39 protein-coding genes are annotated in these 55337 nt (G+C 55.7%); 19 read left to right on the forward strand and 20 right to left on the reverse strand.

Annotated features, from left to right (window positions below):
• Nucleotides 1-97: 97 nt before the first annotated feature.
• Entirely contained in the window at nt 98-1198 is a 1101-nt protein-coding gene (locus tag H9C73_RS13255) for a GGDEF domain-containing protein (RefSeq protein ID WP_236014278.1), read from the reverse strand.
• A 152-nt stretch (nt 1199-1350) separates the two neighbouring features.
• On the opposite strand from H9C73_RS13255, the gene H9C73_RS13260 reads away from it, so the two are divergent.
• Nucleotides 1351-1722, forward strand: coding sequence for a PilZ domain-containing protein (locus H9C73_RS13260; RefSeq protein ID WP_209288382.1), 372 nt, complete (start codon nt 1351-1353; stop codon nt 1720-1722).
• 1 nt (nt 1723) lies between these two features.
• Here the strand turns inward: H9C73_RS13260 and radA are convergent, their stop codons facing one another.
• Entirely contained in the window at nt 1724-3097 is a 1374-nt protein-coding gene (gene radA / locus H9C73_RS13265; protein ID WP_209288383.1) for a DNA repair protein RadA, read from the reverse strand.
• Nucleotides 3098-3231: 134 nt separating this feature from the next.
• Here radA and H9C73_RS13270 point away from each other — a divergent pair, with 134 nt between their 5' ends.
• Nucleotides 3232-4509: an O-acetylhomoserine aminocarboxypropyltransferase/cysteine synthase family protein gene (locus tag H9C73_RS13270; RefSeq protein WP_209288384.1), complete on the forward strand. Its 1278-nt coding sequence runs from the start codon at nt 3232-3234 to the stop codon at nt 4507-4509.
• Here the strand turns inward: H9C73_RS13270 and H9C73_RS13275 are convergent.
• Entirely contained in the window at nt 4482-5342 is an 861-nt protein-coding gene (locus H9C73_RS13275; protein WP_209288385.1) for a LysR family transcriptional regulator, read from the reverse strand. The two genes, H9C73_RS13270 and H9C73_RS13275, sit on opposite strands and share 28 nt — an antisense overlap.
• A 120-nt stretch (nt 5343-5462) precedes the next feature.
• Between H9C73_RS13275 and H9C73_RS13280 the strand changes: the two genes are divergently transcribed.
• Nucleotides 5463-6500 carry a YeiH family protein gene (locus H9C73_RS13280; protein WP_209288386.1) on the forward strand — a complete coding sequence of 346 codons (1038 nt, stop codon included), beginning with the start codon at nt 5463-5465 and terminating at the stop codon, nt 6498-6500.
• Nucleotides 6501-6546: 46 nt separating this feature from the next.
• Here the strand turns inward: H9C73_RS13280 and can are convergent, their stop codons facing one another.
• Together can and hemE are read right to left on the reverse strand one after the other, a co-directional pair.
• Complete coding sequence (can, locus tag H9C73_RS13285) at nt 6547-7209, reverse strand: carbonate dehydratase (RefSeq protein ID WP_209288387.1); 663 nt, start codon at nt 7207-7209, stop codon at nt 6547-6549.
• Between the two features lie 77 nt (nt 7210-7286).
• Nucleotides 7287-8351 carry a uroporphyrinogen decarboxylase gene (gene hemE, locus H9C73_RS13290; protein ID WP_209288388.1) on the reverse strand — a complete coding sequence of 355 codons (1065 nt, stop codon included), beginning with the start codon at nt 8349-8351 and terminating at the stop codon, nt 7287-7289.
• A gap of 151 nt (nt 8352-8502) precedes the next feature.
• On the opposite strand from hemE, the gene H9C73_RS13295 reads away from it, so the two are divergent.
• The 4 genes from H9C73_RS13295 (at nt 8503) to putP (ending at nt 14902) form a co-directional block, all read left to right on the forward strand.
• Nucleotides 8503-9294, forward strand: a complete 792-nt coding sequence (locus H9C73_RS13295; protein WP_209288389.1) for a helix-turn-helix domain-containing protein — start codon at nt 8503-8505, stop codon at nt 9292-9294.
• 143 nt (nt 9295-9437) lie between these two features.
• The gene (gene putA, locus H9C73_RS13300; RefSeq protein ID WP_209288390.1) at nt 9438-12575 is read left to right on the forward strand and encodes a bifunctional proline dehydrogenase/L-glutamate gamma-semialdehyde dehydrogenase PutA; all 3138 of its coding nucleotides are present in this window, start codon (nt 9438-9440) and stop codon (nt 12573-12575) included.
• A gap of 2 nt (nt 12576-12577) precedes the next feature.
• Nucleotides 12578-13279, forward strand: coding sequence for a hypothetical protein (locus H9C73_RS13305; RefSeq protein WP_209288391.1), 702 nt, complete (start codon nt 12578-12580; stop codon nt 13277-13279).
• Between the two features lie 132 nt (nt 13280-13411).
• Complete coding sequence (gene putP / locus H9C73_RS13310; RefSeq protein ID WP_209288392.1) at nt 13412-14902, forward strand: sodium/proline symporter PutP; 1491 nt, start codon at nt 13412-13414, stop codon at nt 14900-14902.
• A 380-nt stretch (nt 14903-15282) separates the two neighbouring features.
• On the opposite strand, the gene H9C73_RS13315 is transcribed toward putP, so the two are convergent.
• The 4 genes from H9C73_RS13315 to H9C73_RS13330 are packed head-to-tail and all read right to left on the reverse strand — an operon-like array spanning nt 15283 to nt 20847.
• The gene (locus tag H9C73_RS13315) at nt 15283-16344 is read right to left on the reverse strand and encodes a glycosyltransferase (RefSeq protein ID WP_209288393.1); all 1062 of its coding nucleotides are present in this window, start codon (nt 16342-16344) and stop codon (nt 15283-15285) included.
• A 52-nt stretch (nt 16345-16396) separates the two neighbouring features.
• On the reverse strand, nt 16397-17797 hold the full coding sequence (locus tag H9C73_RS13320; RefSeq protein WP_209288394.1) for a TolC family outer membrane protein: 1401 nt from the start codon (nt 17795-17797) through the stop codon (nt 16397-16399).
• A 5-nt stretch (nt 17798-17802) separates the two neighbouring features.
• On the reverse strand, nt 17803-19128 hold the full coding sequence (locus tag H9C73_RS13325; protein WP_209288395.1) for an HlyD family type I secretion periplasmic adaptor subunit: 1326 nt from the start codon (nt 19126-19128) through the stop codon (nt 17803-17805).
• Nucleotides 19129-19140: 12 nt separating this feature from the next.
• A complete protein-coding gene (locus H9C73_RS13330) occupies nt 19141-20847 on the reverse strand; it encodes a type I secretion system permease/ATPase (protein WP_209288396.1) in 1707 nt (568 codons plus the stop codon).
• A gap of 212 nt (nt 20848-21059) precedes the next feature.
• Here H9C73_RS13330 and H9C73_RS13335 point away from each other — a divergent pair, with 212 nt between their 5' ends.
• Nucleotides 21060-22481 carry a mannose-1-phosphate guanylyltransferase/mannose-6-phosphate isomerase gene (locus H9C73_RS13335; protein WP_209288397.1) on the forward strand — a complete coding sequence of 474 codons (1422 nt, stop codon included), beginning with the start codon at nt 21060-21062 and terminating at the stop codon, nt 22479-22481.
• Here the strand turns inward: H9C73_RS13335 and H9C73_RS13340 are convergent, their stop codons facing one another.
• The 3 genes from H9C73_RS13340 to H9C73_RS13350 are packed head-to-tail and all read right to left on the reverse strand — an operon-like array spanning nt 22482 to nt 25479.
• Entirely contained in the window at nt 22482-23537 is a 1056-nt protein-coding gene (locus tag H9C73_RS13340) for a glycosyltransferase family 4 protein (RefSeq protein WP_209288398.1), read from the reverse strand.
• A 38-nt stretch (nt 23538-23575) separates the two neighbouring features.
• Nucleotides 23576-24550: a GDP-mannose 4,6-dehydratase gene (locus H9C73_RS13345; protein WP_209288399.1), complete on the reverse strand. Its 975-nt coding sequence runs from the start codon at nt 24548-24550 to the stop codon at nt 23576-23578.
• 5 nt (nt 24551-24555) lie between these two features.
• On the reverse strand, nt 24556-25479 hold the full coding sequence (locus H9C73_RS13350) for a GDP-mannose 4,6-dehydratase (RefSeq protein WP_236014279.1): 924 nt from the start codon (nt 25477-25479) through the stop codon (nt 24556-24558).
• Between the two features lie 180 nt (nt 25480-25659).
• Here H9C73_RS13350 and H9C73_RS13355 point away from each other — a divergent pair, with 180 nt between their 5' ends.
• Complete coding sequence (locus tag H9C73_RS13355) at nt 25660-27552, forward strand: CHASE2 domain-containing protein (protein WP_209288401.1); 1893 nt, start codon at nt 25660-25662, stop codon at nt 27550-27552.
• Here the strand turns inward: H9C73_RS13355 and H9C73_RS13360 are convergent.
• Genes H9C73_RS13360 through H9C73_RS13380 form a run of 5 tightly spaced genes read right to left on the reverse strand, consistent with a single transcriptional unit; the run spans nt 27509 to nt 34562 of the window.
• Nucleotides 27509-28219, reverse strand: coding sequence for a cyclic nucleotide-binding domain-containing protein (locus tag H9C73_RS13360; protein ID WP_209288402.1), 711 nt, complete (start codon nt 28217-28219; stop codon nt 27509-27511). The genes H9C73_RS13355 and H9C73_RS13360 overlap by 44 nt on opposite strands.
• Nucleotides 28220-28247: 28 nt before the next feature.
• Complete coding sequence (locus H9C73_RS13365) at nt 28248-31310, reverse strand: glycosyltransferase (protein WP_209288403.1); 3063 nt, start codon at nt 31308-31310, stop codon at nt 28248-28250.
• Nucleotides 31310-32494, reverse strand: coding sequence for a class I SAM-dependent methyltransferase (locus H9C73_RS13370; protein WP_209288404.1), 1185 nt, complete (start codon nt 32492-32494; stop codon nt 31310-31312). Before H9C73_RS13370 ends, H9C73_RS13365 begins: the two co-directional genes overlap by 1 nt.
• Nucleotides 32491-33711: an ABC transporter ATP-binding protein gene (locus H9C73_RS13375; RefSeq protein ID WP_209288405.1), complete on the reverse strand. Its 1221-nt coding sequence runs from the start codon at nt 33709-33711 to the stop codon at nt 32491-32493. The genes H9C73_RS13370 and H9C73_RS13375 overlap by 4 nt, the downstream gene beginning before the upstream one ends.
• On the reverse strand, nt 33711-34562 hold the full coding sequence (locus H9C73_RS13380) for an ABC transporter permease (RefSeq protein WP_236014280.1): 852 nt from the start codon (nt 34560-34562) through the stop codon (nt 33711-33713). The genes H9C73_RS13375 and H9C73_RS13380 overlap by 1 nt, the downstream gene beginning before the upstream one ends.
• Before the next feature lie 179 nt (nt 34563-34741).
• On the opposite strand from H9C73_RS13380, the gene H9C73_RS13385 reads away from it, so the two are divergent.
• From H9C73_RS13385 to H9C73_RS13430, 10 genes are all read left to right on the forward strand, one after another.
• Nucleotides 34742-35794 (forward strand): acyltransferase family protein, encoded by a 1053-nt coding sequence (locus tag H9C73_RS13385; RefSeq protein ID WP_209288406.1) that lies wholly within the window; start codon nt 34742-34744, stop codon nt 35792-35794.
• A gap of 16 nt (nt 35795-35810) precedes the next feature.
• On the forward strand, nt 35811-37136 hold the full coding sequence (locus H9C73_RS13390) for a FecR family protein (RefSeq protein WP_209288407.1): 1326 nt from the start codon (nt 35811-35813) through the stop codon (nt 37134-37136).
• 44 nt (nt 37137-37180) lie between these two features.
• Entirely contained in the window at nt 37181-38341 is a 1161-nt protein-coding gene (locus H9C73_RS13395; RefSeq protein WP_209288408.1) for a tetratricopeptide repeat protein, read from the forward strand.
• A 179-nt stretch (nt 38342-38520) separates the two neighbouring features.
• Complete coding sequence (locus H9C73_RS13400; RefSeq protein ID WP_209288409.1) at nt 38521-45159, forward strand: DUF4214 domain-containing protein; 6639 nt, start codon at nt 38521-38523, stop codon at nt 45157-45159.
• A 141-nt stretch (nt 45160-45300) separates the two neighbouring features.
• Nucleotides 45301-46455, forward strand: coding sequence for a tetratricopeptide repeat protein (locus H9C73_RS13405; protein ID WP_209288410.1), 1155 nt, complete (start codon nt 45301-45303; stop codon nt 46453-46455).
• A 59-nt stretch (nt 46456-46514) separates the two neighbouring features.
• Nucleotides 46515-47183 carry an IspD/TarI family cytidylyltransferase gene (locus tag H9C73_RS13410; RefSeq protein ID WP_209288411.1) on the forward strand — a complete coding sequence of 223 codons (669 nt, stop codon included), beginning with the start codon at nt 46515-46517 and terminating at the stop codon, nt 47181-47183.
• Nucleotides 47180-48424, forward strand: coding sequence for a RuBisCO large subunit C-terminal-like domain-containing protein (locus tag H9C73_RS13415; protein ID WP_209288412.1), 1245 nt, complete (start codon nt 47180-47182; stop codon nt 48422-48424). The genes H9C73_RS13410 and H9C73_RS13415 overlap by 4 nt, the downstream gene beginning before the upstream one ends.
• Before the next feature lie 318 nt (nt 48425-48742).
• On the forward strand, nt 48743-49195 hold the full coding sequence (locus tag H9C73_RS16150; protein WP_236014281.1) for a DUF6447 family protein: 453 nt from the start codon (nt 48743-48745) through the stop codon (nt 49193-49195).
• Nucleotides 49196-49359: 164 nt separating this feature from the next.
• Entirely contained in the window at nt 49360-50142 is a 783-nt protein-coding gene (locus H9C73_RS13425; protein WP_209288413.1) for a SapC family protein, read from the forward strand.
• Between the two features lie 220 nt (nt 50143-50362).
• Nucleotides 50363-50872 carry a hypothetical protein gene (locus H9C73_RS13430; RefSeq protein WP_209288414.1) on the forward strand — a complete coding sequence of 170 codons (510 nt, stop codon included), beginning with the start codon at nt 50363-50365 and terminating at the stop codon, nt 50870-50872.
• A gap of 177 nt (nt 50873-51049) precedes the next feature.
• Here H9C73_RS13430 and H9C73_RS13435 read toward each other — a convergent pair whose 3' ends face one another.
• The 3 genes from H9C73_RS13435 to H9C73_RS13445 all read right to left on the reverse strand — a co-directional run.
• Nucleotides 51050-51976, reverse strand: coding sequence for a SapC family protein (locus H9C73_RS13435; protein ID WP_209288415.1), 927 nt, complete (start codon nt 51974-51976; stop codon nt 51050-51052).
• Between the two features lie 69 nt (nt 51977-52045).
• Entirely contained in the window at nt 52046-52654 is a 609-nt protein-coding gene (locus H9C73_RS13440; RefSeq protein WP_209288416.1) for a 2OG-Fe(II) oxygenase, read from the reverse strand.
• Between the two features lie 76 nt (nt 52655-52730).
• Nucleotides 52731-55337, reverse strand: a 2607-nt coding sequence (locus tag H9C73_RS13445) for a cadherin-like domain-containing protein (protein ID WP_209288417.1), incomplete at its 5' end; no start/stop codon positions are given.

Genomic DNA, 55337 nt, shown 5'->3' on the forward strand with positions numbered 1-55337 from the left:
TGTTTGGTCGCACTCTCATTTTACTCACTTGGATTCAGGCTTTCTCATTTGCTGCCATTTATGGGACAGCAGTGGCCATTTGGCAGCCTTTTTTACGTCATGCCGCAGCGGGTGCAGCAGGTTCCGCCAGGCAGTATCGGTCACGGCCACTGTCCTTGGCCAGATAAAGTGCTTCATCCGCGCGCTGAAGCAGACCGGAGCGATCCTCATCCGGTTGCTGCATCGCAATGCCAATACTGGTCGTGAAACTCACCTCGTCCCCGGTCGGCACTTTCAGGCGCGTGGCATGGCAGGCCGCACGAATCGACTCTGCCAGCTCGACTGCCTGTTCAACGTTCATCCCCGGCAATACCAGCAGAAACTCCTCACCGCCGAAGCGCCCGGCCAGATCTTCCTTGCGCTTGGCATTGTCACGCAGGATACGGGCAAACTGCTTCAGCACGATATCCCCTGCCGCATGACCATAGTGGTCGTTGAAGCTCTTGAACTTGTCCAGATCGAACATCATCACGGCCAGCGGCTTGCGCGAAACGCTGGACTGGCGCATGTCCTCTTCCAGTTGCTCCATCACCTGACGCCGGTTGGCCAGCCCGGTCAGCGGGTCGCGTGTTGCCTGCCGATACAGCACCAGCAGCATGTTGAGCTGATTGACCGATGCCCAGCCCGCAATGGCTCCCAGCACCGCCAGCAGCCAGAGATCATTCAGTGCGCCGACCTCCCCGAAGGACCCCAGCCAGAGCTGAGTAATCAACTCCACCAGCAACACGAAGGCCGCAAAACCGGCCACCTCAAACAGGGTCAGCGGGAAGATCGCCAGCATGGTCATGATCATGAACGGGAAAAACGCATATCCCGCCACGGTGCTCTGATACCCGTGATGCTCCAGAATGATCGTACTGGCGGTCTGAAACAGCGTCAGCACCAACACCAGCAGCAACAGTCGAATGAGGGAAACTTCCAGTCGATAGGGGTGCGAGAACCAAAGCCCCAGCAACAGACAGCAGCCACTGGCGGTCAGTCGCGCATAGGCAATGGTGGTACTGACCTCACCGGGCAAGAGCAGCCAGTCGATCAGAATCCAGCCACTTTGCAATACCATCAGCAGCCAGGCGATCAGACGAACCCGGGTAAACAGGTGATAACTGCGTGTATGGTTGAAATAACGCGAATGCCGCCTGGCGGCTAACAGATCATTCATTACTTCCCACATGTCTACTCCGGTGAATGCACTCCCAAGCCGACCAACTTAGACCAGCTGACCTTTGGGTGTATTGACCTGGCTCAGGCTGTTTCCACTATGCCTGGAGTGTAATACTATCTAGTCCATAGAGCACAGTCAGGAGTGTCAGCGTGAACAACGATAATGAACGCCGCCGCTTTACCCGCATTCCCTTTGATGCCGAGTGTGAGCTGCACAGTCCTTCAGGCAGCGCCGTGGTAAAGCTGATCGATATATCCCTGCGCGGCACGCTGGTCGAGTCAGAAACCGACCTGCCGATCGGTGTGGGCGACATGGCCCATCTGCATCTGTACCTGGCCAACGATATCCTGATCGATATCCCGGCCATCCTGACACACAGCGAGCCGCCCTACTATGGTTTCACGGCGGAAGAGATGGATATCGACAGCATCACGCACCTGCGCCGCCTGGTGGAGCTGAATCTGGGTGATGAAAGTCTGCTTGAGCGTGAGCTGGAACAGCTGATCGACGCCGACCTCTGATTCAGATGGCGTCCAGCGCTTCCGACAACGTCTTGACGCCCACCACTTCCATTCCCGGCACCGGCTCTCGGGGCACATTCGCAACCGGAACAATAGCACGTTTGAAGCCGTGCTTGGACGCCTCGCGGATCCGCTCCTGACCGTTGGGTACCGGGCGAATCTCACCGGACAGCCCTACTTCTCCAAACACCATCAGCGCCTGTGATAACGCCATGTTGCGGAAGCTGGATACCACCGCCAGCAACAGCGCCAGGTCGGCACTGGTTTCCAGTACCTTGACGCCCCCGACCACGTTGACGAACACATCCTGATCACCGGTCATCAGGCCGCCATGTCGGTTCAGAACCGCCAACAGCATGGCCAGCCGGTTCTGCTCCAGCCCCACCGTCACACGTCGCGGGTTGGACAGATGCGATTCATCTACTAGCGCCTGCAGCTCCACCAGCAACGGCCGTGTCCCTTCCCAGACCACCATGACGACGCTGCCGGGACTGGGTTCGCTGCCGCGACTGAGGAAGATGGAGCTGGGGTTCTTCACCTCCTTGAGCCCATTTTCCAACATGGCGAACACCCCCAGCTCGTTGACCGCGCCGAAACGGTTCTTGTGGCTGCGCAGGGTGCGGAAGCGGCTGTCCGAAGACCCTTCCAGCTGCAGCGAACAGTCGATCATGTGCTCCAGCACCTTGGGGCCGGCCAGCGACCCATCCTTGGTGACATGCCCCACCAGAAACAGCACCGTGCCCGTCTGCTTGGCAAAACGGGTCAGAAACGCGGCGCTTTCGCGCACCTGGGACACCGACCCCGGCGCCGACTGCACATCGGCCACGTGCATCACCTGAATGGAGTCGATCACCATGACCCTGGGCTTAAGCTCATTGGCCAGATCACAGATCGTTTCCACCGAGGTTTCCGACAGCATCTGCAGCTGATCTGCCTTCAACCCCAGTCGTGCTGCCCGCATCGCCACCTGCTGCAGCGATTCCTCACCCGTGATGTAGAGCGCCGGCATCTGGGCCGCCAGATGACACATGGTTTGTAGCAGCAGGGTACTCTTGCCGGCCCCCGGATGACCGCCGATCAGCACGGCCGACCCCGGCACCAGACCGCCCCCCAGCACGCGATCCAGTTCAGCGCTGCCGCTGGTAAACCGCGGCATCTCTTCCAGCGCCACTTCACTGAGTGTCACGACTTTCTTCTGAGTACCGGCGCCACCGGCATACCCCTCGAAGCGGGCGCTGCGTACGCCCCCGGCATCCGAGCCCAGCCGTACCTCGGTGATCGTATTCCAGGCCCCGCAGGCACTGCACTGCCCTTGCCACTTGCGGTAGTCGGCCCCGCAATCATTGCAGACAAAAGCAGTTTTGGATTTGGCCATCGGGGTGTCTCCTGAAGCGTTAGGGTTTACACTGAGCATCTGTTCGCAGGAATCGATTGTAGCAAGCGGTGACGGCCCGGGTCAGCCTCAGCCCCGGCGCTGCGCCTTATCAAAACAACAAGGAATCAACCCCGATGAAACTGGAAACACTTGCGCTGCATGCCGGCTATGAAGTCGACCCGACCACCAACTCCGCGGCAGTCCCCATCTACCAGACCACGTCCTATACCTTTGATGATGCTCAGCACGGTGCTGACCTGTTTGACCTCAAGGTACAGGGCAACATCTACAGCCGCATCATGAACCCGACCAATGACGTGCTGGAAAAGCGCGTGGCGGCAATGGAAGGCGGTGTTGCAGCCCTGGCCGTGGCCTCGGGCATGGCGGCGATCACCTATACCATCCAGACGCTGGCCGAAGCGGGTGACAACATCATCTCCACCAGCGAACTCTATGGCGGCACCTACAACCTGTTCGCCCATACGCTGCCGCGCCAGGGACTGGAAGTCCGTTTCGCCCAGAAGGACGACTTTGCCGGTATCGAAAGCAAGATCGATGCTAATACCAAGGCGATCTACTGCGAATCCGTCGGCAACCCGTCCGGCGGCATTGCCGATATTGAAAAGCTGGCTGAAATCGCCCACCGTCACGGTGTTCCGCTGGTGGTAGATAACACCGTTCCCAGCCCTGCCCTCTGGCGTCCGATTGAGCAGGGCGCCGATATCGTGGTCACTGCGGCGACCAAGTATATCGGCGGTCACGGCACGACCATTGGCGGTGTCATCGTGGATTCAGGCAACTTCCCCTGGGCCGAAAACAAGGAACGCTTCCCGCTGCTGAACGAGCCGGATGTGTCCTATCACGGTGTCATCTATACCGAAGCCTTTGGCCCGGCCGCTTTCATTGGCCGTGCACGCGTCGTGCCACTGCGCAACATGGGCGCCGCCCTGTCGCCGATGAACGCCTTCATGCTGATGCAGGGGCTGGAAACCCTGTCGCTGCGCATGGAGCGTATTTGCGAGAACACGCAAAAAGTGGCCGAGTACCTGGAAAACCATCCCGAAGTTACCTGGGTCAACTACGCGGGCCTCAGCAGCCACAAGGATCACGCACTGGCGCAGAAGTACATGGACGGCAAGGCCTCCGGCATCCTGAGCTTCGGCCTCAAGTCCGGCCGCGAGGGCACTCGTCGCTTCTACGATGCACTGGAGGTCTTCCTGCGTCTGGTCAACATCGGTGACTGCAAGTCGCTGGCCTCTATCCCGGCCGAAACAACTCACCGCCAGCTGAACGATGAGGAGCTCAAGTCAGCGGGCGTTTCGCCGGAAATGGTCCGTCTGTCGATCGGTATTGAGCACGTGGACGATCTGATGGCCGACCTGGATCAGGCCCTGTCCAAAGCCTCTGCCTGATCGGGCGGACAGAGCGCAAGAAAACGTGCCACCGCAGCGGTATCCGGCCGCTGCCGGTGGCGCAGCAGATACAGTTGGCGCCGGATGGCATGATCCGGCGCCAGCACCTGCAGCTCCCCCGTTTGCAACGATTGCTCCACCACATGCCGCGACAGACAGCTCACCCCGATACCGGCGCGGACGGCATTATGAATCGCTTCTGAGCTGCCAAGCTCCAGCACCGGCTGAATATTACCCAACGTATCGAGCAACTCCCGCTCCACTACGCTGCGCGTACCCGAACCGACTTCTCGCATGATCCAGGGCAGCTGAGCCAGTGTACGGCCCGAAAAGCCCGGTACTGCCACGATCACCATCTCGTCCTGCCGCCAGGGTGTCATGACGAGATCCGGGTGCAGAGTACGCCCCTCAATCAGCCCCAGGTCCAGTTCAAACCTGAGCATGCGCTCGGCAATATCATCGGTGTTGGCGATCTCGATACGCTCACAGGGAAGCTCGGCTGCCGACTTGCCCAGAAGGCGCGGCAGCAGATAGTTGCCGATGGTGGTACTGGCCCCGACCTTCAACCGCCCGCCGCCCTGCTGAAACAGGGTCTCAGCCTCTCGAGCCTGTGCCAGCAGTATCCGTGCACGCGATTGCAGGGCTCGGCCGCTGGCGTTCAGCAGCAGCCGCTTGCCTACCCGGTCAAAAAGCTTCTCCCCCAGCCGGTTTTCCAGTTCAGTCAGGGCATTGCTGGCAGCCGACTGAGACAGAGCAACCGCGTGTGCCGCCGCAGTCGTCGAACCGGTTTCGATGACGGCAAGAAACACTTCCAACTGGCGCAGAGATAGCATGCAGGCCTCAATATTCTGCCTAATTAACCTGTAAAACAGGTAAATATTACCAAATTAATCCGTTTTTATATTATAAGCCAATTCATTAGAGTGCACCCCTGTTCTCACGGAGGTGCCAACATGACAGGGCCAATCTCAGCCCGCCCCCTGATCGCGGGCATTCTACTCACACTGGGCTTGAGCCTCGCGGCCATACTGCTGGCACAGCTCCCTTTAACCGGCCTGGCCGTCATGGGCCCACTCACGCTCGCCATGGTACTGGGCATGCTGAGCGGACATCTGTTCGGTGCTCACACAGCGCGTTTGCTTGAACCCGGACTGCAGTTCAGTCGCCACTACCTGCTGCGGACCGGTATCATTCTCTACGGCTTGCGTATCAGCCTCGACGACCTGCAGGCGGCGGGACTGTCGGCCCTACTGATCGATCTGGTCATGGTGATCGGTATTCTCGCAGCCGCCGCCTGGGCCGGCACCCGCTGGCTCGGGCTGGATCGCCGGACGGCCGTGCTGATCGGTGCCGGAAGTGCCATCTGCGGGGCTGCCGCCGTACTGGCCAGCGCCCCTACAATCCGGGCCCGCCAACAGGCCGTGCCGGTGGCCATTGCCACTGTTGTACTCTTTGGCAGCGCCGCCATGCTGCTCTACCCCTGGCTGTTTACGCAGGACTGGGTCCACAACCTGCTGAACAGCAACGCGCATGCCTTCGGGCGTCTGGTGGGCGCAACCACGCACGAGGTCGCACAGGTGACGGCCGTTGCCGCAACCCTGCCGGCCGAGGCGGCCCATACCGCAGTAGTAACCAAGCTGATGCGGGTGATGCTGCTGGTGCCGGTCCTGCTGGTGCTGAGCCAGTTGCTGGGGAAGGAACCGAAAGCAGGTGAGGGCTTCCAGCAGCGAACTCTGCCTATACCCTGGTTTGCGCTGGTGTTCCTGCTGCTGCCAGTGGTCAACAGTCTCAACCTGATACCGCCCGCGCTGCTGGAATGGCTGCACCGGCTGGATCAATTATGCCTGGCCATGGCCATGGCCGCGCTGGGCTTTGCCACCAGGCCCAGCGCCATCCGGGCAGCGGGCTGGCAGCCACTGGCGCTGGGGGCCCTGCTGTTCGGGCTGCTGCTGGCCGGGGGCAGTGCCATGACGCTGTTGCTGGGATTCTGACAACAAAAAAGCCCCTGCAGGAGGGGCTTTCGGGCCATGAAAAGGATCAGCTTGCGGCGCGACTGGATTCCACGCGTGCGATCGCCTGTTGCAGCTCCGTTTCGGCCGATTCTGCATTGTCGGCACAGAACTCCAGGTCGGTCAGACGGCCATTCTTGAGGCTGTAGACCCAGCCGTGGATGCTCAGCTCCTGCCCCCGGGCCCAGGCATCCTGCACCACCGTGGTATTGCACACGTTATAGGCCTGCTCTACCGCGTTCAGCTCACACATCAGGTCCACCTGTGCCGGGGTATCCTGCCAGGGCCCGATCAGATGACGGTGCTTGGCATACACGTCGCGGATGTTACGCAACCAGTTGTCGATCAGGCCGTGTGACTTCTGATCCAGTGCTGCGCGCACACCGCCACACCCGTAGTGGCCGACCACCATCACATGCTTGACCTTCAACACTTCGACGGCGTACTGCAACACCGACAGGCAGTTCATGTCCGTATGCACCACGATATTGGACACATTACGGTGTACAAACAGCTCTCCGGGCAGCAGGTCAACGATCTCATTAGCCGGCACACGGCTGTCGGAACAGCCGATCCACAGGTAGTCCGGATCCTGCTGTGAGGCCAGCGTCGAGAAGAACGACGGATCCTGATTGTAAATCCGGTCAGACCAGCTCTGGTTGTTGGAGAACAGGTTGGACAGTTTTTTCATATATCAATCCATACAACAGCACAGGCAGAGAATCCTCTGCCTGTCAGGCTCAGGGATGTCATGAGCCGGCAAACGCATTAACGGTGGTACTGGGCGCTCAGTTCATGCACCGCATCCACAAACACCTTGGCACTTTCCGGGTCCACAAACTGATGAATGCCGTGGCCCAGGTTGAACACATGGCCATTGCCACTGCCGAATCGCGCCAGGATATCCGCCACTTCAGCACGAATGCGTTCGGCCGGTGCATAAAGTACACTCGGATCCATATTGCCCTGCAGGGCCACGCGATCGCCCACCCGGCGACGGGCATCATCGATGTTGGTGGTCCAGTCCAGCCCCAGTGCATCAGCTCCGGCCTCGGCCATCACTTCCAGCCACTGGCCACCATTCTTGGTGAACAGAATCACCGGTACGCGGCGACCTTCGTGCTCACGAATCAGACCGGATACAATCTGCTGCATGTACTTGAGCGAGAACTCCTGATACATGGGGCCGCTCAGCACACCGCCCCAGGTGTCGAAGATCTGCACCGCCTGGGCTCCACTGCGAATCTGCTCGTTCAGATAGCCGGTGACGGACTGTGCCAGCTTGTCCAGCAGCGCATGCATGACCTCGGGGGTGGCATACATCATCTGTTTGATATGGCGGAAATCCTTGCTGGAACCGCCCTCGACCATGTAGGTCGCCAGTGTCCAGGGGCTGCCGGAAAAACCGATCAGCGGCACGCGACCGGACAAAGCACCACGAATCTCGCTGACCGCCGCCATGACGTAGTCAAGATCAGTCGCTGCATCCGGCACCGGCAGAGCATCCACATCCTTCTCTGTACGGACGACCTTCTCGAACTTGGGCCCTTCGCCCTGTTCAAAGTACAGACCAAGGCCCATGGCGTCCGGAATGGTCAGGATGTCGGAAAACAGGATGGCCGCATCCAGATCGTAACGTTCCAGCGGCTGCAGCGTCACCTCGCAGGCCAGTTCCCGGTTTTTGCACAGACTCAGGAAATCACCGGCCTGGGCACGGGTTTCACGGTACTCCGGCAGGTAGCGTCCTGCCTGGCGCATCATCCATACGGGGGTGACATCCACCGGTTCGCGCATGAGGGCGCGCAGGAAGCGATCGTTTTTCAGTTCAGCCATCTCGCCATCTATCCTGTTGGTAAGTTTGAGTTGGCGATATTGTACCCGCTAACGCGCCTGATTGCGCTGCGGATGATCACATCAACGCGCTTGCACTGTATAATTCGTGGTCTAAGGTTAACTCACAATAAGAAACCGGTGACCCTACGTCATGACGCGCAGCACCAAAGTTGTCAGTTTGCCCACATCCGCCGACCAGCATGACCATCAGTTTCATCAACTGGTGTTTGGTCTTGAGGGCGATACCGCCTTTGAACTGGTCGGCCGCAGCCGTGAAGTCCGCATCGGGCATGGCTGCCTCGTTCCCTGCTCAACCGACCATATTTTCAGTGGACTGGGGGACAACCGCATTCTGGTACTGGACTTGCCAACCGAAAGCCATGACCGCCTGCAACAGGAACGTATCGACCGGTTGTTTGACCGCGCCTCCTATTTCCACTGCCCGGCCGAGCTTCAGCTCCTGCTGCGTTCGCTCAGCCGCGAGATCGATCACAACCCGCATGACCCCATTCTGCAGGAAGCCTGCAGTAACACGCTGCTCTGTGCGCTCCAGCGCCAGCTGGGACCACAACAGCCAGCCCGCCCTCAGGGACAGTTGAACCTGGAAATTCTGAACGACTATATCGATCTGCACATGGATCGACGCATCCCCGTCAGCGAGCTGGCAGGCCTGTTCTGCCTCGGCGACAGCCAGTTCTATGCCCGCTTCCGGGACCAGACCGGCATGACGCCGCTCCAATATGTGAACGAACGCCGCCTGCAGGCGCTGCGTCAGGCGCTGACCCATGCGCCCGACTCCATTGCGCAGCTGGCCGGCCGCTTCGGTTTCTGTAACCAAAGCGCGCTCACCCGCGCCTTCCGCCAGCGGTTCGACATGTCGCCGGCCCAGTTCCGCCGTCAGCGGGGAACCCTTGCACCGGAGGATCCTGCAAAAGATTCGTAGTAACTGACAAGACCACTCCGCAACGGCTGTTATTAAATGTTGATTCAGTGGGCAATTCGGCTCTCTGAACCAGCACTAACCCCAGGTGCCACCCTGCCCTTCAGCGGCAGCATGACCCCTGCGGACGAGTTGAGGATAAGTCTATGTTTAAAGCGATCGATGCACTGCATCCGGGACTGATCGAGCAGCCATTGACGGCGCTATGGGAACAGATCTCACCGCTTTACGCCATTGACGAGAGCCGCTGGCTCAGGGAACTGATGGCGCTGGCCGAGTCCACCGAGGAACAGGTGGAGGCCGCCGAGTCCTGCGCAACCCGCCTGATCGAGCAGGTACGTGCCGATGACGGCGCCATCCACATGATCGATGCGCTGTTGCTGGAGTACAGCCTCGATACCCGCGAAGGCATTCTGCTGATGTGCCTGGCCGAAGCCCTGATGCGCGTGCCCGATGCCGAGACCGCCGATGCCCTGATCCGCGACAAGCTCAGCGTCGCCGACTGGAAAAGCCACCTGAAACATTCCGACTCCCTGCTGGTCAACGCCTCCACCTGGGGCCTGCTGCTGACCGGCAAGGTGGTCACCATGGACGAGCGCGAGGACGGCACCCCGTCCAGCGTCATCAACCGCCTCGTCAATCGCCTGGGCGAGCCGATGATCCGCCGCGTCATGCAGCAGGCGATGAAAATCATGGGCCACCAGTTCGTACTCGGACGCGACATCAACGAAGCGATGAAGCGCGGCACCGAGTCACGCCAGAAAGGCTATACCTATTCATTCGACATGCTCGGTGAAGCGGCTCTGACACGCACCGATGCGGCCAAGTATCTGGACGACTACAGCCGCGCCATCGACTTTGTCGGCAACTACCAGGACAAGAAAGGCACCGGCCCCAAGCCCAGCGTTTCCATCAAGCTGTCTGCCCTGCACCCCCGTTACGAGCCGGGTCAGGAAAAACAGGTGATGGATGAGCTGTTCCAGACCGTACTCAAGCTGATCCGACAGGCCCGTGCGCTGGATGTGGCCATCACCATCGACGCCGAAGAAGCCGACCGCCTTGAGCTGTCCCTGCAACTGTTTGAGCAGCTGTATCAACACCCGGATTGTCAGGGCTGGGGCGGCTTCGGTCTGGTTGTACAGGCCTACTCCAAGCGCGCGCTACCCGTCCTGATCTGGCTGGCAGCACTGGCGAAGCAGCAGGGCGACCTGATCCCGGTGCGCCTGGTCAAAGGGGCCTACTGGGACTCCGAAATCAAGCTCTGCCAACAGAAGGGGCTGGACGGTTACCCGGTATTTACCCGCAAGGAAGCAACCGACGTATCCTATCTGGCCTGCGCCCGTTTCCTGCTGAGCAGCCACATCAAGGGACTGATATGGCCACAGTTTGCCAGCCATAACGCCCACACCGTGGCCACCATCATGACGGAAGCCGAACATCAGCAGTTCGAGTTCCAGCGTCTGCACGGGATGGGTGATGCGCTCTATGACCGCGTGCTGGAGCAGGCTGGCGTTCCAGTGCGCATCTACGCACCGGTCGGCAACCACAAGGACCTGCTGCCGTATCTGGTACGCCGTCTGCTGGAAAACGGCGCCAACAGCTCGTTCGTGCACCGCCTGGTGGACGCCCGCTGTCCCATCAGCGATCTGACGGAACACCCCTGGCTGACACTGAGCAAGCGCACACCGCTGCATAACCCGCACATCCCGCTGCCACGCGATATTTACGGTGCCGAACGGCTCAACTCCCGCGGCCCCAATATCGACATCGACAGCGAATGGACACCCTTCAGCCAGAAGGTGAACCACTGGCTGACACATCAGTGGCAGGGCGCACCGATCATCAATGGCGAAGCCATCGAAACCGGCAAGCGGGTTGAGGTACGTGCCCCTTACGATCAGCGCCACCTGACCGGTGAGGTACAGTTTGCCGATGCCGAACTGGCGCAACGCGCAATCGAAGCCGCCAGCGCCGGGTTTGACAGCTGGCATACCACCCCCGTTGGCATTCGCACCCAGTCTTTGATGCGACTGGGCGATCTGCTGGAAGAGAACCTCGACGAACTGGTCGCGCTCTGCCATCAGGAAGCCGGCAAAACCATTCAGGACGGCATTGATGAGGTGCGTGAAGCAGTCGACTTCTGCCGTTACTACGCCCTGAGAGCCAACGAGCTGTTCACCACCACACACACACGCCTGCTGGCCGATGGCGAGCAGCATACGCTGATGCGCGATGGCCGCGGCGTGTTCGTTTGCATCAGCCCCTGGAACTTCCCGCTGGCCATCTTTTTGGGCCAGGTGACGGCGGCGCTGGCAGCGGGCAACACGGTTGTCGCCAAGCCGGCCGAGCAGACCAGCCTGATCGCCACCCGCGCGATCGAACTCATGCTGGAGGCCGGTGTTCCGGCCAGTGCCATTCAGCTGCTCCCCGGCCGGGGTGGCGAAGTCGGCGGACCGCTCACCTCAGACCCACGCATCGCTGGCGTGGCCTTTACCGGTTCTACGGAGACCGCCCGTGTCATCAGTCGGGCTCTGGCCGCGCGTGACTGCGCCCCTGTCCCTCTGATTGCGGAAACCGGCGGCCAGAACGCCATGATCATCGACTCGACATCGCTGCCCGAGCAGGTGATCAAGGATGCCGTTCAGTCCGCCTTTGCATCGGCCGGCCAGCGCTGCTCTGCGCTGAGGGTGCTCTGTGTACAGTCCGATATCGCGGATCGCATCATTGACCTGCTGCAGGGCGCGATGGCCGAGCTGAAAACCGGCAATCCCTGCCTGCACAGCACCGATGTAGGGCCGGTGATCGATACCGATGCCCAGCAGGGGCTGTTGCAGTATATCGAGCAGATGCAGTCACATGCCCAATTGCTGGCCCAGACCCCGCTGCATGCGGACGCCGAGCAGGGGACCTTTGTACCGCCGACCGCGTTTGAGATTGATTCCATCGAACGCCTTGGGCGCGAACAGTTTGGTCCCATCATGCATCTGGTGCGCTACGAGGCGCGTGATCTGGATGCTCTGGTCGACCAGATCAATCGCTGCGGCTACGGACTGACACTGGGCATTCACAGCCGTAACGAAGGCACGGCAGCCCACATTGAAGCCCGTGCCCGCGTGGGCAACACCTATATCAACCGCAACCAGGTTGGGGCCACCGTGGGTGTTCAGCCCTTTGGTGGCCAGGGTCTGTCCGGCACCGGTCCCAAGGCGGGTGGCCCGCACTACCTGCTGCGCTTCACCCGCCTGCAGCCGGCCAAACCCCGTCAAGACAAGGTGGAGGGTTAATCATGCAGCACTCCAATATGCAGGACATTCAGGCCAACGCCATCTGGGAAGCCTGGAACCGTCGCGGATTTGCCGATCGCTGTGACCGGCTTCTGGACGCACTGGAACACCTGCCGGCCCATGCCGAAGCCGCACTGACCCGGCAGCTGGCACAACAGATACTGGATGATGCTCGCCCTCTGGGCGAGACACTGGAGATGCCGGGCCCTACCGGCGAATCCAACGAGCTTTACCTGACCGGTCGAGGCGTAGCACTTGTACTAGGCACTGCCGACAGCACGGAAACGCTGCTGGCATGTCAGACAATTGCTGCGCTGGCCTGCGGCAACGCCGTAGTCCTGCACCGGGAAGGCAAGGATCAGTGGCTTACGGCGCTGGTTGAAGCGCTGTACCAGGCAGGCGTTCCCCGCGCCATGCTCGCCCTGGATACGGACACCCCCGAGTCCGAGCTACTGAAACTGAACGATCTGCGACTGGTGATCACCAGCTGTACACCGGCTCGTGAGATCGAACTCAACCGCGCTCTGGCCGATCAGGACGGCGTTCTGATCCAGCTGGTAGCCGAAACGGACCTGCAGCACTACCCGCTGCTGACCAGCGCAGACTTTCTGCTGCGACTGGTGACGGAAAAGACGCGCACCATTAACACGACTGCTGTCGGCGGTAACGCAACCCTGCTTGAGCTGGGCAGCCGGACCGTCTAACTTGAAGTGATCGAGATGCCCCCATAAGGTGCACTCTTTCATTGTCGACCTGTTTCGGCGTCTCTGAATCCATGCACGGAGCAGGCGCACAATAACACTTCCCCAAGAGGGGTTTGCAGAGAGGCTTATTGCATGATTGAAAACAACTACGCGGTATACGGGACCTTCATCGTATACCTGATTATGATGTTGGCCATCGGTGTGATTGCATACCAGCGCACGGCCAGTTCTTCCGACTACTTCCTGGGTGGCCGCTCACTCGGGCCCTGGCCCGCCGCGCTTTCGGCCGGCGCCTCTGACATGAGTGGCTGGCTGCTGCTGGGCCTTCCGGGCTATGCATTCGGTTCCGGCATGGAAGCGATCTGGCTGGCCGGTGGTCTGCTGCTGGGTACCTGGGCCAACTGGATGTTTACCGCCAAGCGCCTGCGCACCTACAGCATTGAAGCCGGTGATGCACTGACACTGCCAGAGTATTTTGCCAACCGCTTCCGCGACAACTCTCGCATGCTGCAGGTCATCTCTGCCTTCTTTATCCTGCTGTTCTTCCTGTTCTACACCAGCTCCGGTCTGGTTGCCGGCGGCAAGCTGTTCGAGACCGTCTTCGGCCTTGAATACACCACCGCATTGATTGTCGGCACCATCTGTATCGTCTCCTACACCCTGTTCGGCGGCTTCCTCGCGGTATCCTGGACCGACCTGGTACAGGGCCTGCTGATGGCTGCTGCACTGCTGATCGTACCGATCGCAGCTATTCAGGCAGACGGTGGTTTCAGCGCCATGTGGGGTGCTGTTGAAGCCAAGAACCCGGAACTGCTGACCATCTTCAACAACACCGACGGCGACCCGCTGGGCTTCATTGCCATCGTATCGCTGGCGGCCTGGGGTCTGGGCTATTTCGGCCAGCCGCATATCCTGGCGCGTTTCGCAGCCTGTCGCAGCAACGATGACATCCCCACTGCCCGCCGCATTGCAGTTGGCTGGAGCGGCCTGTCCATGGCAGGCGCCATGCTGGTCGGCCTGGCAGGCATGATGTTTGTCGAAACCCAGATGGGCGGCAAACTGGAAGACGGTGAAACCATCTTCATGCTGCTGGTAAACGCCATCTTCCACCCGGTCATCGCCGGTATCCTGCTGGCCGCCATTCTGGCTGCCATCATGAGTACGGCTGACTCCCAGCTGCTGGTATCCTCTTCTGCGCTGGCGGAAGACTTCTACAAGCAACTGTTCCGCAAGGACGCTTCCCAGAAAGAGATCGTCATGGTGGGTCGCGTTGCCGTTATCGGTCTGTCACTGGTTGCCATGTTCCTCGCCTTTGATCCGGACAGCACCGTACTGGGCCTGGTGTCCTACGCCTGGGCAGGCTTCGGTGCCGCCTTTGGTCCGGCCCTGCTCATCAGCCTGTACTGGAAAAACATGACGCGCAACGGCGCGCTGGCCGGTATCGTGGTGGGTGCGGTGACCGTTGTGATCTGGAAGCAGCTCTCAGGCGGCCTGTTCGACATGTATGAAATCGTTCCGGGCATCATCTTTGCCACCATCGCCATTCTGGTGGTATCCAAGATGGGTGCCGAACCGGATGCAGAGATTCAGGCCCAGCATGAGCGCATGCTGAACAAACTGTAAAAAGAGGTTCGCCCTGCCCTCCGGGGAACTGGAAGGCAGGGCGAAAAAGTACCCGGTCCTGAGTACTGAGAAGCCAGCTATCTGCTGACGGCTGGATCTCCAGTATACACTTGCCACAGAATCAGATCTAATACGATTCGCGCAGAGCGATAATAAGCTGAAATTTACCTCAAAACAGGCGATACGCCTCAGCCTCAAACGTACACCTATTCAAGACCCTGAAGCTTACACTAGAGGCATGTGGATAACCTCCTTGGCACTTAAAAGCCAAGAGTACCCACCACAGCGTACATGAAACCGTCTGAGGAAACGGGGAGAGCCCTTTGTCTGGTTGTGTTGTGACAATGCTGACCGACAGCAAAAAGTATAGCCTTCTGTAATCAACAGAAGGCACGACTATAAAGGCCCAAATAGCGCTCTGACATTTGTTCCGCAGTGAACATCGCTTTGTATCGAGCGTAGGCTGCTGCCCCCATGCTTTTACATACATCCGAGTTAGATGCCAAAAAAACCATAGCCTCCCCGATAGCAGTTGCATCCTCTGGTGGCACTACCAGCCCTGTTACTTTATGCCGGTTTACATAGCTGGTTCCGGTGCCTATTTCGCAAGTAATCAGTGGCAGATTCATCATTTGGGCCTCTAAAAGGCTTATACCAAAAGCCTCCGAGCGCAAATGAGATGGAAAAACGAAGGCTTTTGCCAAGCTGAGCAAAGCTATTTTGTCAACTTCATCAACTTCACCCAAAAGGTAGAGGTTTGAAACCCCTCTCGCACGCTCAGCCAAGTTGTTGGACATCTGGCCACCACCTGCAATTACAACTGGCAGCCCTGTCAGGCGAGCAGCATCAACCAGCCAGTCAAGTCCTTTGTAATACCGCAACGCACCTAGAAAAAGAAAAAAACCTTTTCCAATCCGTCTCTCATAGTACCGTTGTCGCTCTTCAGAAACACTAGGATAATGCGCCTCACTAATGCCTAGCGGAATAATTTCTACGGCATCAATGTGTTGTAGCATATGGCTAGTGCTTAAATATTGAGGTGACGTTGCCACCACATATTCAACCGTTTTCAAGAAACACTTTGCCATAGGAAAATAAAAATGCCGGAACCAGCGCTGACGAATAATATCGCTATGGTAGGTAACGACTGCCGGTGGCATTTTTCGTATTAAACGTGCACCAAGATAAATCAGATCCTGCAAAGGAAAAGGGTAATGAAAGTGCAGTACATCAGCCCAGTCCAACAGCTGCCAAAACTTCTTAAGATAGGCAGGTCCCACAGGCATTGATGCCACCTGAAACCACATGGGACAGAAAAACACTTCTGTACCGCAAGGCCAACATTCAACACGAAGCTGCTTCTCTCGAGTAAAGACAAGAACTCTATGAAAGTTTGCCTTACTGGAGGTACATCGTGCCAACGCTGAAATAAATGTCGCCACCCCCCCCATATCCTCTGGGGGGGCAGACTTGTAGAGGTGGAGTATTTTCACGTCATTGACCAGTCACACCAACAGCTGTGTACTGAGGTTCATTAATTACCAGTAGTTCATTTATTTGCGCCAAGTCCGACTCTTGCAAATCACCGGTCCAGCGCTTAAGCACAACATAGCTCAAGAAAAAACTGTAGCGTGCTTCAAGCAGGTCTCGATGCGCACTGTATTGCTCGCGAGTACGATCCAACACATCCACAACATTATTCATACCGTACGAAAAGCTTTTCTCAGCTGCCTCACGTGCCTTGATCGCTGACTGAAGAGCACGCTCTGACGCACGCATTCTCGCCAAAGACGACTCAGTATTCAAATATGCCGTTTTAATTTCGCGCAAGACCCCCCTCTTGGTCTGCTCCAGCTCCTGACGGGCAATAACTAAACTTTCATAAGCAGCGTTCACACGAGCCTGAGTTGAACCACCAGAAAAAATGGGGATTTGCACGTTCAGAGAAGCCACATTGGACTCTGTCTCACCCGAAAGCGAATTTTCATAGCCGATGTTACTTCTCTGGCTGCTCAGTTGCAGAGTCACCTTGGGTAAATGATTACCAAGTTCACCTTTTTTCTCTCGTCGCTTAGCCTCGACAGCGGCAGCACGGGCCTGAATAAGCGGACTCCCAGTCAGTGCCTGCTCCCGCCAGTAGGCATAATCACGTAACTCAAATCCAGAGATGTCTGGCGTTTCAGTCAGCCGCTCCAGCCGCTCATACACGGCCCGTCCCACCACTTCACTCAGTGCTTCTCTTGCGACCCGGATTCGATTTTCAGCTTCGATTTCGTCAGAAACCAATCGATCCAGCCGCGCCTCAACTTCCAGCTTTTCCGGCAAGGAAGCCAACTGACGCGCCAGCAATGACTTAATACGCTCAAGGCTACGCACCACTACGCGCTTCTCTGCCTGAATCAACGTCAGCGAATCCTGAGCCGCCAGAACATCGAAGTAACGCTGTGCCAGATCAGCAGCAACCCCTTGGATATCACTCAGGCTTTTTGCCTGATACTGCTCTCTCAGCGACCGCGAGCGTTGATAACTCTGCCAGACCGAGGCGTCAAAGAGCACTTGGCTAATGGACACAGAATATCGTTCACCGTTGTAATAAGTTTCCTGTCGCGTATTGGTGTAATGGGTACGTGTCAGCCGCACATCGGCACTGACCTGTGGCAACAATTGCCCCAATGCCTCGCGATTCTGGTAGCCGGCACGACGCGCCGCAGACTCTGCAATCAGCACGCGTGGATCACGGGATTGAGCCTGCTGATAAAGTGCAAGTAGATCCGACGCGGCGACCGACTCAGGCTCGGCTGTTTTACTGCCTACTGTTTCCGCAACCGCCACCTGACCTGCCAGCACGACCAACGAGAATGTAATGCCTTTCACCAGGGCGACAAAGGTTTGCATGCAAGTCAGTCCTCTATGAATGAGCGTGCGAAAGCGTTCGTAGCCGGCTGCACCAAGTACTCCAGCAGCGTGCGCTCGCCGGTATTGATCAATACCTCAGCCGGCATACCGGGCACAAGCACCAGCTCACCCAGATCGCGTCGCCCTTTTTCGGTCAACGCCACGCGCGCCAAGTAGTAGGGCATGCCGTTTTCTTCATTGGTAAGGCGGTCTGCCGAAATATGCTCTACCTGCCCTTCAATAATGGGGGTTGTAGCCGACTTGAAGGCACTGAAACGAATATCCGCCAGCTTACCGGCACTCACCCGGTCAATATCGATCGGTGACACCTGCGCTTCCACTACCAGATCTGAAGCCGCCGGCACAATATCCAGAATCGGAGCGCCCGATTGCACCACGCCACCCACGGTATGCACCTTCATACCTAGTACCATACCAGTCTCGGGTGCACGAATAAGTGTACGCTCAACACGATCTACCAGTGCACGCTCACGCTCTTTCAGATCAAACAACTTTGACTGCACCTCGGCCAGCTGGTTCACTACCTCGGTATGAAAGTCCTTTTTAAGCTGCAGAATACTCAAGCGGGTTTCACCTTTTTTCATTTTTGCCTGCGCAATGGAGGAACGGTGATCAGCAATTTCGCCCTCCAGCTCGGACACACGCCGCTCCAAGTCGCGCAGACGCTGCTTATCTACAAAACCTTCACTCAACAGCTCTTCCAGCTCGGCGGCCTCATCCTTGAACGATGCCTTCAATGCCTTCTTGCTTTGAATCACTGACTCCAGCCCGCGAACCTGCTCCGAGATTTGAGTCATTCTCTGTTCCAGCACGTCGATTTCACCCAGATGCGAATTCATCCGCGCCTGAAACACCTGCTCTTCACTCTGCACCGACTCGGCCACGCGCGGATCGTTCAGGTCAAACGCCGCAGGGAAGGCCACGTTCCCCTTTTGGTCACGCTCAGCCTGCAGCCGCGCCTCCAGTGCACGAGCCGCAATGAGTTGGCCACGGACAATTTCCAGCTCAGCACGCGCCTGGGTGTCATCCAGCACCAGCAGCACATCGCCCTCTGCCACTTGATCCCCATCTCGCACGTGAATGGCCTCCACAATACCACCTTCCAAATGCTGTATTGTCTTGCGGTAGGTTTTCACTGTCACTACCCCTGGTGCCAGCGCAGCACTGTCAAGTGGTGCCACCGCTGCCCAGGTACCGAACATGCCAAAGGTCACAAACAAAATCAGCAAGCCGATCAGCTTGGGTCTTTTATCCGAAACATCCAGTTCAAACTGACCGTCGCGAATTGCTTTCAAGGTTTCTGCACTCATACTCAAGAATCCTTATGCGGGCTTTACCGCAGAAACATTGCGCGCTGCCTTGTTCAAATCCGCCAACACTTGGTCACGCGGACCAAACATGGCCAGTGTGCCTTCACGCATCACCATCAGCTTTTCAACCTGAGACAGCACACTGGCCCTGTGGGTAATAATGAACACCGTTGTGCCTGCCATCTTCAGATTACTCATTGCAGCAGCCAGAGCCGCTTCGCCTTGGTCGTCCAAATTGGAATTGGGCTCATCCAGCACCACTAATTTCGGTTTACCGTAAAGGGCCCGCGCCAGACCAATACGTTGTCGCTGACCGCCTGAGAGTGCGCCGCCTGAAGCCCCGATAACCGTGTCATATCCTTCAGGCAAACGCAGGATCATCTCGTGCACCCCGGCCATCTGTGCAGCACGGACCACAGCCTCTGCATCAACCTCACCAAAGCGGGCAATATTCTCACTAATGGAGCCTTCAAACAGCTCGATATCCTGCGGCAGGTAGCCAATGTGCGGCCCCAGCTCATCCCGTTTCCAGCTGAAAATATCAGCACCATCCAAGCGTATTTTACCGCCCAGCGTCGGCCAGATACCCAACAGGGCCCGCGCCAGTGTCGACTTACCAGCCGCACTTGGCCCCACAATACCGACCATTTCCCCAGCTTCAACCTTGAACGACACTGCCTTCACGACGGGCGTCTTGCTACCGGGCGGGGACACCATAACATTCTCCGCCAACAGCTCACCTCTGGGATCAGGCAACGACATTCGTTCAGGATCTTCCGCAATTCGGCCCAGTACATCATTTAGGCGCTCATACTGGGACCGAGCCGTTACAAACTGCTTCCAGACACCAATCATCTGGTCGATGGGAGCCAGTGCCCGCCCCAGCAAAATGGAGCCGGCAATCATAAGCCCAGGCGAAATTTCCTGCTGGATAGCCAGGTAGGCCCCCAATCCCAGCACCAACGACTGTACTATCAGACGGGTTGTTTTAGAGATAGATGTCAGAATACCGGCGCGATCACTGGCAATCCCCTGCAGCGCCAGTACCTTGCGGTTCTTGTCCTGCCAGCGGTCGCGGATGCGCTCGAGCATCCCCATGGACTCCACCACCTCCGCATTGCGCAGATTCTTGTTGGTGAACTGGGTGGCACCCATGCTTTCCTTGTTGGCCTCGGCCAATATCTTGCCAGTCACTTTCTCGTTGATAACGGCCAGTGTGGTCAGAATAAGTACACTGATAATGGCAACCACCCCGAACCAGGGATGAAACATGAACATAATCGCGATATAGATTGGCACCCAAGGCGCATCGAAAAACGCGAACAGACCGTTGCCGGTCAGAAATTGGCGTAACCCGGTCAGGTCACTCAGCGGCTGGGCATTGGCCTGCATGCCCCCAGTGTAAAGTGCCTGTTTGAAGCTGGCATTGTAAAGACGGCTACCCAGTAGGCTGTCAATACGGGTGCTGACTCTGACCATAATGCGCGAGCGCACCCATTCCAGCCCGCCCATTGTCACCATAAGCAGAAACATCACCAGCGTCAGCATCACCAAGGTAGGCACACTGCCGCTGGTCACCACGCGATCATAAACCTGCAGCATATAAAATGCCGGCACGAGCATAAGCAGGTTTATAAACATGCTGAACAGCCCGACACTGAAAAAGCTGGAGCGGCAGGCATGCAGAACCGCCTCCAGGTCAGTGCGTTTTTTCTCCATGAGGGTGACTCCAAAGCGTCTGATACAGGTTATGCTGGCCGAGTGCTCAACCCCGAGACCCGAGTGTCATTAGCGAATACAAATCCAGGCGCGAATACTAGCATACTGACGCTCAGACCAATAGAGCGCCCATTTGACCACCAGTGGACTAGCAGCCCGCCTTCATTGATAATGCATCCCCTGCGATTCCAGAAACTCAGGACAGTTAATTAATGTTTACACCGGTAATCATGGCGGGCGGCAGTGGGAGCCGTCTATGGCCCCTGTCGCGTCAGAACCTTCCCAAGCAGTTTCTCGATCTGGACGGCACCGGCACCAGCCTGTTACAACAAACGCTGGGCCGCCTGAGCGGCCTGGAACACGCAGAACCTGTAGTCGTCACGAACGAAAAATACCGCTTTTTAGTGGCGGAGCAGCTGCGCCTGAGCGAAACTTCCTCGCTAGCTACCGTGCTTGAGCCCTGCTCGCGCAACACGGCTCCAGCCATTGCCCTGGCCGCCTTCACTCTGCTACAACATGGCGACGATACTGTGATGCTGGTATTGGCCTCGGACCACCATTTTACCCGTCCCAAGGAACTGCACGAAGCCATTTCCGAAGCCCTGCCACTGGCCGAACAGGGGCGCTTGGTCACGTTCGGCATCACGCCTACACGGGCCGAAACTGGTTACGGCTACATAAAAACTGGAACACCCCTGGGGGGCAACGGGTTTCAGATTGACGCCTTCGCTGAAAAACCCAATGCAGCGACCGCCGCAGCCTATGTCGCCGGCGGCGAGCACCTCTGGAACAGCGGCATGTTCATGTTCCGCGCCTCTACCTATCTACATGAACTGGAGCAGCACGCTCCCGAGATCTTTGCTCACTGCAAGGCAGCAATGAATGCCGGCAGCCATGACATGGACTTTATCCGCCCCGACAAAACGCTGTTCAGCCAGTGCAGTGACAACTCCATTGACTATGCGATTATGGAGCAAACCCTTAACGCTTGCGTAATGGCAATGGATGCGGGCTGGAGCGACATTGGCAGCTGGCAGTCTCTCTGGGAATCCAGCGCACAGGACAGCGACGGCAACGCAACCTACGGTGACACCTGCCTGCACAACACGCACAATTCACTGGTCCATGCCCACCACCGGCACGTGGCAACCATCGGACTAGATGATCATGTTGTGGTCGAAACCAAGGACGCTGTTCTGGTGGCACACAAATCCGAGACGCAAAAGGTCAAGGAGATAGTGGAGTATTTGAAAGCCAATAACCGACCAGAATACTCCGGTCACAGCCACACTGTCCGCCCTTGGGGCGACTTCGATACCATTGATGCTGGCCATCGTTACCAGGTCAAGCGCATCACCGTCCAGCCAGGACAGAAACTCTCACTACAGATGCACTACCACCGCGCCGAGCACTGGATTGTAGTATCCGGTACCGCCCACGTGGTTTGCGGTGATCGCGAGATGATTCTGACCGAGAACCAGTCCACCTACATTCCGGTGGGCGAGAAGCACCGCCTGAGCAACCCGGGAAAGGTGCCACTGGAGGTGATTGAAGTACAGTCCGGCAATTATCTGGGCGAGGATGATATTGTGCGGTTTACAGACGTATACGGTCGCTGCGGGGCCGACGATTAATCACAGCAACTCACGATAGACCGCCAGTGTTTGCTGCGCGGTCTGTCCCCAACTGTAACTTTGCAGAACCTGATAACCGGCCCGCACCAACTCCAGACGCGTACGGTCGTCGCGCACGCTCTGCAGCGCAGAGTAGATACTGTCGACACAAAGCGGGTCAAACAACAGAGCACCACTCCCGGCCACTTCAGGCAGCGAAGTCGTATTTGAACACAGCACCGGCACACCTGCTGCAAAACCCTCCAGCACCGGCAGACCAAAACCTTCATGCAGGGAGGGCACCACCAGCGCCAATGCTCCCATATACACCGCATCCAGGCTTGACTGCGATAGAAAGCCCAGCCGCATGACACCGGGATCTGCCTCCAGTTCATGCCGAGAGCGAACATCAAGCCAACCATCTCCACCCACAATCACCAGCGGGCGCGCCTGCCGATCCCGGCTCGGCAGTTGCCGATGCGCCGACAACAAACGCAGCAGATTCTTGCGCGGCTGCAGCGTACCCACGAACAGATAGTACTGCTCAGGCAAGCCAAGCGCCTGTCGTATTTCTGCCGCGGACGCCGGCGCCATATCAAATCGTGCTGCATCGACCGCCAGCGGTACCACTCGGATATCATCGGCCGGAACATGCCAATAGTAACTAACCTCTTCAGCCGCAAAGGCCGACCCGCAGATTACACGATCAGGCCAGCGCCCACTACGGCGCATGAGACAGTTTTTGACCCGCCGGAGGCGACTGCGTGCCCACTCAGGGTGATGGAAGGGTACCGCATCAAAAATGGTCGCAACCAACGGCAATTGCCTGACGCGAGGAATGCGGTGATCCGTACAATGCAACAGCGACATACCATTCAGTAGGTCGGCAGCAAAGGAATTCAACCCCAGTTGCGAGCGCACAACATGCACACTAAAGCTCGGGCCTGATACATAATCACGCCCCTCCAAGTGCTCCCCCCGAAACAGATAGGGTCTGACCTCGGCCAGTTGTTCCAACGCATCCAGCAGGTTGGAAGTATAGGCAGCAATCCCGTCACCACGCCGGCCAGACGCCAAAGTACTGCAGCTCAACCCCACAGACAACATCTTAGCCGTTACTCGTGTCGGCCTGACACATACTGACGCCAGCTATCCAAGACACTCACTGCCAGCGCTTCTACCGACACTGTCGGTGCCCAGCCGGTCAGCTTCTGCAGCGCAGCATGACTGCCCTCTGCTACCGGAATATCGCTTTTTCGCATCCGCGCCGGGTCCTGTACTACCTCAATATCAACGCGTGCCGCAGCCAACAGCGCCTCAAGCACAGACTGCACACTGTGGCTGACACCCGAGCAGACATTCAGAATTGTACCCGACTGCACCGCCTCCGCCGCCTGTGCTACGGCACTGTAGGCCGCGACAACATCCTGCACATGCAAGAAATCGCGCCGTGCACTCAAATCACCCACTTGCAGCCTTGGCGACTGCAGTCCCGCTTCAATTCGCGCGATTTGCGCCGCAAAAGCCGGTATCACAAAGCCTTCACCCTGCCCAGGGCCGGCATGATTGAAAGGCCTCAACCGCACGACCTGCACCGAACTGCTGCTGGCCAGCGCGCAGGCTGCCAAGTCTGCAGCCGCCTTACTGGCCGCATAGGGGTTCAACGGTGCCAACGGCGCAGTTTCTTCTACTCGCCCCTGCAGAAAAGTGCGCCCGTACATATCGGCGGAACCCACATTCAGCAGCACCACGGGGTGTGTAAGCGCCTCCAGTGCAGCAAACAGGTTCAGGCTACCCTGTAGGTTCACCTGCCAGGTCAGCGCCGGCGCTTTGAAACTGTCGGCAACATTGGCCTGGGCCGCCAAATGAAACACCTTGTCAGGCTGTACCTGAGCAACTACCTGCTGAACCGCCGCAGCATCGGTAATATCCAATGGAAGCACCTGCACATCAGCACTTGCGGATATCACCGACCGACCAGTGACAAACAGCTTCGCCGCAGGCAGGGTGCGTTGTAGCTCTGCGATCAGATAACGGCCGACAAAGCCTGTGCCACCGGTTACCAGAATGTGTTCTGCTCGCTTCCCCATACGCATTAAGGCTGCAAGCGCTTCAAATCGGCCTGCAGCATCTCTTCAATCATCGCTTCAAGTGTCACCTCCGGCTCCCAGCCCAGCTTTTCCTTGGCCTTGGCCGGATTACCCAAGAGCACATCCACTTCTGCCGGACGGAAAAAGGCGGGGTCAATAACCAGATGCGAATCCATATCCAAGCCGGCAGCATTGAAGGCAATACGGCACATGTCACGCACAGTCGTCGTACGACCGGTCGCAATGACAAAATCATCGGCCTGCTCTTGCTGCAGCATCAGCCACATCGCTTTTACATAGTCCCTGGCATGTCCCCAGTCACGCTTGGCATCTATATTGCCAAGACGCAGCTCCTGCTCCAGACCCAGTTTGATACGAGCTACACCATCTGTCACCTTGCGCGTGACAAACTCCAGCCCGCGCAGCGGCGATTCATGGTTGAACAGAATCCCGCTACAGGCATACAAGTCAAAACTTTCCCGATAGTTAATAGTCATCCAGTGGGCATACAGCTTAGCTGCCGCATAGGGTGAGCGGGGATAAAACGGCGTGGCCTCACTCTGCTTTGGCTCTTGGATCAGGCCATACATTTCTGACGTAGACGCCTGATAGAAGCGCGCATCGGGCTTTATAAGCCGAATTGCCTCCAACATGTTAGCCGCCCCCATACCAGTCACCTGCCCAGTCAGCAGCGGCTGGTCCCAAGAGGTTTTGACAAATGACTGAGCGCCCAAGTTATACACCTCGTCCGGTTGGCGGGTCTGCATGATGCGAATCAGGCTGGATAGATCCTGCAAGTCGCCATCGATCAGCTCGATATCACCGGCGACTCCCAACCACTCCAGGCGCGCCAGGTTCACATCACTGGTGCTCCTGCGTGGCAGCAGGCCCGTAACACGATACCCCTTATCCAGAAGCAACTGTGCCAAATACGCCCCATCCTGCCCGGTAATTCCCGTTACTAACGCAGTCTTGCTCACTATTACTATTCCGATACAGTTTAAAAAAGTTATATTTCAAGCCACAGGCTCAACCACATTTTTTTCGGAGCAAAGTGTATCATGAATAGCCTTCTTCACTATCCAGAGGCAATATTGAGCCGATGAACCATGTCTGACGTCACCGGAAAACGCACCAGAGAGCACACTAAAGCGTTCGGCATGGTCTGGCTGATCACCGGCTTTCTCATGCTCGCAATACTGATTCAAATATCACCACCGCAACTCCTGCAACGTACAGACAACATGCTTTATGACTTATGGTTACCACACAATCAAACCCGGCAGGTTGACCCGCGCATCCTGATAATAGACCTCGATGATTACAGCTTGCACAAGCATGGCCGCTGGCCTTGGCCGAGAGCGAAGCTTGCCCAACTGGTCAATAAAATTCTCGCACAACCTGTGACGGCACTGGGTCTCGATATTCTATTGCCCGAGCCCTCAGCCCCCGCTGCCGACGCACACCTGAGACAAGCCCTTAACGACCCTCGAGTAGTTGTTGCCACAGCTTTCGCTCTAACGGAAGAAACCGCCCCCTCTGAACACGACTGGCCCCTCGCAAGCCAAAACATTGGTCTATCAAACAGCCTGACCAGTCAGAACAACGGCGTAACATACCCCGCACTGGGCCATATAACACCTCACATCGACAGCGACGGCTCGATCCGACAACTAAGCCCCATCATTTGCATGCGCCAAACAGATAGCTGCATACCCACATTGGCAGCCGAAATGCTTATAAAAATGACAGGCCAATCCATACAAGTTACCGGCGAGCAAGACAAAAAAATTTGTATTGCACGGCTGTGCCAAACAGTCCATGCCGGCTCTTTGCTGATACCTTTCCGAAACAACTTAACAATCAGGCATGTATCTGCAGCCGATATACTTGAGGGGAATTTCAACCCGGCCATGCTTGCCGGCGCAGCTGTATTCATTGGCACTTCAGCAGCAGGCCTGGGCGATTTGGTAGCAACCCCTCTGCACCCACAAACGCCTGGGGTACAAGTACATGCTCATCTGTTATCTGCATGGCTGGACGATTATCAGTTGCGCCAGGCCTACCAGTCACAAAAGTTTGAGCTGGGCCTACTCTGCCTGGCTACCTCACTCCTCTTTTGCTGGCTTCATGCAATCCCTTACAGTCGAATACTGTTCTTCAGCACCCTCGGCACCGTGTTTATCTTCATTGGCTATCACTGGCACTCACAGTCATGGTTCAGCCCTGTCACAAGTACTTTGATCATGCTCTGGGCAGGTAGCGGAGCAGGCATCAACAGCCTCGGGACATTGCTCAAGGAGCGACGATTACTCAAGCAGAGCTTCACACATTACGTGCCACCAGTGGTGCTGGAGGAACTGTATAGACAGTCGAGTCCCAGCAAAGCGCTTGATGCAAGTCGCAAAGAAGTCAGCGTGCTGTTTGCAGATATTCGGGGCTTCACACAACTATCCGAGCAATTGCCACCAGAACAACTGGCAGAGCTCACCAATAAGCTTTTTACCCAACTGACCAATGAGGTATTTGCCCACCAGGGAACCCTGGACAAATTCCTCGGTGACGCCCTGATGGCATTCTGGGGAGCTCCAATAGACCAGCCGGATCACGCCACTAAGGCAGTAACATGTGCACTAAAAATGCAACACCGTGTCACTGAAATAAATCCTTGGCTGCAAGCACGCGGCCTACCGGCTCTGAGTGTAAGCATTGGAATCGAAACTGGCCTCGTCGTTGTTGGTAATTTGGGTTCAGCGCAACGTCTTGCTTACACGGTACTGGGCAAGGCAGCCAACACGGCAGCCCGTATTCAAACCACCGCCAGCAATTTAAAGCAACCCATTTTGATCGGTCCGCAAACCCATGCAGCCACCCAGCGGCTATTCAAAAACCATCATATATGCCAAGTGCAACTCAAAGGGCTTTCTCAACCTGTTGACCTTTTTGCACCTGACCAACCTACACACTCTCTTCAAGAAACGCCTTCATCTCAGGCAGAATAGTAATTCGCTTGCCATCAACAGCTATAAGCCCATCTTCGTGCAGCTTTTTCAGTGCCTTGCCAGCCACTTCTCTGGAGCACCCAATCATCCGCGCAAGCTCTTGCCGGGTGCAAGTAAATTCAGCCATGTTAGATGCCTGTGATTGCTGTAGCATCCTGACCAGAGCGCGCGCCAGTCTTATGGTGGCATCATTGAAAGCAAAATCTGCGCTGATATCCGTTGAGCTTATCAACCGATGTACAAGCTGACGCCCAACGGCGTACATCAACTCAATGCGCTCGGGCACCAACTGATGAAAACGCGCATACGGCATCACTGCAAGTTCACATTTCTCTCGCGCTTTCACCCACGCTGTACGCGTTATGTCATCAAAAAACAGACCGGCTTCACCAAAAAACTGACCTGCAGTCAGGTAAGCGACTATCAGGTCACGTCCTTCTCTGTTTTCCACTGTGACTACCACTGAGCCACTCACAATATAATAGAGCGACTCTGCGGCGTCCCCTGAGCGCACGATTACATTCCCCTTATCAAAGCTTCGCCGCAGGGAATGCGACAAAAAAAGGCGCTCAGATTCCTCGTCCAGTTGTAACCGCTGAGCCTGCGACATTTGCGTCAACTGACTCCGGCTTTTTTGATCCGGATATGCCTTGGAGCGATATTCCATCCGCTTTCCCTTACATCAACGCATGCTTTTACTGCATCAAAGCACAATCAGAGACCTGACCATCTAGATCAATGACAGGACTCAGCTGCAAAAGCAGCTCTCCAATCGTTGGCCAATTCTCGGCGCTCAACACAATACTCTCATGCTCATGCAGCGCAGGAAAAGGCCTTATCTGTACAGCATCCTGTTCATAGCGCGCTGTCAACATATGAACCCCTGTACTTTCAAGCGGGACCAGTGCCTCAGGCTCAGCCTCACCAGACACATTGAGCAACAGGCAGTCACCGTCCCAACCATCAACAGGCTCATCTCTAAGGCACGCCCCCATTACTCCCAAGATACTGGCCGCCAGACGACGTGCATAGCGAAACTCTTGCAGCTTCGTATCGTAGTAAACCAGCTCCACCCTCCACCCGGGAGGCGGTTTATCTGAAAGCCACTGCTGCAAGCATGGAGCAAAACCGGTCTCGGATTGTGCTCTTTGCTGAAGCACCAGCCCAGAAACATCCAGCATAATCTGACGCAAGCGCACCGGGGGCGGAAAATTCAACGCCAAAGCCCGAGCCTGCCTCTTGGCGTCATCAGCAGACATACAATCCGCAGCCAGCTTCTTCACAAGCGAGCTCACCACATTAGACGGAGAGCGGTAACTTGCCTCAAGAGCCTGCTGGTACAAGGACGCACACCGTTCGGGGGTATGATGTTCACGTATTGCACGCAATGCAGCACCGCGCAAACAGGAGCGTAAGTCAGGATCCTGCCACAGGGTCTCCATTGCCCTTACCAGATCATCATGAGTAAATGCATCATCGAGCATCATCACACTGGCACTCTCAAGGTTTTTGAAACTCCCGTGAGCATTTACGATAGTTGGCAGACCCGCCCGCAGACAGTGCAGTACAGCACCAGAGGTTTCTCCCAGCGACCGAGCGCGCAACTGAACAGCCATATCCGCGGCTGAGAGCCAGTCATGGAATGTTTCATCACTGACCCAGCCGGTTATTTGAATCCTGTCACGCGCCGGAGAAGCGTTAATATGCGAGGCGAGCTGCTGGGCGTATGTTTCTCCCGCACAGCTACCTACGAACACAAGGAACACCTTTTCAGAGCGGGCCAGTGCTGAGTCTAACCAAGCATCCAGCAGGCGATCATTAAGCTTGGTTTCAGCGAGGATGCCAAAACAGCACACGACAAATGCGCCCTCGGGCAGACCTAACCGGTTCCGGGCCTCAACCCTCCCGGTCATTTCAGTCGCTCCACGCAAATGGGGGATCCTGTACCAATTGGTGGTTGCAGTCTCACCGTACCATTCTCGGGCAAGCTCAAAGGGATATTCATCATGCACAATAGTCCCCAGCGCTCCTTGCAACACACCAAAGTTACATGGATAACGCCGAACAACAGACACAAGATCACGTACATTCCACCAATCAAGCAAGGCAGGATAGCCATGAGAATGAAACAGTGCCTTCAAGAAGCTGCCGGAATGCAAAGGTTGCTCATGACTTTCAAGATATGACAGCACGCCAGACAGATAGAAGTCATGCAAAACGACAACACCCGGTATTTCTGACAACAAGTCGAACATATAGCCATGGAAGGCAGAGTTGCCAAACTGGTAAAGAACACGATCATACTGATCTCTGTGTTGCCTGAACCACTCCACCGAGCGCAGCCGCCCCACTTGCCGTACCCAAGGATCATCAACATCATCGGTAATGCTGACCACATCAATCTGGTAATGCTCAGCAAGTGCCGGCAAGAGCTCGGAGCTGTAATCACTGATGCCAGTGCGAGCAGGCGATAGTGGCGAAACGTACGCAAGCCGGTACTGATTCGTATTATTTCCAAGTGCTTTTACGCTTTTCTGATGTTTTTGCTGCAACCCAATCAGGGCATCCAATGCACTGGCAGCAGTATTGGCCCAGGTAAATTTCTTTGCATGCTGCATGGCATGCTGTTCCAGCGAAAGCCTGAAACCAGAATCTTCAAGCGCCCGCCTCATAAGCCCTGAAAAGCCATCAATATCAGCCGGGTCAAAAAGCGCGTCATCCCTGCCCGTCACCTCCACCAGACTAGAACGATTAGAAGCAATTACTGCCTTGCCACACATCATCGCTTCCAGCACTGGCAGGCCGAACCCCTCATGCAGGCTCGGAAAAACGAATAAGGTGCAGGCGTTATAAAGTCGTAACAGATCACCGTCTAGAACATAGCCTGTTAATATGAGGTCCTGCTCACTCAGACCACACTGATTGCCAACAGAACGCAACGCCTGCTTCTCACCATCACGCAATGAGCACACAACGACCAGCTGGAACTGCTCACGCACTGCAATTGGAAGCCTTGCATAGGCAGCAATCAAGCCTTCGATATTTTTCCTGAAATCGATCCCACCGGTATAGAGAACAAAATCTCGCTCGATCGAATAGGTACTACGCAAAGTTTCATAATCAGACGAGGCAAGCTCAATAGGCTTGAAAAAGTCATCCCCACCGGAGGAGATATTGACTACGGTATCAGAAGCACAGCCTAGCAACTGTAGAGCCTCTTGTCGGCTCGATTCCGATATGGCAAGCAGAAGGTCTGCAGACTTGAGATAATCAAGCTGCTCAAGGTACCATGAGCGCACAGAAGGATCAGCCAGGTAGCGCTCCTCGTATATAAGCGGAATCAGGTCATACAACAGAACAGCTGTTGGTATATTCCGAAAATGCCCAACACTAACGACAACTTCATCCTGGTGCCCCTCAAACAGACTGGTTACCAGCACCAGGTCAGGCGCCAGCTGGCTAATAAATGCCTCACGGATAGATTTTGCCTGTTCACGCAGCTCACGCCCACGCGGCTGATACCGCCCCAGGGGCTCGGCTGCGAACCAAACCTTGATGGCGCTTGCAGGCAGCCGCTGGGCAAATGCATCACGAATATCTTTCAGCGTATCGGGATACTGGCCATTAAGCACAAGTAAAACTTCATGATCCCGCGCTGCCTCAACCAAGGCCGCTACAAAAGATAGAGTATACCGGCCGATACCTCGATGACGACTGCCACTGCTTTGTGCCCCCTGCATGTCAATTACAATGCGCATCAGTGCTTCTCCTTATCCTGCTCAGCACCAGAATGCAGCAAGCGCTTATGGAGGGTACCGGCATAAGCAGAAAGCTCGGCAGGTGCAGTAGAGAGGCGCCTCGATGCTGAACTTCCGGACCCAAGAACCCTGTGGCGCAAGAAAGCCTTCAGCCGTGGAAAAGGCGTCAACATACGTAATAGTATCCGTTTCAGCAGTGGCAATCGGTTAAGGCCATAGGTGAGGCGGGATAGGCGCGCTCTCAACCACCTCCCCACGAACCCCGCCCCTTCGCTGCGATACGTATCGCGAACCGCCCGAGCTCGCTCAGAGGCAAAGCGAATGGGAGCTGTCAAACGCCAGGACCTGCTTTGCAATAACTGCATAATCTGATGCTCGGCCTGAACAGCCCTGAGCTCAGCCTCTTTCAGAGAAGCTTCAATATCGCCGAGACGGCGCGTTAACCGCTCATGATACCGCTCAGCCAACGACTGCAAACCAACGCCATACTCGGCCCTGAAAGGCGCATCAATCAGTTCCATAACTGGCTCATCTGCATTTTTCTGAGCCACAACCGCATAATCCGGACTGCAATGGCTCAATACATCAAACAACGTCGGCGCCGATGTATGTCGCACATGCGAAGGTTCCTGCAGTCGCAGCAGCTTGCTTCTGGCAAAACCAGCATAGTCTGTCAGGAACATCAGCAACCCGGATGGAATCGGCCGTACATGTGTCGGATCCAAATAAAAGTTGCTGGTGCCAACCGAAATATTTTCCGGATTGGGCGTTTCCATAATCAGCACGCCGCCCGGCTTGAGCACCCGCAGCGCCTCAGCCACAACCTCACGCAGCTGTTCAAAGCTGATATGCTCCACCACATGAAATGCCGACACAACCGCGCAGCTCTCATCATCCAGTGACGACAAATAGGCCACGGCATCACCACGCTCAACATTAAGTCCCAGTTCCAGGCAGTCCGCCAACATCCCGGCATCAAGGTCAACCCCCTGAGCATCCAGGCCAACAGAGTTGGCTATTTCCAGCCACTCACCCCGCCCACAACCGATATCAAATGCCTTGGCCCCGGGATACAGCTCGGCAATGGGCTTAACAAACGGCAGATACTGTTTACGCAGCTGGCTGATAACCTTTCTGGGCGCGTAATTGCGTTCTTCAAACGCACGATAAAACATATCGCTCATTCTTCTACATCCACTTCCGTCGGCAGCCAGGCCACACCGCTGAACTCAGGCACGCCGGTACTGATAACATTGAACATCAACGCCATATCAAGCCAGTCAAAGTTGTTTTCAAGATGGTTGTCTGCCGTGTGCAGCGCCACAGAAACAGCATAATGCCCCGCCCCCAGGCAGGCACAAAAATTGAATTGAAACGCCAAAGTACGCCCAGCAGGCAGCTCTGTCAGCGACTTACCCAAGTGATGTGTATTGGTACCAAAAACAGGCTGTCCCAACCTGTCTTTGATCAAGAACCCAACCACCAGCTCGGGTAATGGCCTGTCGACACGCACTTGTACACGCATAGACACTTCCTGACCGACTTTAACATTCTCGACAGGTTCGCCCTTAGCGCCCAACAACTGAACCTTCAAAATCGAAGCCGCACCATTGCCAGAACGCGTCTGTACACGCTCCCCGGCAACCGGTTGACGGTCAATATTCTGATCTTCCCGCCTGGCCAGAAGCGCGTTGTAATAATCCATGACTGATTCAGGGTCCCCTTCCATGGCAATCCGGCCACCATCCAGGAGTAAGGCCCGGTCACATATTGATTGAATTGCGCCTTTGTCGTGCGACACCATTAAAAGCGTAGTACCAGCGTCGCGATACTCTCGAATACGCTGGAAACTCTTGTGCTGGAAGTAAGCATCACCAACCGAAAGCGCTTCATCAACAATCAGCAGATCGGGTCGCTGTACCGTTGCCACACTAAACGCCAGACGCATCTGCATACCGCTCGAGTACACGCGCACGGGCTGATCAATATATTCGCCAATTTCGGCGAACTCCTCGATCGACGGCATAAGGTCGGCCATGGTACGCGCACTGAATCCCAGCAGCTGACCTGCCATAATCACATTCTCGCGACCAGTAAAATCAGGATGAAAGCCCATACCCAGCTCAAGCATCGCCGAAACACGGCCAACCACCTCTACTGACCCCTCAGTCGGATGGCTAACCCCCGTTATAAGCTTCAACAACGTACTCTTGCCAGCACCGTTCACACCAATGACACCCACAGCCTCCCCTGGGCGCACCTCAAAGCTTACGCCACGCAACACCCAGTGCAGCTCATGCCTGACGCCTTGACCCGGTATCAACCACTCTTTCAAACGAGCCCAACGGCTGGGATATTGCCGATAAGCCTTGCCAATATCACTGACCCTGACCGCACCCATTACAGCTGATCCTGTATTTCAGCACCCTGCTTCCGATAAAGCCGCAGCGCCAGAAAACAAAACACGACCGCTGCCAGAAACACCGGCCACAGCGCCGCCCAATCGGGCCACTCGCCATGAACAAGCACGCTCTGATAACCGGCCATTAGCCCACTCAAGGGGTTGAAGTGAAGCAAGTCGCGTGCAAAATCCGGCAATATACCAGCCGGGTAAATAATAGGGGTGAGCCAGAACCAAAATTGCAAAATAACGCCAAGCAACTCCCCTACATCACGGAAAAACACATGCAGGATACCCAGCGTCATGCCCAAACCAATTGAAAAAAGAAGCTGCAACAGCAAAAGAGGCACCAGAGCGACCAGCTCAACCCCCGGAAGGTTGCCAGTCAGCAGCAGAAAAGCCAGGAACAGTGCAAACACAATGAGAAAGTTCACCAGCGCATTCACCAGCGCCAGCACAGGCAGGCAAGCAACTGGCACCTTCACTTTTTTCAGCAACGCTCCATGCTCAAGAAAGGCCCGTTGCAGGCGCAGCACCAGGTCAGCAAAAAGCCCCCAGGTAATAATCCCGGCGCACAGGTAAACGCTGTAGCCGAAACTGCCATCGACTCCCGGTAATTTGGCACGCATGACTTGCGAGAAAACCAGTGTATATATGGTAATCATGGCCAGCGGGTTCAGCACCGCCCACAGAGCGCCCAATAGCGACTCTTGATAACGAGCCTTGAACTCGCGCTTGACATGACCTTGCACAAACCCACGGTAGCGCCAGAGCTCAGCCAGAGGCTCTTGCACATTCAATAGCATGCGCGTCAGTGGACTGGTCTCGCTATTAATCAACCGCGATTTCATTCAAGCATCAATCCGACAAGAGAGTGTAAAGAAGAGAAACAAGATAACCACGACCACTCAGGAAAAGGGTCGCGCACGACTCAGAGGCAACCTTTTGGTTCACTTGCACTTTTATGTGCTAGAATTAAGTGTTTAGTCTATACAGAACGTATTCGTTGCTCAAGCACGCGGGAGCCGGGATGGGATGGGTCCGTTTCACCTTATCAATGCTGGTTTTATACAGCCACCTGGGCTGGATGTTCCTTGGCATTAACCCCGGTGTTGTTGCCGTTGTCATCTTCTATCTACTGGCAGGATATGTGGTAGAGCAACTGCTGCATGCTGGTCGCAACACATCAACCCCTTTAGCCACTTTCTACCGCGACCGTCTGTGGCGGGTCATGCCCGCCTACCTTACAGCCTTGGCACTGGCGGCAGGCCTGTGGCTATCCAGCACCATTGAATCTCCGTTCGTTGCCACAACTCCATCCGGCTGGGCTCTGCTTGGCAACATTTCCATTATTCCCCTCAATTACTACATGTATTCCGGCATAGACAGTTTCACACTTATCCCACCAGCATGGTCACTCGGCGCTGAGGTCCAGTTTTACCTGCTGGCACCTTTGCTGTTCAGGCTACCTCACACCCTGTTGCTCGGCATTTTCGGAATCAGCATTTGCCTGTTTATCACAGCCCAGACAGGCTGGCTGCACACGGACCACTTCGGTTACAGACTGCTACCCGGTATACTGTTTGTTTTCATTGCTGGCATTCTGACGGCCCGCATGATCACATCACCTGAGAGCGCAGTCCAAAAAAACACTCGCCGCCTGTTCCTCGCTCTCTGGTCAAGCTGTGTTGCTTACTTCGTCTTCCTGATAATAAACGAGATTCACCGCCCCCACGACAGAGAAGTGGCACTGGGCCTCATCATTGCGATTGGCGTGATTCTGGTTCGCTCAAAACAAGGCAATCCGGGCAAACGAGAACCAACCTGGAGCAGGCGCCTGGGCAACTATGCTTACGGCATATTTCTGTTTCATTTTCCCGCTCTTTGGATGATTGAAACCATTGTCCCCGATACCAATTTATTCGTATTGGTCCCCTTGCTTACACTGGTACTGGCAGCAATCACATACCACCTTCTGGAGCAACCACTCTGGCGGCTGTTCCGGCCCGACATGCGGTCTCACATAAAGGCAACGCCGCGCACATACACCCATGAAATTGCAATGCTCAGCGCACGCCGGTGAACAGGAGGAAAACATCATGCCAACCCCTTACCTCCCACTCAATATCAGCATGTACATCTCGGCGTTTTCATATTCCAGCCGTTACCTGTGCTGGCTGGGGGCGACGCTGCTATTGCTCTGTCTGGCCACATCACTACAGGCCTCCGTTGGACATGTACAATTTGTCAGCGGCACCGTCTTGATCGACGGGCAGCAAGCACACGCCAAGATGCCACTTAAGGCAGGCTCACAGGTCGAGACAGGAACCAACGGGATGGCGCACCTGCGCTTTGTCGACAACGCCTTCATAAGCCTGCGCCCCAACAGCCGGCTAACCATCGATGACTATCACTACAACCCTGAAGACCCTGTCGGCAGTCGTGTCAAACTTCAGCTCCAACACGGTACTGTTCGCAGCATTACGGGCCAGGCCGGGGAGGCCAATCGCAGCGGCTTTATCATGAACACCCCTGTTGCCGCTATCGGCATTCGCGGCACTGACTTTATCGCTCTGACCGATCAGCAGGTCACACAGGCCCGCGTTGTCTCCGGGGCCATTGCCATTCGCGAAGGCAGCTGTAGCGAAAGCACAGACTGCTGGAACACACCCCTGACCGCACTGGACGCCACCAGTGGACAATTCATTGAAGTACGCCAGGGGCAGCCTGCTCTACTCAAGGACCTGTTACTACTCCCTCCCGGCTCCCCCCTGCTGCAGGCCGGCACCGCCGCCACAACCGACGCGAGCGCACCAGAAACAACCGAACCGGAACGCGTTGCGCTGGACAACATGATCCTGAACGTCATTAAGCCCACACCTCCTCCACCCGTTTACAGCGGGCCTGCGCAAGTCGTTTGGGGACGCTGGCATGGATCACACGTCAAGGACGGCCCGCAAACTCCCTCATTAAGCGCCGCCTTTGAACAACACCATGAAATTATCGGTCGCAACAACACCTTTGGCCTGTTGCGCACCCGCAGCGAGCACCCCCTTGCACACTGGCCCACCCGCGGCAATGTCAACTTCAGCCTGACGGCCGCCGAGACCTATATCCGCAGGGGAACACAACTGTTCAGCGCACCAATTACCCGCAGCAATCTGAACATCAATTTCAATACGAGCAGCTTTCAGACATCGCTATCGGGTACAGAAAGCCTGTTCAATTCCACCTGGAAGTTGCAAGCGCAGGGCAGCGTCAACTCCAACGGTTTTCTTATCAACTCCCCCGGCAGCACCAGCGGTCGTGTTGTGGGCACACTCAGTACCGAAGGCGACCAGGCCGGCTACCTGTTTACCCTGCCCATCGACGGTTATCACCTGATTGAAGGAGCAACACTCTGGACACGTCAGCCTGGACAATAAACCTGAGCTGGCGGCGGGCCCTCTGCTTTTTTACCACGCTTCTAATGCTCACGCCTATCAGTCAGGCCCACACCAACAACCTTTTCCTGGCAGCAGATGAGGCCTATCAGCGCGGCGCATCGCTGTTGGCTCAGGGGCTGCCGGCAGAGGCAGCAGCCTACCTGGAGCGTGCCGTTCTGCTCAACCCCGACCATGCAGGCGCCTGGCTTGATCTGGCCTTTGCCAGCGCTGCAAGCGGCAACTATTCGGCCTCCGCCAGTTACGCTCGGCGCTTTCTAGAATTCGACTCCCCCCCAGATGCCGCCGCGCAGCACGCACGGAAACTACTGCATCAGCTGGAAGTGCCACGCTGGCGACACCTGAACGGCATTGACATGGCCCTGGGATATACGACCAATGCCAATGGCGGCAGCGACTCTCGTTACATTGATATCACTACTAACCTAGGCGAAGTGGCTCTGGAGCTTGCTCGGCAGTCACGTGCGCAGGCCGCAGGTTTTACGCAAGTACAGTTCCAGCGCCAGGGGCAACGCTCAACCTTGGCGTCAGATATCCCTCAGCAGACATACACACTGAAGGCCCACACAAGGCTGTTCGGCAACGAGCAGCCCTCCCAGTACGCGCTGCAGCTGCAGGGCAGCCAACACTTTAACAACTGGCAGACCGGGGCCTTTGGCACCCTGGCAAGGCCCGACCAGGACCTGGACTACTGGCAAGCCGGCACCTGGCTGCAGCGAATGCTCGGCACTCGCACCACTCTGGGCATCGCCGGCAGCTATAACGCCTATCCTGGCAACAGCACGTTGGACAATCTGAGTATCAGCTTGTTTTCACGCTGGCAGCCCTTTGCAACGACCTCCTTCCATGCCCGCTTGACCGCTAGCCACGCTACTCATGATCGTGCTGGAGGCGACCATGCAAGAATCAAGCTTGGCGTTGAGCAGCACTATCAATTCCAGCAGGGCGAACTGCGCCTTGAAGCCACACTTGAGCACGTGAAGGATACTGAAGGTTACAGCAGCCTGCTGGCGCGCAATGCCACCCGGGTGTTGAATCGACAGCACCTTGAGCTAGAGTATTCCAGACCGGTTACGCGCAACCTGCACTGGCAGGCCGCCCTCCAGGTCTATCGACAACAGAGCAACCTGGCACTCTTTGATACCCAAAGTGTCAACGCCACCCTCGGCTTGAGCTGGAGATTTTGATTTTGGGGAGGCCGGTGCGTATATTTGCCCGGAGCCCCGGCAACCGAACAACAAAGATGTGATGTAGTTCACAGAATTGTCGTGTTGCGGCAAGTAGTATCAGGATTCGCCATGTATCAACCCCGGGGCGCGATGCATGGTTTAATGAAAAGTAGGAACACTCATACGGAGATATCTCAATGCCTACAGTTTCAAATGAAGTTCAAATCAGCGGTCTTTATGCTGCGTTCTTTGATCGCGCACCAGACTGGGAAGGCCTGCAGAACTGGCTGGCCAAATTTGCCACCGAAGGTGCCACACTCAAGACCATTGCAGCCGGCTTCGCCGAGCATGAAGTGTTCCAAAGCACCTATGGCGGCATGAGTGACACCGACTTTGTCAACGCCATTTACCAGAACATGCTGGGTGGTGCTGGCGATGCCCAGGGTGTACAGGACTGGGTCAACTACCTGGCTGCCGGCAACAGCCGCGCCGACATGGTTGCAGAGTTTGTTCAGTCAGCTCTGACCATCGATCTGGACGACCTGCTGGCTACCGGTCGCCTGACACAAGCCGAGTACGACGCTGCCGCTCAGCGCCAGGCACTGATCACCAACAAGGCCACCGTTGGTTACAACTTTGCCAACACCTTGCGCGAAGACTCCAATGTAACCTCCTTTGGCCTGGCAGTTGAACAGGACCCGGCTTACCTGGCTTCCATCAAAGCGCTGGCCAATGTAGACGCAACGGCTGAAAGCGTTGAAGCAGCAAATGCTTTTATCGTCAGTGCCGCTCTGTCTTCTAACCCGACCGGCTACATCAACAACAACGAGCCGAGCAATGCCGAAGTTGTAGGCCAGACCTTCACGCTCACCACAGGCTCCGATGTTCCGGACAGCACAGCCAACAATGATACCTACACCGCTACAGATACAACTCTGACCGCTGGCGACGCCATCAACGGTGGTGAAGGTAATGACACCCTCAACTACTCTGTGGCAACAGAAGGCGACACTAACGAAGCTGCCTTCACCATGGACAGCGTTGAAGTACTGAACGTTACAAACGACTCTGTCGCTGATGGCGGCGAAACAGGCCAGGTTACGTTTGACCTGTCAGGCACCACCGGCCTGGAAACCGTGCGCGCAGACAACTCAACCAACAGCGTTGTATTCAACTACATTCAGTCGCTGAATAGCGACGACACCAACGAAGTTGAAATCGACAACCTGACCAATATTACTGCCAATGCTGGTGCGTACTACGCTGCCGCAGCAGTTACCGGAACGTCTGATACGGTTAACCTGGAAGTTAACTCAACGGCGATGGGGACTCTGACCGTAGGCCAGATCTCTAATACAGCCGTACAGACCGCAACCGGTATCGAGACCATCGCAATCAATGCGACCGGCGCAGCAACCACCATCACCAGGCTGAATTCTGACATCACCACTCTGGAAGTGACCGGTGATCAGGATCTGACCATCGCCACCGCACTGAACAACAACGGAACTGTATCCACCATTGATGCAGATACCTTTGCAGGTGACCTGACCCTGACGACCGGTTCCGAAGCGATGGACGTAACGGTCGACACCGGCGCTGGAGATGACAACATCACTGTCAACTCATCTGAAGACGTCACAGCCAACCTGGGTGAAGGTGATAATACCTTTGTTGCAGATCAGGCGGATAACGCTGTAACCGTTGATGTTGTAACCGTAACATCCGGTGCAGGTAATGATGACATCACAACCGGCATGGGTAACGACGATGTTACTTCCGGCGCTGGCGACGATACCGTTCGTGTAGGCACCGGGACCGATACGGTCAACCTCGGCGCAGGCAACGACACCGTGACTCTGGGAGATGACCTCTCCTCTGACGACACTGTCATTGGTGGCGAAGGTGAGGACTCTCTCCGCACTAGCGATATCGCAGACGTCAATGATAACGACGGTGTTGACGGAAATGGCGACTTCACCAACGTTTCTGAGATGGAAGAGCTGGTATTTACCACCTCAACCAACGGTACTCTGGATGCCGGCGATGACGTTGATGCGGCAGCGAACAGCGACAACCTGAACGGCTCGGGCATTCACACTGTCACGTTCGAAGACGGCCTGAATGGCAATGCGCTGATCTCCGATGTTACGGAAGTAACAACTGTTAACCTGGAAGACGCCTCTGGCAGCAACCTTGATGGCAACGATGATTTTGAAATCAATCGCCTGACGGACGGCACCGAAGATGCGATCAACGTCAATGTTCTGTTGAATGGTGGATTCGACGCTTCGTTCAACAACATGACGCTGGATGACTATGAAACCATCAACCTGGATGTAACAGATTCCGACACATCTGCCCTGACAGGTGGCGGTGCCAACACGGTTACCATCGCTGATCTGAACGCTGCAGACCTGAACGATGCGACTCTGAACATCACCGGAAATGCAGATCTGACCATCACCAACCTGAACACTACTGCGGGTCAGGACATTGCGATTGACGCAACTGGCACAACCGGCAGTGTTACCATCGAAAACTCGACCATCGCAGCAGGGGACATGACCTTCACTGCGGGCGACATTGATGTTTCTATCGATGCGGGTGACGATCGCGACTTCGGTGGTGATGACTCAATCACCGTTGGAACCGGCGATCACTACATCAACGCGGGTAATGGCGACAACGTCATTGTTGCTGGCGATAACGCCGATATCGCTGATCACAGTGAGATCATCACTGGTACTGGCGATGACAACATCACCGTAGGCAACGGAAACGGTACGACGGCCCCGAACGGCAACGAAGGTTTCGACATCGATGCAGGTGCGGGTGCTGACGTAATTACTTCCGGCGCTGGTGATGACATCATCGTAGCTGGCACCGGTAACGACACTGTGTCTGCAGGTGCAGGTGATGACCGCATTATTGCAGGTACAGGCGCGACCATCCTGGAAGGTGTAGACACTCTGGACGGTGGTGCAGGTAACGATACCTTTGAATTTACTTACAGCACCGTCGAAGCCACTCAGGGCTTGACCTCTGCTGATACCATCATTGGTGGAGACGGCACAGACACCGTCAAAATCACTACCTCCCTGGCAGGGGAAACCATTGTAGATGACATCTTCTACAACTGGTCTTCTGTTGAAGTGCTGGATGTTTCCGACACCACAGACAACGCGGGCGTGACCATCAATGCCATTGCTGATGCCGCTGGCCTCACTACCATTGTGACCAACGCAGCAGATGACAGCGATGACACTATCAACGTGGGCGAAGGCTTTGATAACGCCCTGACCATCCAGCTTGGCGACGGTGATGACACCATTAACGCTGCCACTGCTCCGGGCGCTATCCGTGTCGAAATCACTGACGGAAACCTGACGGCCGCTGACAACCTGACAGCGGGCACCAGCACATCTGACGTACTGGCTATTGAAGCAAATGACGGCGTTGCCACGGTCGATGCTGATGAATTCGAGTCCATCGTCATCGTCGATGGCACTGACAGCGGTCTGGATGCAGACCTGTTCGGTGACCAGGATACCACCGTCATTCTGACCGATGGTGTTGTCAACGCAGGACAAACCTTTGTGGTTGATGCCACAGCACTGCAAGATGCCGATGCAGGCATGACACTGGATGCAACTGCTGAAACCGACGGCATGCTCGACGTGCGCGGTGGTGAAGGCAACGATGTTGTTCTGGGTGGCGCGGGTGCCGACCTGATCGCCGGTAACGGTGGTAACGATACCCTGTACGGCTACGCGGGCAACGACAGCATCACGGGTGGAGAAGGCAACGACCTGATTAAATCAGGCGCCGGTGCTGATACCGTCGATGGCGGTGCAGGTGATGACATCATCACTGGTGGTACTCAGGCAGACAGCCTGACCGGTGGTGAAGGTGCAGACTTCTTCCGCTACGATGCGCTGGAAGACTCCAACAGCACCAACACCGACACCATCACTGACTTCGTCAGCGGTGAAGATAAAGTTGAGATTCTGGATAGCATCCTGACTGGCGCACTGAACTTTGCCGGCAACGCGGCTGATTTCGGTACTGCACAGGGCAACACCACTGACGGTGACGGCCAGATCGACTATGTCTTCCAGCAGGACAACAACACCCTGTGGGTGGACCTGAACGACGACGGCACGCTCAACGCCGACGATCTGCAGATCAAACTGGACGGTGTTTCCGCTATCGCCGCTGGCGATGTGGAAGACTATGCACCTGCGGCTGACACTATTACTATCAACAACAACTCTGTCTCCCCGGCCTCCAGCCTGGTGGGCACCAACATTGTTGGTGGTGACGGCACATCTACCCTGACCTTCCAGGGCACCAACGACATCACCGGCAACACGCTGGTCAGCGTTGAAGATGCTGTTTTCGCGGGCGGTTCCGACAACACGCTGACAGCGTCTCAGTTCGATGGATTTGACAGTGTCACCTATGCCGCAGGCGGCATCTCACTGACTCTGACCGGCGGTACGCACAGCTTCAGCGCTGCTGATGAAGTGGATGATGTAACCCTGGTAGGTGGCTCTTCCGTCTCACTGCTGGAAAATGCAGACCTGGACGTTACCACCTCCAACGCCGGTGACTCGCTGGTCAACACCGATCAGGATATCGACGGCACCTACGACATGCAGGGCGCTGACGATACACTTAACCTGATTGGTAGCCCGCGTGATATCAGCGGTGCCACGGGTCTGGAAACATTCGAAAATCTGGCCTTCAACGGTGATCTGACGATGACCGCAGCCCAGTTCGATGGTTTCGAGGACATCAACAAGAACCTGGCTGGTACTAACGACATCACGTTGACCACTGCCACGACGACTGCCACCATTGACGCCACCAATGATGACGCGATCGACAGTCTGGAGTTGGCCGCAGGCACCAACGTGGTGACCATTGAGGTATCCTCCGATGTGGATATCACAGAAACGGGAGCAGGTGAAACCACACTTGATATTGCGGGTACTTATACCGGTACATTTACGGATTCCGCAACAGCCGACAAGGTGATTCTGCAGAATGGCGCCAACATCTCCGGTGCCACTGGCCTGGAAACCGGCGATGCGACCCTGCTTGGCAACGCCACCATGGACGATGCACAGCATGACTCCTACCAGGGTGGTACGCTGACCGCTACAGGTGGTGCCAACACCATCACGATTACCGATGCGGTAAGCGGCACAGCCCACGCGGCTGTCGAGAGCTACGTGTTCCAGACCAGCGGTTCATTCGATGTAACTGCAAACACCGACGTTAACCTGAGCGGTGCAGCATCGGCGGATATCGCGGTAACAGCGGGCGGTAACACCATCAGTGGTACTTACGCGCTGGCGGGAAGCAGCGATTCACTGATCGTGGCGAACGGTGCTAACATCACCGGTATTAACGGGGGCACAGCCACTACGGCTGAAACGCTTAATATGTCTGCTGTCGAAGTAATGGACATTACTATGACTGCGGCTCAGCATGATGCTTTCACCACCATCAGCCAGAATGGTAGTGATGACACTATCACCTTCACCGCTACCGGTGGTGATACCTCGGTACAAGGTCGAGCTGGTATCGACACTTACTACATCAACGGCTTGGGCTCTTTCACATTCACGGTGGGCGATGCTGATCAGAATGTTGAAGAAGACAGCACCAGCACTAACCTGATCTTCAACAACGCTATTGCGGCTGCCTACACCGGTAACTACAGCGAAATTGGCGAGACCGGCGATGTCTACACCTTTGTAGGCGGAGTCGATGTATCTGGCGCCACTCTGTCTGAAAACTCTAACGTATTCCTGAGCTTCAACGATCAGGCACAGACAGTGACTCTGACACGTGACCAGCACGAAGCCCACTCAACTCTGACGAACACCACCGGTGTACAGACGATTGACGTGGATACTGTAGGTGCCGTAACGGCTCGTGTCGGTATCGAAGCCTACGTCATTGACGACGCAGCCAATACGCTGACGGTTAACGCTTCCCAGACCGACGTTAATGTCGATTCTGATGATGTCAACGCTGATACCATCGTAGTCGGCGGCCTGACCGTAACCGGTGATTACACTGTCGATGCTGCTGATACAGTAGAGGTAACTGACGGTGCTAACCTGACTGGCGTGAACAGCGGCGGCGCTATTGCGGGTCTGCTTGACCTGACTGGTGGCGTAACCACCACTGTGGCTCAGTACAATGCCTACGATACTGCGGGCATTACTGCAGGAGGTACCGCGGACAGCGTGACTCTGTCGGATGCGGGCACTGTTACTGCTAACGACGCAGTAGAAAGCTACGTCCTGGCAACCGGTGTCAATCAGATCACCTTTGACGGTGCTGATGCTGTCCGTGCAGACCAGTCAGTTCAGCTGAGCACAGATGCCGACACGGTTGTTATCACCAATGCCACTGTCGACGACGGTGTGGATGCTTCGGTTTCCATCACCAACTTCGGCACTGGCGACGTGATCAACACTGGCGCCTCTGACGGCATCTTCTACAATAACTACGCTGGCACAGCCGCTCAGGCGGTTGATTCTGGTGCAATTATTGAGATTGATGCAGCTGAGTTCCAGGCGGGTGTACCGACCAATACAGCTAATGTGCTGGCTTGGCTGACGGCAGCTGGCGTTACCAGCAACACTGGTGCTGGTGGTGAGCTCGCAACTGTCATCGCCTACAATGGCGCCGGCTCCGCTGCTCTGTACCACATTGAAAACACCAACGCTGGTGCTGACGCATTTGACACTATAGAACTAATCGGTATCGTTGATGCCGCTGATAACAGCTTCATCGGTGCCAACTTCGCGTAATCCTTTCGTCTGAAAGAATGCATCTCCCGGTTCGCCGGGGGATGTAGCGGGCAATATAAAACCCCCACTGCTCCGGCAGTGGGGGTTTTTTCGTTATAATGCACCAACCTCAAGCAGCAAACTCCAGGATGGACCTGTACAATGACCGACTCATCAGACGCTGCCATCGCCCAGGCACTTCAGGCACTGACGAATGGCAACGTCGAAATGGCCGCCACATATGCACGTAACCTGTTGCAGACAGCGCCGGCAAACCCTCACGCCTGGCGTATCTTGGGCGCAGCGCTGTTCAGGCTTAACGAGCCGGAGCCCGCTATCGAGGCCACCCGCAAGGCCGTTGAGCTTGCCCCTGACAATATCGAAGCCCATTGCAACCTTGCCTGGCAGTACGCTGTGGCAGGCCAATCATGCGAGTCCGAAGCAGAGTATGCCGCCGCACTTTCACTGGACGCCCGCACCCTCTCGGACCATAACAGTCTGGCCGTCGTCACGTTAATGAGGGGGTTGCTGCCACGAGCCCGTCAGCACCTCCGCGTCATGCTTGCCTTGCGTACACGCCTCCCTTCCCCACCGGCGGCACAGAAAACACACCAGCCCTTCAATCAGGCCGGCTTCTCTGAGTTAATGTGGTATACACTGAGTCAGCTTGCCAACACCGGCTTCCATGCTTTCCCCATGGCAGGTACTCTGCTGGGCCTTGTACGCGAAGGCGGTCTGCTCCCCCATGACAAGGACCTGGACTTTGGCTTACCCTGGCCCGAGATGGATGCAGCCGTCGCATATCTGTCACAAAATGGTTGGCAAGAGCGTCCCAACCCCATGCACTTCATCAACCCTCGTTCACTGGTTCACTCACGCACCGGCCTGATTCTGGACCTGTGCGGCATAGCGGTCGAGAGTCCGGGAAAAGGGCTGATTGGGGGGCTCTGGCGCAAGGATATTCCCGCAGCCTGGCAACGCATTGTTGAGTACCCTGAGCCGCTGGAACTGATCAGGCAGGCAGGCCCCAAAGGGATGTACTGGTCTTTAAAAGAACCAAAGCCCTGGCTTGAAGCGCTATATGGGGACTGGAAAACACCTGACCCTGACTTCGATACGCTGGTGGCTGCCAAAAACCTGCGTAATTTCTCCCTGCTGACTGAATGCTGGGCATACGAGCGAATCAATGGCTATTGGGCTCAGGGTCGCTATCGCAAAGCCCTGGCCACGCTGTCCCATTCCTTGTACTGGCGGCCGGAGGATTCTTTGCTGCTCAGCACCCGGTCCCGGCTGGCAGCCATTTACAGTACACTCTAGGCGCCAGTGCAGGAGTTCCTGCATTCGGGTACTGAAGTATCAACAGGGTTGGCAAGCGTATGTGTGAATTATCGGTTGTGATTCCTGCGGCAGGCATTGGCAGCCGCCTCGGCCAGGGACCGAAAGCCTGGCTTGAAATGGACGCGACTCCCTTGCTGGTATGGGTGGCGCGCAAAGCCTTGCATTTAACCAATGATGTGTGGGCGGCAGTACTGCCGGAAGACTATGCACATGCCGTTGCGCTTTTCCAGCGCCATCACCTGCCTGTCAACCTGATAACCGGTGGTGCCAGTCGTCAGGAAAGTGTACAGCAACTGGTCAACGCCAGCCACGGCAAGTGGGTCATGATTCAGGATGTTGCGCGCCCATTTGCCACCGTGGCACTGTTGCGGAGTGTATTTGATCACGCACGGCTACATGGGGCCGCCGCTGCCTTCCTGCCGCCCGAGGTCCCGGTTGCAGTGCTTGAAGCAGGTATGGTCACGGGATACCATACCGCAGCTGAAGCCCTTGTGTTTCAAGCACCTCAGGCATTCCCCCGCACCGCCCTGAACCGGTTGCTATGTGAAGCTCGGAAGACTGGTACTCACCGCCAGTCAACGGCACAGTTATGGCTGGACGCGGGTCGTGCCATTTATCCTGTGCACGGCGAAAAAACCAATATCAAACTGACGACCCCGGAAGACTGGGTCATAGCTCAGGCTTTAAAGGAATATCTATACCAATGAGTAGCGGCAACCTGACGTCCCCCCAGCAATCTGAGCTTTTCCGCTGGAACAATGCACTTGAGCCCGAGGCATATGCGCATGCAACCTACCAGATTGTGGCACACTGTGACCCCTTAGCTGCCGCTACAGCCATGGCTATGGAACAAAGCGCCTCTACCGTGGCCATTGCCGGCTACGTCAGCCCTGAACAGGTCGAAGATTGGACCATTCGAGTCGTATCGGTCGAACAGGGCAATCAGACAACAACCTCAGACATAAGCTGCTATGGTTTGGCCACCGAGGTCTACCCGAAACATACACGCATCACGCCCTGTACAGTGACACTTGCCATTCCAAAGTTGCTGCTGAATCGTTCGTATGTGCAATGGCTCAACGTGCTCGTGGGCGAACTGCCCCGCTTGGGGTTCCTGTCGGCTTTTCGCTTGACACACGTTACCGGACTGAATGACTGGGGGCCGAATCCTGCATTCGGCATTGCTGGCATCCGTAAAACGCTGGGCATTCAGAAAGGCCCTATTTTGTGTCGCTCCATGCGCCCTGCGGTCGGTTTGGATACGACCACTATGGTACGCCTCAATGAGGCAGTACTGCGCGGAGGCTTTCATTTGGTCAAAGACGACGAACTGATGGTTTTTGAATCTGACTCCGCATTTGAACAACACGTTAAGGCAATGGTCGACTGTCGCGATCGTATTCAAAATGAATGCCAGGAGCGCAAAGGGTACCTGGCTACCCTGATCTGTGACCCCGAAGAGCTGGAGCGCCGCTGGGAGATCTGCTGTGAGCAGGGTGTAGATGGCGTGCTCATTGCTCCCTTCATTCAAGGCATAGGCACGCTTGCACAGATGGCAGCACGCAAAACATTACCCATCCTGGCACATAATACGGGTGCAGAAACGCTGACCCGTCACCCACATTGGGGAATGGCTGAGGCAGTGTGGAACACACTCATTCGACACGCAGGGGCCGACTGGCTGGTCACCAGCGGAGGGTTCGGTGAGTGCTCCCCACCGACTCCTGAAGAGCAGGTCACTTTGTCGGCCATGCAGTCACCAACATCCAGTCCAGACTCCATGCCAATCCTGCAGGGCGGAAAATGCCCTGAAGGGCTCGAACGATATACCCACTGTGTGGGTAACGACGACTATATGCTCATTGTCGCCAGTTGGGTGGATGGCCACCCACAGGGCCTGGAAACAGCAGCACGCATATTCAGGGAGAGTCTTGGCCGGCTGGCTTAGTCACTATTTGTATTCTTTACAATCAAATACAGTATTAAGGACTATTGAGCCTTTGCCTTACTGGGCATGGCCGTTAATCTCGCTGCGGTTACGACAACAGGCACGGGCAGACGCCGTTGATTTTGTCGCCTATAGTCCGTTAGTATCTCTGCTTTAAGTTTTACAGTCATTACTTGAAATGGTCAGCGGCGAGCAACGGCGGCACAAGCACGGCTCTGATTGCCATTGCGCCACTTCTACTGGCTACGGATATCACAAGGTCCTTTACCGACCAGTGTAGCAGGGCTTTTCTTATAGTTGCGAGCAGTCACTGAGCACTTGAATACTCAGCAGCCTGTTCCAAGCACATACAATATTAAGCAAACAAAAGGAAAACCGATGGCGACTATCACCATTGATGACAAAGAGTATAACCTGGAAGACCTGAGCGAAAACGCCCGCGCTCAGATCGGATCGATGCGCGTAGCTGATCAGGAAATCGCCTCACTGCAGTCCAAGATGGCACTGGCCCAGACCGCCCGTAATGCTTATGCGCGCCAGCTGGCCGCCAGCCTGCCGGAGAAGGAAGCGACCGCCAACAAGAAGAAAGATGTCATCACGATTGATGGCAAGAAATACAACGCTGCAGATTTCACCGATAACGCGAAGCAGCAGATTGCAATGTTGCGCCGGTGTGATCAGAAACTGGCAACTCTTCAGGCTGAAAACGCCATAGCACAGACCGCCCGTAACGCTTATGCCGCAGCGTTAAAAGCAGCACTGGCTGGATAAGAGTTCACTGTAGCAGTTGATCTGGCGCAATCACCCAAAACCCTACTGAAGCGTTTCAGTAGGGCTTTACTCAAACTGGCGCCGAAAGCCGGTATTCTCTGGGCAAGCCCATAACAGCATCTGTTCCCCCATCTTTGACCCGCTTTCAACGATAGAGAGCTCCAATGCCAAAGTATCAACCCATTACCAAAACCAGCTTTGCTCATCTCAAATGGCAGCCGTGTAAAGATTTCCGTTTTGCCGCCAAAGACAACCTTGTGCCCCTAGTGGCACAAGAGCTGCCGACTGCTTGTATAAACCGCCCTATCGCTTTTATAAAGCTCGGTGACAATTTTGTCCCGGCTGCTATTCAGTCCCTGCAACCAGGCCTGAATCTTCATGTCGGTACAGATGGGCAGTGGTTGATACCCTATATTCCTGCACTTTACAGAGGCTACCCCTTCCTACTGTTGCAAACCAAAGAAGAGCAGCAGGTATTGTGCGTAGATACCGACAGCGGTTTGATCAGTGAGCAGGGAGAACATCGCTTTTTTGAGGACGATGGCCAACCCACAGCGGCAGTCAACGAGGTGGTTGAGTTTCTAAAACAGGTTCAGCATAACCGCGAGCTGACTAAGCGCCTGTGTACTGCACTGGACGCGGAGGGGCTGATTGTCCCCTGGTCGATCAAGGTCAAAGACGCCTCGGGACAAGAGCACCCCGTTCAAGGCCTGTTCCGGGTCGATGAGGCCCGGTTCAACGCCCTGGATGGGGAGGCGGCTGCCCGGCTGCATCAGTCCGGGGCCTTACCGGTTGTATACTGCCAGTTGATCTCCATGCAGCACATGCAGGTGCTCGCACGGCTGGCGGAGTCGCGGACTCAGCAAGCTAACACCGAAGCGCCTGCCGAGGTGGATATCGAGGCCATGTTTGGTGGCGGGGATGATACCTTGAAGTTTGATTTTTAAGCCCAGCCGGTTAACAGGTGCTGCCGGCTCAACATCGTCTGGTATGTCCCTGTCTTATTCTTACGCTCCTCAATCAAGGCAGTCGTTCACAATGTCCCAGCAGAGCACATACCCATTATGTCAGCAGTTCTCCGTGGGCTACAGCGCCTATGAAGATAGATTGATGCTAACCGCTGAGTTACCTAAGACGGGTCATACCACCCTACTGTTGACGCGGCGCATGGTGCTACTGGTACTTAAACAGATATTGAGCAAGCTGCCGGCCTTGACCGGCCTTGAGCAAACACCCGTGGCGTACTGGCAGGAGGTACTGCACCTGGCCCATCAACAGGCGATGCAGCGTCGTGCAACCGAGACTAAGGCCCAGCCGAATGCATCAGATGATGCCGAGGACACTGACGCCGACCGCCCTGACCATTCAGAGGGCCAGGACAATATTGAGCCTCAGCAAAAGCCCCCTACCCGCCTTTATATAGCCACGGAACTGACCACACAGCTGGACAGCGACCGATTGAAACTGGCGTTTAAGGGCCTGCCGGTGCCGGATGCGATGCAGACTCCCTGTCCGCATGTGCCCGTGTTGGCAGTATCGCTGGAAGCCAATCATGTTCACCAGGTGATCCAGCTGCTGATCACTCAAGCGACGAATGCGATGTGGCACCTGCCGGTCGAGCTGCCCTGGCTGGAGACACCCAGTGACGCGCCGGTTACCCAAACACTGTCACACTGAGGTTGTCAAATGATCCGCTTTCTGATTCTGTTTTCTGCCGCTCTGGTATTATCAGGCTGCTGTGGCGTTCCGTTTGTGCCCGGTATTTAAGCTTTTCTGGCCTATTAGGCGCTTGCAGCCCCCTCAAGCCTCATGCCGCCCTGCAGCAGCCCCCGATCACTCACCCGGCAGGGCGAGTCACCCGCGACTCCACTTCTTCACCGTATCGGGGGAACGGTCCAGCAGTTTGGGCAGCTCACTTAATAGTTGATGCTCTTTTGCCCTGCTTGCCAGTTCCTTTCTTGCAGCCATGATTTCATCACTGCGCTTGCGGCTACGCAGGCCATCGAGAGTAACATCGAAGCGTTCACAAACCTCATGAACCAACCCCTGCAGGGTTTGAGTTAGGCGAGGATCGGATGCATCCTGGTCCGAACGTCCACTTGAACCCACGCCTGATCCTCGAAGCAAGCCAAGACAAGATGAATGATGGTCATGCAATATAGTGCCCAGCTCTGCAGAAAGTGTCTTCTGACTCAATTTAGACAGATCTGTGCATACCAAGAATTGCGCCTGCTTTAGGCTACCTGCCCCGCTTTTAAAATTCAGCGTTATCGGCTCAAGCACCTCCAGCGTTTGCAACTCCTGCATCAGTGGTGCAGTCTGCTCAAAAGCACGTTCGATTGGCTGCAAGTGCTGCATAATGGTACGCAGACGTTGTGTGGGCTTGCCTTTGGAGGTAATAATTTTCTCACCGCTGCCCGCAAAGTGAGGAGCATCCGGGTAGACCGCCAGACTGGCCTTGCCCTGCTGCCGAATAAAGCCAAACGGGTAAAGTCGCAGCACATCCGGTAGCGCGCTGCCCTGCCAGTTCATCTGCACCCCGATTGCCGATGCATGATTTGATTTCAGCAGCATACAGGGCATCACGCCCCCGTCCGGAAGCTGATAAAACAGAACCGGAAAATGCCGCGATAGCCGCCCCACCTCTTTATAGTGCACAGGGACAAAGAGCCAGTCCGCTGCAAACGCAAAGTTATTCGCGACATGAAACTTCAAGTGTCGATGCCGCTCAAGTGACAGAACTTCGACACGTCCGGGGTTGGGCTTATTGTTTTCCGGCATAAATCAGTCCGTGGTGATACCAGCTATCGGGTCATTTATCGGACCGACAGAATAACGACTGACAAAAAGCTAGTCCAGTGGGTAGGATGTACGAAACCAGAGGTTACAGGCCCACTTTTCGCCCTCTATAACTGGCAAGCCACCATGCAGACTATCAGGGTGACGCTGCAAGCTGTTTTGATGCACATTAGAGAAGAACACCAAGCGACCTTGCTCTGCTTCAACCATCAAATCCAGCTTGGGAAAAGCAGTTTCTCCCCCGGACTTGACCGTATTAAGGTAGCAAAGCGCCGTCAGGACACGCTGCCCCTTTTTCAGGCAACGCCTGCCTCTTTCCGTATTTGGGTCCCAGCCATCGTAGTGAGGTGCGTACTCTTGACCCTGAGCGTAATAAATGACTTGCAGGGATTCCGCCATACTCAGCGACAGACCGGCCCATCGGCTGATACGTCGGCAAACCGCTTCAACCACTGGGTCAGCGTTATGCTTAAGCCAACAATTGCTGCCAGAGCGTCTCGCACTCAGAACACCGGCCTTACCTGCACTGACGCGTGCCCGCTGCATCAGCGGCCTGGCCAGATTGATCAGGTGAGTGCATTCATCCGGGCTCAAACCTGCATCAAGCACTTCTATTCGTGGCTCTTGACTCAATACTAGAGGATGGGACATTGCAGTCATCGCACTTTCACCATAAATCCCCCCACACAATGAATGAAAAAAGACCCAGCTTGAAGCTGGGCCTTTGATATTTAAATCACTCGATATTGTTATTGTCAGGTGGTGTAGCTACCAAATTATCCAACGACATCGGGTCCATATCTGGATAAGCACCGTCTCCGCTGGTATCAATTGCAACCTGGAAACTGCCTCCGTGCGAATCGCCATCACCATCGGTTACACCGATGCCGAAGTCCAATATCACATCCGTGGAGTTGTACTGGATCACATCGGCGCTCATGGAAATGACCTTGTAGCTTGAGCCAAAGTCACCTTGTTCATCCACATGGCTTAGGATCACAATTTGATCATAACCATCTCCCGGTATGTTGATGGTAAATTCGCCGCTCTCGTTACCCGCCTGGGCTGCCACAGCCTGAGGTGATGCATCAATCGGCTGACCATCATTGTAACGCTGGTAATAGAAGGTATCGCCTTGCCCTGTACTGGAGAAATTACCGATCGTAAAACTCACATTGTCGAACTCTTGCCCAGCATCCAGACGATAGGTTATCGCCTCGCCGTATTCATCAACCTGAGTGTTATCGACCCCGTAACCATCCTGAGAGGGGTTGGTATTTGCCGCAATGTCCCCGCCGCTACTTGAAAGATAGACGGTCACACCATTCTGGGTGATTGCAGTCTCGCCGCCAATTGGCGTACCAGCATCAATCATTGAGGCGTTAATAGTAACCTCTGCCTCAACAACTGGGGCCTGAAGCATTTGATCCAGCGTCAACGTGTATCCATCACCATCACTGTCAGCGCTCAGGAGGAATACCCTCTCTCCATCCTCGTCAACTGCTTCCAGACTGCCGTTCTCCAGGGATTGGTAACTCACACTTTCGCCATCCGCGGTCTTGAGCCAGCTCGGAGCAGAACCAGTGAATACGAGACTGGCAAGCTCATCTGCACCTTCGTCTACACTCAGGGCTCCGACCGCTACACCTTCTTCCACTTGGCTGTTGGACAAGTCAGTAATTTCAATAATGTCATCAACGACTTTTATTCCAACAGTCCCTTCTGCCGTATCATCTGCGTCGGTTGAGCCGATCACCGTGATGCTACCCAAGTCCATTAGGTTATAGCCGGCAATATCAGCATGATCCAGGTTGTCACTGAGCTCAGCGGTGACCTGAACGTTACCGGTGCTGCCCGCGGCAATGGTAGCGCTCACCAGGGTCAGTGTAACAACAGGGCTTCCGTTGACTGATCCTGTTACTTGGGTTTCGCTATCCCAATTCCAGCTAAGCCCACCGGCTGTCGACAGCCCGTTAAGATCGCTGCTGAACGCAAAGCCTGTGAGGTCATCAGAGCCGGCCGTGAATGCCAAACCATCCGAGTGTGTATCGGGAATGTCACTTTCATCCACCTGCAAGGGTATGTCATCTCCACCCACCGGAGTCACATACCCTGGTTCCGGCTCAGGTACTGGAGTGCTCGAAGAAGGGTTAATCACAACAGCGACCGGATCACTGGGAAGCCCTTCCTCATCTATCACCTGGTAGTTGAACTCCACCGGAGCGACCGGCTCGTAAGTAATTCCACCGATAAAGTAATCACTGGAGTCATTCTCGCGATCACTTTCACCTGCGTATGGTTCAGCACTAAAGCGCAGTTGGTCGGTTACAAGGCTACCAAGATCAAAGCTGCCTGCATTGCTACCTGCAGCATTACCTGTGCCAAGCGCAACAGGGGTTAGCGTAATATCAGCCGCACCGTCGACATTTGAGAATGTAAACGACCCAACCAGGTTACCATCCAAATACGCCTCAACCTTACCCACTTCACCTTCGCCTTGTATCAGGTGAGTAATGTCAATGTTGGTTATCCTCGCAGCCTGCTCAAAATCAACAATCAGAACTTCAGCCTGATCTGTGGTTGAATCATACCCAAGCTGTGCAGCTGGACCACCGGTAGTGCCAATTACACCAATACCATCGTTTGCATTAAACGAAACGACAGACTCTTCGCCCGACTGAGTTCTGGCGTATATATTAACGCCCTCTTGTTCCCAACTGGACTCTATGCCAGCCGCCGTGTAGTTGCCTCCAACTGTTTTGCTACTCCCGGTCAATACTTGTTCATGGGTAGCGACCCAATAAACCGCATCTGCAGTATCAATAAGGCTACTGCCTTCATTCAAGTTAGTCATATTCAACTCAGTGAATACGCCATCCTGCTCAATGAAGAGAGAGCCATAAGCCGGCAAACTTGTGACATCAAATGCCAAAGCACTCTCAGCCGTTTCATTATCTATGCCGCCAAGATCTGCGGGATCCTGCAAATCATTCTCAGGTCCAACTCCATCCAGCCCACCACCAACATCGAGCTTTTTGAAGAATGCAATACCTTCGACAGGGAAATCATCAGGAACCATATCAGAGTCCTGATTTGAAGCTGTCAGCACTGGATCAGCCTGTGGAGGTTGATTTTCGGGTCCTACGGTCACGGTTACCGTCGCCGTATCTTCCGCGCCTTCCGAGTCTGTCACCGTGTAGGTAAAGGTGTCTTCACCGCTGAAGCCTTCATCTGGCGTGTAGGTCAGGCTGCCATCCGGGTTCTGAGTCACTGTGCCATTGGATGGGTCAGTGAAGTTTGCCACCGTCTGTGTATGACCTTCCGGGTCCGTATCATTGTCCAG

Source organism: Marinobacterium alkalitolerans, from assembly GCF_017776525.1.
GTDB classification, from domain to species: Bacteria; Pseudomonadota; Gammaproteobacteria; order Pseudomonadales; family Balneatricaceae; genus Marinobacterium; species Marinobacterium alkalitolerans.

Excerpts from the sequence above, each read along its gene's own strand:
- H9C73_RS13255 (WP_236014278.1), bottom strand. The coding sequence starts at position 1,198 with ATGAATGATCTGTTAGCCGCCAGGCGGCATTCGCGTTATTTCAACCAT.
- radA (WP_209288383.1), bottom strand. The coding sequence starts at position 3,097 with ATGGCCAAATCCAAAACTGCTTTTGTCTGCAATGATTGCGGGGCCGAC.
- H9C73_RS13270 (WP_209288384.1), top strand. The coding sequence starts at position 3,232 with ATGAAACTGGAAACACTTGCGCTGCATGCCGGCTATGAAGTCGACCCG.
- H9C73_RS13275 (WP_209288385.1), bottom strand. The coding sequence starts at position 5,342 with ATGCTATCTCTGCGCCAGTTGGAAGTGTTTCTTGCCGTCATCGAAACC.
- H9C73_RS13280 (WP_209288386.1), top strand. The coding sequence starts at position 5,463 with ATGACAGGGCCAATCTCAGCCCGCCCCCTGATCGCGGGCATTCTACTC.
- can (WP_209288387.1), bottom strand. The coding sequence starts at position 7,209 with ATGAAAAAACTGTCCAACCTGTTCTCCAACAACCAGAGCTGGTCTGAC.
- hemE (WP_209288388.1), bottom strand. The coding sequence starts at position 8,351 with ATGGCTGAACTGAAAAACGATCGCTTCCTGCGCGCCCTCATGCGCGAA.
- H9C73_RS13295 (WP_209288389.1), top strand. The coding sequence starts at position 8,503 with ATGACGCGCAGCACCAAAGTTGTCAGTTTGCCCACATCCGCCGACCAG.
- putA (WP_209288390.1), top strand. The coding sequence starts at position 9,438 with ATGTTTAAAGCGATCGATGCACTGCATCCGGGACTGATCGAGCAGCCA.
- H9C73_RS13305 (WP_209288391.1), top strand. The coding sequence starts at position 12,578 with ATGCAGCACTCCAATATGCAGGACATTCAGGCCAACGCCATCTGGGAA.
- putP (WP_209288392.1), top strand. The coding sequence starts at position 13,412 with ATGATTGAAAACAACTACGCGGTATACGGGACCTTCATCGTATACCTG.
- H9C73_RS13320 (WP_209288394.1), bottom strand. The coding sequence starts at position 17,797 with ATGCAAACCTTTGTCGCCCTGGTGAAAGGCATTACATTCTCGTTGGTC.
- H9C73_RS13325 (WP_209288395.1), bottom strand. The coding sequence starts at position 19,128 with ATGAGTGCAGAAACCTTGAAAGCAATTCGCGACGGTCAGTTTGAACTG.
- H9C73_RS13330 (WP_209288396.1), bottom strand. The coding sequence starts at position 20,847 with ATGGAGAAAAAACGCACTGACCTGGAGGCGGTTCTGCATGCCTGCCGC.
- H9C73_RS13335 (WP_209288397.1), top strand. The coding sequence starts at position 21,060 with ATGTTTACACCGGTAATCATGGCGGGCGGCAGTGGGAGCCGTCTATGG.
- H9C73_RS13345 (WP_209288399.1), bottom strand. The coding sequence starts at position 24,550 with ATGGGGAAGCGAGCAGAACACATTCTGGTAACCGGTGGCACAGGCTTT.
- H9C73_RS13355 (WP_209288401.1), top strand. The coding sequence starts at position 25,660 with ATGTCTGACGTCACCGGAAAACGCACCAGAGAGCACACTAAAGCGTTC.
- H9C73_RS13360 (WP_209288402.1), bottom strand. The coding sequence starts at position 28,219 with ATGGAATATCGCTCCAAGGCATATCCGGATCAAAAAAGCCGGAGTCAG.
- H9C73_RS13365 (WP_209288403.1), bottom strand. The coding sequence starts at position 31,310 with ATGCGCATTGTAATTGACATGCAGGGGGCACAAAGCAGTGGCAGTCGT.
- H9C73_RS13370 (WP_209288404.1), bottom strand. The coding sequence starts at position 32,494 with ATGAGCGATATGTTTTATCGTGCGTTTGAAGAACGCAATTACGCGCCC.
- H9C73_RS13375 (WP_209288405.1), bottom strand. The coding sequence starts at position 33,711 with ATGGGTGCGGTCAGGGTCAGTGATATTGGCAAGGCTTATCGGCAATAT.
- H9C73_RS13380 (WP_236014280.1), bottom strand. The coding sequence starts at position 34,562 with ATGAAATCGCGGTTGATTAATAGCGAGACCAGTCCACTGACGCGCATG.
- H9C73_RS13385 (WP_209288406.1), top strand. The coding sequence starts at position 34,742 with ATGGGATGGGTCCGTTTCACCTTATCAATGCTGGTTTTATACAGCCAC.
- H9C73_RS13390 (WP_209288407.1), top strand. The coding sequence starts at position 35,811 with ATGCCAACCCCTTACCTCCCACTCAATATCAGCATGTACATCTCGGCG.
- H9C73_RS13395 (WP_209288408.1), top strand. The coding sequence starts at position 37,181 with ATGCTCACGCCTATCAGTCAGGCCCACACCAACAACCTTTTCCTGGCA.
- H9C73_RS13400 (WP_209288409.1), top strand. The coding sequence starts at position 38,521 with ATGCCTACAGTTTCAAATGAAGTTCAAATCAGCGGTCTTTATGCTGCG.
- H9C73_RS13405 (WP_209288410.1), top strand. The coding sequence starts at position 45,301 with ATGACCGACTCATCAGACGCTGCCATCGCCCAGGCACTTCAGGCACTG.
- H9C73_RS13410 (WP_209288411.1), top strand. The coding sequence starts at position 46,515 with ATGTGTGAATTATCGGTTGTGATTCCTGCGGCAGGCATTGGCAGCCGC.
- H9C73_RS13415 (WP_209288412.1), top strand. The coding sequence starts at position 47,180 with ATGAGTAGCGGCAACCTGACGTCCCCCCAGCAATCTGAGCTTTTCCGC.
- H9C73_RS13425 (WP_209288413.1), top strand. The coding sequence starts at position 49,360 with ATGCCAAAGTATCAACCCATTACCAAAACCAGCTTTGCTCATCTCAAA.
- H9C73_RS13430 (WP_209288414.1), top strand. The coding sequence starts at position 50,363 with ATGGTGCTACTGGTACTTAAACAGATATTGAGCAAGCTGCCGGCCTTG.
- H9C73_RS13435 (WP_209288415.1), bottom strand. The coding sequence starts at position 51,976 with ATGCCGGAAAACAATAAGCCCAACCCCGGACGTGTCGAAGTTCTGTCA.
- H9C73_RS13440 (WP_209288416.1), bottom strand. The coding sequence starts at position 52,654 with ATGACTGCAATGTCCCATCCTCTAGTATTGAGTCAAGAGCCACGAATA.